Annotated in this window: 58 protein-coding genes (2 of these 58 cut by a window edge); 32 read left to right on the top strand and 26 right to left on the bottom strand. The window is 72.2% G+C overall.

Features of this window, described 5'->3' with window-relative positions:
* Positions 1-87 carry the 3' end of a TetR-like C-terminal domain-containing protein gene (locus LCD35_RS04665; RefSeq protein WP_225043760.1) on the top strand. It extends 516 nt beyond the left edge of the window, so the window shows 87 of its 603 coding nt (coding positions 517-603); its start codon lies beyond the left edge, outside the window; the stop codon is at positions 85-87.
* A 21-nt stretch (positions 88-108) separates the two neighbouring features.
* Here LCD35_RS04665 and LCD35_RS04660 read toward each other — a convergent pair whose 3' ends face one another.
* Positions 109-726: a helix-turn-helix domain-containing protein gene (locus LCD35_RS04660; protein WP_308016876.1), complete on the bottom strand. Its 618-nt coding sequence runs from the start codon at positions 724-726 to the stop codon at positions 109-111.
* 100 nt (positions 727-826) lie between these two features.
* On the opposite strand from LCD35_RS04660, the gene LCD35_RS04655 reads away from it, so the two are divergent.
* Positions 827-1,849 (top strand): NAD(P)-dependent alcohol dehydrogenase, encoded by a 1,023-nt coding sequence (locus tag LCD35_RS04655; protein WP_224962989.1) that lies wholly within the window; start codon positions 827-829, stop codon positions 1,847-1,849.
* Between the two features lie 363 nt (positions 1,850-2,212).
* Positions 2,213-3,010, top strand: a complete 798-nt coding sequence (locus LCD35_RS04650) for an ion transporter (RefSeq protein WP_225043759.1) — start codon at positions 2,213-2,215, stop codon at positions 3,008-3,010.
* Positions 3,011-3,150: 140 nt separating this feature from the next.
* Here the strand turns inward: LCD35_RS04650 and htpG are convergent, their stop codons facing one another.
* The gene (htpG, locus tag LCD35_RS04645) at positions 3,151-5,046 is read right to left on the bottom strand and encodes a molecular chaperone HtpG (protein ID WP_225043758.1); all 1,896 of its coding nucleotides are present in this window, start codon (positions 5,044-5,046) and stop codon (positions 3,151-3,153) included.
* Positions 5,047-5,215: 169 nt separating this feature from the next.
* On the opposite strand from htpG, the gene LCD35_RS04640 reads away from it, so the two are divergent.
* Entirely contained in the window at positions 5,216-5,857 is a 642-nt protein-coding gene (locus LCD35_RS04640) for a TetR/AcrR family transcriptional regulator (protein WP_224965910.1), read from the top strand.
* A 131-nt stretch (positions 5,858-5,988) separates the two neighbouring features.
* Positions 5,989-7,197, top strand: a complete 1,209-nt coding sequence (locus LCD35_RS04635; protein WP_225043757.1) for a cytochrome P450 — start codon at positions 5,989-5,991, stop codon at positions 7,195-7,197.
* Positions 7,198-7,390: 193 nt separating this feature from the next.
* Here the strand turns inward: LCD35_RS04635 and LCD35_RS04630 are convergent, their stop codons facing one another.
* The 3 genes from LCD35_RS04630 to LCD35_RS04620 all read right to left on the bottom strand — a co-directional run bounded on the left by LCD35_RS04630 (position 7,391) and on the right by LCD35_RS04620 (position 8,842).
* Positions 7,391-7,609, bottom strand: coding sequence for a DUF397 domain-containing protein (locus tag LCD35_RS04630; protein WP_224977464.1), 219 nt, complete (start codon positions 7,607-7,609; stop codon positions 7,391-7,393).
* Between the two features lie 187 nt (positions 7,610-7,796).
* Positions 7,797-7,991, bottom strand: a complete 195-nt coding sequence (locus LCD35_RS04625; protein WP_224977463.1) for a DUF397 domain-containing protein — start codon at positions 7,989-7,991, stop codon at positions 7,797-7,799.
* Complete coding sequence (locus tag LCD35_RS04620) at positions 7,988-8,842, bottom strand: helix-turn-helix transcriptional regulator (RefSeq protein ID WP_225043756.1); 855 nt, start codon at positions 8,840-8,842, stop codon at positions 7,988-7,990. The genes LCD35_RS04625 and LCD35_RS04620 overlap by 4 nt, the downstream gene beginning before the upstream one ends.
* 370 nt (positions 8,843-9,212) lie before the next feature.
* Here LCD35_RS04620 and LCD35_RS30285 point away from each other — a divergent pair, with 370 nt between their 5' ends.
* The 3 genes from LCD35_RS30285 to LCD35_RS04605 all read left to right on the top strand — a co-directional run bounded on the left by LCD35_RS30285 (position 9,213) and on the right by LCD35_RS04605 (position 10,354).
* Positions 9,213-9,596 (top strand): hypothetical protein, encoded by a 384-nt coding sequence (locus tag LCD35_RS30285; RefSeq protein WP_304621282.1) that lies wholly within the window; start codon positions 9,213-9,215, stop codon positions 9,594-9,596.
* On the top strand, positions 9,593-9,844 hold the full coding sequence (locus tag LCD35_RS04610) for a hypothetical protein (protein WP_225043764.1): 252 nt from the start codon (positions 9,593-9,595) through the stop codon (positions 9,842-9,844). The genes LCD35_RS30285 and LCD35_RS04610 overlap by 4 nt, the downstream gene beginning before the upstream one ends.
* A 315-nt stretch (positions 9,845-10,159) precedes the next feature.
* Positions 10,160-10,354: a DUF397 domain-containing protein gene (locus LCD35_RS04605; protein WP_225043755.1), complete on the top strand. Its 195-nt coding sequence runs from the start codon at positions 10,160-10,162 to the stop codon at positions 10,352-10,354.
* 173 nt (positions 10,355-10,527) lie between these two features.
* On the opposite strand, the gene LCD35_RS04600 is transcribed toward LCD35_RS04605, so the two are convergent.
* Together LCD35_RS04600 and LCD35_RS04595 are read right to left on the bottom strand one after the other, a co-directional pair.
* Complete coding sequence (locus LCD35_RS04600; protein ID WP_224965913.1) at positions 10,528-11,997, bottom strand: sulfatase-like hydrolase/transferase; 1,470 nt, start codon at positions 11,995-11,997, stop codon at positions 10,528-10,530.
* A gap of 38 nt (positions 11,998-12,035) precedes the next feature.
* The gene (locus LCD35_RS04595) at positions 12,036-13,253 is read right to left on the bottom strand and encodes an ROK family transcriptional regulator (protein WP_224955795.1); all 1,218 of its coding nucleotides are present in this window, start codon (positions 13,251-13,253) and stop codon (positions 12,036-12,038) included.
* 154 nt (positions 13,254-13,407) lie between these two features.
* Here LCD35_RS04595 and LCD35_RS04590 point away from each other — a divergent pair, with 154 nt between their 5' ends.
* The 3 genes from LCD35_RS04590 to LCD35_RS04580 all read left to right on the top strand — a co-directional run bounded on the left by LCD35_RS04590 (position 13,408) and on the right by LCD35_RS04580 (position 17,925).
* Positions 13,408-14,760, top strand: a complete 1,353-nt coding sequence (locus LCD35_RS04590) for a sugar porter family MFS transporter (protein ID WP_224955796.1) — start codon at positions 13,408-13,410, stop codon at positions 14,758-14,760.
* Between the two features lie 241 nt (positions 14,761-15,001).
* Positions 15,002-15,721 carry an ABC transporter ATP-binding protein gene (locus LCD35_RS04585; RefSeq protein WP_224955797.1) on the top strand — a complete coding sequence of 240 codons (720 nt, stop codon included), beginning with the start codon at positions 15,002-15,004 and terminating at the stop codon, positions 15,719-15,721.
* Entirely contained in the window at positions 15,718-17,925 is a 2,208-nt protein-coding gene (locus tag LCD35_RS04580; RefSeq protein ID WP_225043754.1) for an FtsX-like permease family protein, read from the top strand. The genes LCD35_RS04585 and LCD35_RS04580 overlap by 4 nt, the downstream gene beginning before the upstream one ends.
* A gap of 99 nt (positions 17,926-18,024) precedes the next feature.
* Here LCD35_RS04580 and LCD35_RS04575 read toward each other — a convergent pair whose 3' ends face one another.
* On the bottom strand, positions 18,025-19,014 hold the full coding sequence (locus LCD35_RS04575) for a helix-turn-helix domain-containing protein (RefSeq protein ID WP_225043753.1): 990 nt from the start codon (positions 19,012-19,014) through the stop codon (positions 18,025-18,027).
* A gap of 52 nt (positions 19,015-19,066) precedes the next feature.
* On the opposite strand from LCD35_RS04575, the gene LCD35_RS04570 reads away from it, so the two are divergent.
* Positions 19,067-19,459 carry a cupin domain-containing protein gene (locus LCD35_RS04570; RefSeq protein WP_225043752.1) on the top strand — a complete coding sequence of 131 codons (393 nt, stop codon included), beginning with the start codon at positions 19,067-19,069 and terminating at the stop codon, positions 19,457-19,459.
* Between the two features lie 178 nt (positions 19,460-19,637).
* Positions 19,638-20,480 (top strand): metal-dependent hydrolase, encoded by an 843-nt coding sequence (locus tag LCD35_RS04565; RefSeq protein WP_225043751.1) that lies wholly within the window; start codon positions 19,638-19,640, stop codon positions 20,478-20,480.
* A gap of 311 nt (positions 20,481-20,791) precedes the next feature.
* On the opposite strand, the gene LCD35_RS04560 is transcribed toward LCD35_RS04565, so the two are convergent.
* Positions 20,792-20,998: a hypothetical protein gene (locus tag LCD35_RS04560; protein ID WP_224955802.1), complete on the bottom strand. Its 207-nt coding sequence runs from the start codon at positions 20,996-20,998 to the stop codon at positions 20,792-20,794.
* A gap of 172 nt (positions 20,999-21,170) precedes the next feature.
* Between LCD35_RS04560 and LCD35_RS04555 the strand changes: the two genes are divergently transcribed.
* A complete protein-coding gene (locus tag LCD35_RS04555) occupies positions 21,171-21,875 on the top strand; it encodes an NUDIX domain-containing protein (protein ID WP_224955803.1) in 705 nt (234 codons plus the stop codon).
* Here LCD35_RS04555 and LCD35_RS04550 read toward each other — a convergent pair.
* The gene (locus tag LCD35_RS04550) at positions 21,815-22,003 is read right to left on the bottom strand and encodes a hypothetical protein (RefSeq protein WP_224955804.1); all 189 of its coding nucleotides are present in this window, start codon (positions 22,001-22,003) and stop codon (positions 21,815-21,817) included. The two genes, LCD35_RS04555 and LCD35_RS04550, sit on opposite strands and share 61 nt — an antisense overlap.
* Positions 22,004-22,105: 102 nt before the next feature.
* Positions 22,106-22,819 (bottom strand): NUDIX domain-containing protein, encoded by a 714-nt coding sequence (locus LCD35_RS04545; protein WP_224955805.1) that lies wholly within the window; start codon positions 22,817-22,819, stop codon positions 22,106-22,108.
* Positions 22,820-23,106: 287 nt separating this feature from the next.
* Here LCD35_RS04545 and LCD35_RS04540 point away from each other — a divergent pair, with 287 nt between their 5' ends.
* From LCD35_RS04540 to LCD35_RS04520, 5 genes are all read left to right on the top strand, one after another.
* A complete protein-coding gene (locus LCD35_RS04540) occupies positions 23,107-24,000 on the top strand; it encodes a 5'-methylthioadenosine/S-adenosylhomocysteine nucleosidase (RefSeq protein ID WP_224955806.1) in 894 nt (297 codons plus the stop codon).
* Positions 23,997-26,144 (top strand): hypothetical protein, encoded by a 2,148-nt coding sequence (locus LCD35_RS04535; protein WP_224965916.1) that lies wholly within the window; start codon positions 23,997-23,999, stop codon positions 26,142-26,144. The genes LCD35_RS04540 and LCD35_RS04535 overlap by 4 nt, the downstream gene beginning before the upstream one ends.
* A gap of 261 nt (positions 26,145-26,405) precedes the next feature.
* Positions 26,406-27,485 (top strand): AMP-binding protein, encoded by a 1,080-nt coding sequence (locus LCD35_RS04530; protein WP_224955808.1) that lies wholly within the window; start codon positions 26,406-26,408, stop codon positions 27,483-27,485.
* Positions 27,485-29,833: an aldehyde dehydrogenase family protein gene (locus tag LCD35_RS04525; RefSeq protein WP_225043750.1), complete on the top strand. Its 2,349-nt coding sequence runs from the start codon at positions 27,485-27,487 to the stop codon at positions 29,831-29,833. The genes LCD35_RS04530 and LCD35_RS04525 overlap by 1 nt, the downstream gene beginning before the upstream one ends.
* Positions 29,834-29,999: 166 nt before the next feature.
* On the top strand, positions 30,000-30,647 hold the full coding sequence (locus LCD35_RS04520; RefSeq protein WP_224955895.1) for a TetR/AcrR family transcriptional regulator: 648 nt from the start codon (positions 30,000-30,002) through the stop codon (positions 30,645-30,647).
* Between the two features lie 24 nt (positions 30,648-30,671).
* On the opposite strand, the gene LCD35_RS04515 is transcribed toward LCD35_RS04520, so the two are convergent.
* Entirely contained in the window at positions 30,672-30,974 is a 303-nt protein-coding gene (locus tag LCD35_RS04515; RefSeq protein WP_224955810.1) for a putative quinol monooxygenase, read from the bottom strand.
* Between the two features lie 157 nt (positions 30,975-31,131).
* On the opposite strand from LCD35_RS04515, the gene LCD35_RS04510 reads away from it, so the two are divergent.
* From LCD35_RS04510 to LCD35_RS04500, 3 genes are all read left to right on the top strand, one after another.
* Positions 31,132-32,574, top strand: a complete 1,443-nt coding sequence (locus LCD35_RS04510; RefSeq protein ID WP_224955811.1) for an aromatic amino acid ammonia-lyase — start codon at positions 31,132-31,134, stop codon at positions 32,572-32,574.
* A gap of 170 nt (positions 32,575-32,744) precedes the next feature.
* Positions 32,745-32,921: a CsbD family protein gene (locus LCD35_RS04505; RefSeq protein ID WP_224955812.1), complete on the top strand. Its 177-nt coding sequence runs from the start codon at positions 32,745-32,747 to the stop codon at positions 32,919-32,921.
* 78 nt (positions 32,922-32,999) lie between these two features.
* Entirely contained in the window at positions 33,000-34,811 is a 1,812-nt protein-coding gene (locus LCD35_RS04500) for a thiamine pyrophosphate-requiring protein (protein ID WP_225043749.1), read from the top strand.
* Here the strand turns inward: LCD35_RS04500 and LCD35_RS04495 are convergent.
* The 3 genes from LCD35_RS04495 to LCD35_RS04485 all read right to left on the bottom strand — a co-directional run bounded on the left by LCD35_RS04495 (position 34,792) and on the right by LCD35_RS04485 (position 36,750).
* Positions 34,792-35,115: a hypothetical protein gene (locus LCD35_RS04495; protein ID WP_224955814.1), complete on the bottom strand. Its 324-nt coding sequence runs from the start codon at positions 35,113-35,115 to the stop codon at positions 34,792-34,794. The two genes, LCD35_RS04500 and LCD35_RS04495, sit on opposite strands and share 20 nt — an antisense overlap.
* Positions 35,116-35,314: 199 nt before the next feature.
* A complete protein-coding gene (locus LCD35_RS04490; protein WP_225043748.1) occupies positions 35,315-35,737 on the bottom strand; it encodes a GNAT family acetyltransferase in 423 nt (140 codons plus the stop codon).
* An 83-nt stretch (positions 35,738-35,820) separates the two neighbouring features.
* The gene (locus LCD35_RS04485) at positions 35,821-36,750 is read right to left on the bottom strand and encodes a U32 family peptidase (RefSeq protein ID WP_225043747.1); all 930 of its coding nucleotides are present in this window, start codon (positions 36,748-36,750) and stop codon (positions 35,821-35,823) included.
* Positions 36,751-36,871: 121 nt separating this feature from the next.
* Here LCD35_RS04485 and LCD35_RS04480 point away from each other — a divergent pair, with 121 nt between their 5' ends.
* On the top strand, positions 36,872-37,633 hold the full coding sequence (locus tag LCD35_RS04480) for an IclR family transcriptional regulator (RefSeq protein ID WP_224955817.1): 762 nt from the start codon (positions 36,872-36,874) through the stop codon (positions 37,631-37,633).
* 82 nt (positions 37,634-37,715) lie between these two features.
* Complete coding sequence (locus LCD35_RS04475) at positions 37,716-38,921, top strand: cytochrome P450 (protein ID WP_224965923.1); 1,206 nt, start codon at positions 37,716-37,718, stop codon at positions 38,919-38,921.
* Between the two features lie 3 nt (positions 38,922-38,924).
* Here LCD35_RS04475 and LCD35_RS04470 read toward each other — a convergent pair whose 3' ends face one another.
* Complete coding sequence (locus LCD35_RS04470; RefSeq protein ID WP_225043746.1) at positions 38,925-41,093, bottom strand: NTPase; 2,169 nt, start codon at positions 41,091-41,093, stop codon at positions 38,925-38,927.
* Positions 41,094-41,357: 264 nt separating this feature from the next.
* Between LCD35_RS04470 and LCD35_RS04465 the strand changes: the two genes are divergently transcribed.
* Positions 41,358-42,431, top strand: a complete 1,074-nt coding sequence (locus tag LCD35_RS04465; RefSeq protein WP_224955820.1) for an alpha/beta hydrolase family protein — start codon at positions 41,358-41,360, stop codon at positions 42,429-42,431.
* 52 nt (positions 42,432-42,483) lie between these two features.
* Here LCD35_RS04465 and ilvA read toward each other — a convergent pair whose 3' ends face one another.
* Complete coding sequence (gene ilvA, locus LCD35_RS04460) at positions 42,484-43,722, bottom strand: threonine ammonia-lyase IlvA (protein ID WP_225043762.1); 1,239 nt, start codon at positions 43,720-43,722, stop codon at positions 42,484-42,486.
* Positions 43,723-44,268: 546 nt separating this feature from the next.
* Here ilvA and LCD35_RS04455 point away from each other — a divergent pair.
* Positions 44,269-45,087, top strand: coding sequence for a glycoside hydrolase family protein (locus LCD35_RS04455; RefSeq protein ID WP_224955821.1), 819 nt, complete (start codon positions 44,269-44,271; stop codon positions 45,085-45,087).
* Here the strand turns inward: LCD35_RS04455 and LCD35_RS04450 are convergent.
* Positions 45,069-45,494 (bottom strand): hypothetical protein, encoded by a 426-nt coding sequence (locus LCD35_RS04450; RefSeq protein WP_225043745.1) that lies wholly within the window; start codon positions 45,492-45,494, stop codon positions 45,069-45,071. The two genes, LCD35_RS04455 and LCD35_RS04450, sit on opposite strands and share 19 nt — an antisense overlap.
* A 37-nt stretch (positions 45,495-45,531) precedes the next feature.
* Positions 45,532-45,969, bottom strand: a complete 438-nt coding sequence (locus LCD35_RS04445) for an NUDIX hydrolase (RefSeq protein WP_224955823.1) — start codon at positions 45,967-45,969, stop codon at positions 45,532-45,534.
* A gap of 68 nt (positions 45,970-46,037) precedes the next feature.
* Here LCD35_RS04445 and LCD35_RS04440 point away from each other — a divergent pair, with 68 nt between their 5' ends.
* The 3 genes from LCD35_RS04440 to LCD35_RS04430 all read left to right on the top strand — a co-directional run bounded on the left by LCD35_RS04440 (position 46,038) and on the right by LCD35_RS04430 (position 47,994).
* Positions 46,038-46,640: a bifunctional 2-polyprenyl-6-hydroxyphenol methylase/3-demethylubiquinol 3-O-methyltransferase UbiG gene (locus LCD35_RS04440; RefSeq protein WP_225043744.1), complete on the top strand. Its 603-nt coding sequence runs from the start codon at positions 46,038-46,040 to the stop codon at positions 46,638-46,640.
* A 116-nt stretch (positions 46,641-46,756) separates the two neighbouring features.
* Positions 46,757-47,173 carry an SCO4225 family membrane protein gene (locus tag LCD35_RS04435; RefSeq protein ID WP_224977459.1) on the top strand — a complete coding sequence of 139 codons (417 nt, stop codon included), beginning with the start codon at positions 46,757-46,759 and terminating at the stop codon, positions 47,171-47,173.
* A gap of 95 nt (positions 47,174-47,268) precedes the next feature.
* On the top strand, positions 47,269-47,994 hold the full coding sequence (locus tag LCD35_RS04430; RefSeq protein WP_225043743.1) for a nitrilase-related carbon-nitrogen hydrolase: 726 nt from the start codon (positions 47,269-47,271) through the stop codon (positions 47,992-47,994).
* A 241-nt stretch (positions 47,995-48,235) separates the two neighbouring features.
* Here LCD35_RS04430 and LCD35_RS04425 read toward each other — a convergent pair whose 3' ends face one another.
* Positions 48,236-48,487 carry a zinc finger protein gene (locus LCD35_RS04425; protein ID WP_224955831.1) on the bottom strand — a complete coding sequence of 84 codons (252 nt, stop codon included), beginning with the start codon at positions 48,485-48,487 and terminating at the stop codon, positions 48,236-48,238.
* Positions 48,484-48,876 carry a hypothetical protein gene (locus LCD35_RS04420; protein ID WP_224955832.1) on the bottom strand — a complete coding sequence of 131 codons (393 nt, stop codon included), beginning with the start codon at positions 48,874-48,876 and terminating at the stop codon, positions 48,484-48,486. Before LCD35_RS04420 ends, LCD35_RS04425 begins: the two co-directional genes overlap by 4 nt.
* A gap of 192 nt (positions 48,877-49,068) precedes the next feature.
* On the opposite strand from LCD35_RS04420, the gene LCD35_RS04415 reads away from it, so the two are divergent.
* From LCD35_RS04415 to LCD35_RS04405, 3 genes are read left to right on the top strand one after another with little or no spacing between them, the layout of a single operon-like run.
* Complete coding sequence (locus LCD35_RS04415) at positions 49,069-49,920, top strand: helix-turn-helix transcriptional regulator (protein ID WP_224955833.1); 852 nt, start codon at positions 49,069-49,071, stop codon at positions 49,918-49,920.
* Positions 49,917-50,117 carry a DUF397 domain-containing protein gene (locus tag LCD35_RS04410; protein ID WP_224955834.1) on the top strand — a complete coding sequence of 67 codons (201 nt, stop codon included), beginning with the start codon at positions 49,917-49,919 and terminating at the stop codon, positions 50,115-50,117. The genes LCD35_RS04415 and LCD35_RS04410 overlap by 4 nt, the downstream gene beginning before the upstream one ends.
* Positions 50,118-50,174: 57 nt before the next feature.
* Positions 50,175-50,372 (top strand): DUF397 domain-containing protein, encoded by a 198-nt coding sequence (locus LCD35_RS04405; protein ID WP_224955835.1) that lies wholly within the window; start codon positions 50,175-50,177, stop codon positions 50,370-50,372.
* 60 nt (positions 50,373-50,432) lie between these two features.
* Here LCD35_RS04405 and LCD35_RS04400 read toward each other — a convergent pair whose 3' ends face one another.
* The 5 genes in view from LCD35_RS04400 to LCD35_RS04380 are tightly spaced (each overlapping or abutting the next) and all read right to left on the bottom strand, a layout consistent with a single transcriptional unit that may run on beyond the window.
* A complete protein-coding gene (locus LCD35_RS04400) occupies positions 50,433-51,149 on the bottom strand; it encodes an HpcH/HpaI aldolase/citrate lyase family protein (protein WP_225043742.1) in 717 nt (238 codons plus the stop codon).
* A complete protein-coding gene (locus tag LCD35_RS04395; protein WP_225043741.1) occupies positions 51,146-51,913 on the bottom strand; it encodes an SDR family NAD(P)-dependent oxidoreductase in 768 nt (255 codons plus the stop codon). Before LCD35_RS04395 ends, LCD35_RS04400 begins: the two co-directional genes overlap by 4 nt.
* A complete protein-coding gene (hisD, locus tag LCD35_RS04390) occupies positions 51,900-53,198 on the bottom strand; it encodes a histidinol dehydrogenase (protein ID WP_225043761.1) in 1,299 nt (432 codons plus the stop codon). The genes LCD35_RS04395 and hisD overlap by 14 nt, the downstream gene beginning before the upstream one ends.
* Positions 53,101-53,913, bottom strand: coding sequence for an alpha/beta fold hydrolase (locus tag LCD35_RS04385; protein WP_225043740.1), 813 nt, complete (start codon positions 53,911-53,913; stop codon positions 53,101-53,103). Before LCD35_RS04385 ends, hisD begins: the two co-directional genes overlap by 98 nt.
* Positions 53,906-54,896, bottom strand: the 3' portion of a protein-coding gene (locus tag LCD35_RS04380) for a cupin domain-containing protein (RefSeq protein ID WP_225043739.1). The gene runs 143 nt beyond the window's last position; the window shows 991 of its 1,134 coding nt (coding positions 144-1,134); its start codon lies beyond the right edge, outside the window; its stop codon occupies positions 53,906-53,908. The genes LCD35_RS04385 and LCD35_RS04380 overlap by 8 nt, the downstream gene beginning before the upstream one ends.

The raw sequence follows: 54,896 nt of genomic DNA, 5'->3' as shown, positions 1-54,896 counted from the left end.
CGGCCGGAACCGGTCGAGGAGATGACGTTCTACCTGACCTCGTTGATGAGCGGCAGCACCGCGGAGTTCCTGGAGTCGCGGGGCTGACCGGACCACGGTGGTTCCGGGTCAGGAGTGCCGGGCGCCGAGGATGGTGGTCATGGCGGCCTCCGCGGACTTCCGGCAGACCACGTCCACGTCGTAGCCCTGCAGGGACAGCACGCCGTCGAGGTAGAAGGTGGCGTAGCCGTGCGCCTGGGTGAGCAGCTGCTCCATCAGCAGCAGGGCCCGCTGCGCCGACGGGGCCGCCGCGAAGCACAGCGCCAGGTATTCGTCGATGAGCTCGCGGGCGGCCCGGCGCAGCTCCGGGAACCGGTCGCCGCTCAGCTCCGCCGCGAACACCACGTGCAGCCCGGCCCGGTGCCGGATCGAGTACCCGGTGTAGGCGGCGGCCGCTTCCGCCCGCCGCCGGTCCGGGTCCTCGTGCGCCGCCGTCGCGGCGACGACCTCCGCGCGCAGCTCGCCGGCCACGGCGAGCGCGACCTCGGCCTGCAGCGCGGCGCGGTCCGGGAAGTGCCGGTAGGGGGCGGCGGAGCTCACCCCGCAGCGGCGGGCGACCTCGGCGACCGAGAACGCGCCGCGTTCCGCGAGGAGTTCGCGAGCGGCGTCGACCAGGGCGGCCCGCAATTCGCCGTGGTGGTAGGCGCGCGGCATAAGGCAGCTCACAACGATGTCGGTTGCGTGCAATGTAAGTAGCCTCTTACTTTAGGGGAACGCATGCGCATACCGCAATGCGGATGATCACCGAACCCTGGAACAGGAGGCCTCAGTGGCTCCCACACCCGCCATGGCCGCGCCGAGTGCCGGTGCACCCCTGGAACGCACCGTGATCGACCGCCGCGACCTGCGCCCGGACGACGTCCTCATCGACATCGCCTACGCGGGCATCTGCCACAGCGACCTGCACCAGGCCGCCGAGGAGTGGGGCAGCGCGATCTTCCCGATGGTTCCCGGGCACGAGATCGCGGGCACCGTCGCCGCCGTCGGCTCCGCCGTCACCGCGCACCGGGTCGGCGACCGCGTCGGCGTCGGCTGCATGGTCGACTCCTGCGGCGAGTGCGAACCCTGCCGCGCGGGCACCGAGCAGTTCTGCGTGCGCGGCAACGTGCAGACCTACAACGGCGTCGGCTTCGACGGCGAGAACACCTACGGCGGCTACAGCAAGCAGGTCGTGGTCAAGGACTCCTTCGTCTGCCGGATCCCCGAGGGCATCGGGCTCGACGTCGCGGCTCCGCTGCTGTGCGCCGGCATCACCACCTACTCGCCGCTGAACCAGTGGCACGCCGGTCCCGGCAAGAAGGTCGCCGTCGTCGGCCTCGGCGGGCTCGGGCACATGGGCGTCAAGATCGCGGCCGCGATGGGCGCCGAGGTGACGGTGCTCAGCCAGAGCCTCAAGAAGAAGGAGGACGGGCTGCGGCTCGGCGCGTCCGACTACCACGCCACCTCGGACGAGGCGACCTTCGACGTCCTCAAGGGACGGTTCGACCTCATCCTCAACACCGTCTCCGCCGAGATCCCGGTCGACGCCTACCTGTCGCTGCTGCGCCCGGGTGGCGCGATGGTCAACGTCGGCGCGCCCGGAACCCCGCTGTCCTACAACGCCTTCTCGCTGATCGCGGGGAACAAGTCGCTGGCCGGATCGATGATCGGCGGCATCCCGGAGACCCAGGAGATGCTGGACTTCTGCGCCGAGCACGGCATCGGTGCCGAGGTCGAGGTCATCGCCGCGGACCAGGTGAACGAGGCGTACGAGCGGGTCCGGGCCAGCGATGTCCGATACCGCTTCGTCATCGACACCGCGACGCTCTGACTGGGTCTGTCTCCTCACTCGTTTTGCTCGGGGGACGGGTGGCGGAACCTCAGCTGCCTTCTCGCTGCGGGATCGTTTTCACAGGTGGCTCCGCCACATGGGAAAACGCTGTCCTCGCGAGAAGGCAGCTGAGAACCCGCGGGTGGTCCGGTTGCGTGCTGGGTCTCCGCTCAGCGGCTTCGCCGCTGACAGGCGAAGGACACGTTTCGCCGGGCAGGTTCCGGGCGCGTTGCGCGGCCCCCGCTCCCGCTGCCGGGAGGGGGGGCCGCGTCACGTTGAGTGATCCCCCGGGCATGGGCCGTGCTCGGCGGGCGCTAAGTTGATCACCGTCCGAAATGGAGTCAGCCCGGCGGGAGTACCACCATGAGCGTGCGCGAGCGCGTCGAGAACGTCGTCGAAGCGCCCCGGTTCCACGCGTTCATCATCGGCGTGATCGTGGTCAACGCGATCACGCTCGGCCTGGAGACGGTGCCGCACCTGCTGGACCGCTACGGAGCACCGCTGCACGCCATCGATCGCACCGCGATGGCCATCTTCGTCGTCGAGCTCCTCGCCCGGCTCTACGTGCACCGCGCCCGGTTCTTCCGCGACCCGTGGAACTGCTTCGACCTGGTGATCGTCGGGGTGGCGCTGGCACCGGCGACTGGGCCGTTCGACGTGCTGCGGGCGCTGCGCGTGCTGCGGGCGCTGCGGCTGATCTCGGTGGTGCCGACGATGCGCCGCGTGGTGTCCGCGCTGCTGGCGGCGCTGCCCGGCATGGCCTCGATCGCCGCGCTGCTCGCGCTGATCCTCTACGTCTCCTCGGTGCTGGCCACCACGCTGTACCGCGACGTCGCCCCCGAGTACTTCGGCGACCTGGGCTCCTCGCTGTTCACCCTGTTCCAGGTGATGACCGGGGAGGCCTGGTCCGACGTGGCCCGCGAAGTGATGGCGGAACGGCCCATCGCGTGGATCTTCTTCGTCGCCTACATCGCCGTCACCACGTTCACCGTGCTCAACCTGTTCATCGCCGTCGCCGTCAGCGCGATGGAGACCCAGGTGGGCCAGGAGGACCGGGAGCGCGCCGCGGACGAGAGCGCCACCACGGCGGCGCTGCTGGCGGAAGTCCAGGCGCTGCGCGGAGAAGTGCGCGAACTCCGCGACGAGTCCGCGAAGGTCTGACCGCCGCGGGCCCCGGGGGGGGGGGGCCCCCCCCCGCGCCGCCCCCGGGGGGGGGGCCCCCCCCCCCCCCGGGGGGGCCCGCCCCCCCCCCGGGGCCCCGGGGGCCGCGGGGCCCCCCCCCCGGGGGGGCGGGCCGGTGCTCAGAGGGTGGTCGCCAGGCGGTTCGCGAGCAGCGAGGTGAACTTCGCCGGGTCGCGGAGCTCACCGCCCTCGGCGAGCAGCGCCATGCCGTAGAGCAGCTGCGCCGTCTCCGCCAGATCGGCCCGCTCGCCGTCCGCGGTGTGCGCGGAGCGCAGCCCGGTCACCAGCGGGTGCGACGGGTTGATCTCCAGGATGCGCTTCACCCGCGGCACCTGCTGGCCCATCGCCCGGTACATCTTCTCCAGCGTCGGCGTCATGTCGTGGTTGTCGCCGACGATGCACGCGGGGGAGCTGCTGAGCCGGGAGGACAGCCGCACCTCCTTGATGTCCTCGGACAGCGCCTCGCCCAGCCAGGACAGGACCCCGGCGAACTCCTCCTGCTGCTGGGAGTCCTCCTCGGTCTTCTCGTCGAGGTCGACCTCGCCCTTGGTGATGGACTGGAAGCGCTTGCCGTCGAACTCCGGCACCGACTCGACCCACATCTCGTCGATCGGGTCGCTCAGCAGCAGCACCTCGACGCCCTTGTCCCGGAACGCCTCGATGTGCGGCGAGTTCTCGATCTTGGTGCGGGAGTTGCCGGTGATGTAGTAGATGACGTCCTGGTCCGCCGGCATCCGCTCCACGTACTGGCGCAGCGTCGTCCGGTCGCTCTCGTGGTGCGTCGACTCGAACGAGGAGATGTCCAGCACCAGCTCCGCGTTGTCCGGGTCGCCGACGATGCCCTCCTTGACGGCCTGCCCGAAGTTGTCCCAGAACGTGGTGTAGCGCTCGGCGTCGTTCGCCTGGATCTCCTGCACCGTGGTGAGGACCTTCTTCACCAGGCGGCGGCGCACCATCTGGATCCGGCGGTCCTGCTGCAGGATCTCGCGGGAGACGTTCAGCGACAGGTCCTGCGCGTCCACGACGCCCTTGACGAACCGCAGGTACTCCGGCATCAGCTCTTCGCAGTCGTCCATGATGAACACGCGCTTGACGTAGAGCTGGGTGCCGCGCTTCTGGTCCCGGGAGAACAGGTCGAACGGCGCGGTCGACGGGATGAACAGCAGCGCCTGGTACTCGAAGGTGCCCTCGGCCCGCAGGTGGATCGTCTCCAGCGGGTCGTTCCAGTCGTGGCTGATGTGCTTGTAGAACTCGTCGTACTCGGCCTGCTCGACCTCGCCCTTGGGGCGGGCCCACAGCGCCTTCATCGAGTTGATCGTCTCGACCTCGGTGGTGGATTCCCCTTCGGCGCCGGGCTTGTCCACCTCCATCCGGATCGGCCACGCGATGAAGTCGGAGTGCTTCTTGATGATCCGCGTCAGGGTCCCGGTGTCGGCGTAGTCGAGCAGCCGGTCCTCCTGGTCCTCCGCCTTGAGGTGCAGCGTGACCGCGGTGCCCTGCGGGGCTTCGTCGACGGTCTCGATGGTGTAGGTGCCCTCACCGCTGGACTCCCAGCGCGTCGCGCTGTCCTCGCCCGCCTTGCGGGTCAGCAGCACGACCTTGTCGGCGACCATGAAGCTGGAGTAGAAGCCGAGGCCGAACTGGCCGATCAGCTCCTGCGCGGCGGCGCCGTCGGAGGTGTCCTTGAGCTCCTGCAGCAGTTCCGCGGTGCCCGACTTCGCGATGGTGCCGATCAGGTCGCGCACCTCGTCCTTGGACATGCCGATGCCGTTGTCGCGGATCGTCAGGGTCCGCTGCTCGCGGTCCGGCTCCACCGAGATGTGCAGGTCCTCGGTGTCGACCTGCAGGTCCTTGTCCTGGTAGGAGGCCAGCCGCAGCTTGTCCAGCGCGTCGGAGGCGTTGGAGATGAGCTCCCGCAGGAACGTGTCCTTGTTCGAGTAGATGGCGTGCACCATCAGCTGCAGCAGTTTTTGCGCCTCGGCCTGGAATTCGGCCGTTTCCACCTGCGTGCTCACGTGAGTTCCTTCCTGGCCGCGTGTCGCGTCCGGCCGTCGAACGAGTGGTACGGGGGTCCGGCCTGCGCGGCCGGTTCGCTGGTCGTGAGGTTACCGGGCCGGTGATCGCGCCGTGCACGTGTTCGCCCTCGTCCCGGCGGGTGCGGGGCGGTCCGGCATGCTGTTGCCCATGTCCGGATCCGCGAACCCGCAGCGGCGCGCGTTGCGCTCCGACGCCCAGCGCAACCACCGGCGGATTCTGGCGGCCGCGCGGGCGGAGCTCGCCGAGCGCGGCCCGGCGATCCGGCTGGAGGACGTGGCCCGGCGCGCCGAGGTGGGGCTCGCCACGCTGTACCGCCGGTTCGCGGGCCGGCGGGAGCTGGTGGCGGCCGTGTTCGACCAGTACTTCACCGAGGAGGTCGAACCGCTGCTCGCCGAGGCCGCGGCCGAACCCGACGCGTGGCTCGGCCTGCGCCGCGGTCTGGAGGAGAGCCTGGAAACGGTGGTGCGCAACGGAGCGCTGCTGAACGCGGTGCACGAAACCGGCGTGACGATGTCCGACGTGCTGCCGAGGTTCCTGGCGACGATGGGGGAGGTGCTGCGGCGCGCTCAGCGCGACGGGCGCGTGCGCGCGGAACTGGGGGAGCGCGACCTCACCGCCGTGGTGGTGATGGTGCTGGCGACCGCGACGACCGGGGTGGCGGAGCGCGCCACCGGCGAATCGTGCGGCTGGCGGCGCTACCTGGCGCTGCTGCTCGACGGCAGCCGGCCGGGGGGAGCGGAACTGCCGTGCCCGCCCTCCGAAGCGTCGTCCGCGGACGCCGGCTGCTGATCCCGCCCCGCCGATCGGGATCGGCCGGGCCCGGCGGTGCGCTCTCAGGAAGTTCACAGGCGGATTAAGTGAGAGTCGACTCTCGGTTAGGTAGCGTGGGTCGGGTTCCCCTTCCGACACCAGGAGCGCCCATGTCCTCTGCGACGGACAGCCCGGCCACCACTCCCGCCCTGCCGCTGCACATGCGGCGCAACGGCTTCGACCCGGTTCCCGACCTCGCCGCGGCCCGCGAGAACGACGGCGTCACCCAGGTCGCCACCCCGTTCGGCGCCCGCGCCTGGCTGGTCACCCGGCACGCGGACGTCCGCGCGCTGCTCGGCGATGCGGAGACCTTCAGCAACGGCTGGCAGCGGCCGAACAGCGAGCTGTCCCCGGAGGAGGCGGCGGAGCTGCGCCGCGGCAACCTGCTGGGCTACGACCCGCCGGAGCACACCCGGCTGCGCAAGATGCTCACCCCCGAGTTCACGGTGCGGCGGATGCGGCGGCTCGAACCGCGCATCGTGGAGATCGTCGACCAGCACCTGGACGCGATGCGCCGGGCCGGTGCCCCGCGCGACCTGGTCACCGACTTCGCGCTGCCGGTGCCCTCGCTGGTGATCTGCGAACTGCTGGGCGTGCCCTACGCGGACCGCGACGAGTTCCAGACCCGCACCGGCACGATCCTGGACACCTCGCTGCCCGAGGACGTGCGGCGGCAGGCCAGCCTCGCGCAGCGGGCGTACATGCGCGAACTCGTCGAACGCGCGCAGGCCGTTCCGGGCGAGGACATGCTCGGCATGCTGGTGCGCGAGCACGGCCACGAGCTGGAGACCCCGGACCTGACCGGCATCGCGAGCCTGCTGCTGCTCGCCGGGCACGAGACGACCTCCAACATGCTGGGCCTGGGCACCCTCGCGCTGCTGCGCCACCCCGACCAGCTGGCGCTGGTGCGCGACGACCCGGAACGGGTGGCGCCCGCGGTGGAGGAGCTGATGCGCTGGCTGAGCATCGTGCACTCCGGCACGCCGCGGGTGACCACCACCGAGGTGGAGATCGCCGGCCAGGTGATCCCCGCCGGGGAGATGGTCGTGTTCGCGCTGCCCGCGGCGAACCGGGACCCGGAACTGGTCGACGATCCCGACGCGCTCGACATCACCCGCAAGCCGACGAACCACATCGGCTTCGGCCACGGCATCCACCACTGCCTCGGCGCGCCGCTGGCCCGGATGGAGATGCGCATCGCGTTCCCCGCGCTGCTGCGGGCGTTCCCGGAGCTCCGCACCGCGATCCCCGACGACGAGATCGAGTTCCGCTCGTACCACTTCGTCTACGGCCTGAAGTCGCTGCCGGTCGCCTGGTGATCCCACGGGTGAACGGCCCGCCGACCCGATACCTCGGGGCGGCCGGGCCGTTCATCCCGCTTGTGCTCGCTGACCAGCGTGCGCGCAGCGTAAGCGCCAGAAAGCTCACGTACGCGCCGTCGAAGGTGGCGCCGTGATGCAGATAAAGAAATCCTCGCCTGCCGGAGCAAGCGAGGATTCACAAGGAAGCTTCCTATTCTGCGTGAGGTAAGCGTCCCGCCTTAACTGCACCGATGAGCGAGACCACGGTGTCGTGACTCAGAGCGAGGGCCGGACCGTGTGGGTCCTTGCTGTCACGGATGCCGTGCCAGGTGTGGTCTTGAGCGCCGAGTTCGATGCAGTTGTTCGCGCCGCCGCTGCTGCGGCTGCTCTTGTGCCAGGTGGCACCGCGTTCGTCCTTGAGCGTCGTCACGTCGCTTCCTCACTCGGCAGTTCACGGATCGCCCTATCGAGCATCTCCAGTGTCTCACGTTGACCGAGTGCAGCGATCCGCAGTCGCTCGGCAACCAGCTGGAGAAGACTTCGACGGTACGTTGTCGTCATTAGTGCATGAGAAACCCCGGAGAACTCACGTCCTCCGGGGTTTCTCCGCGTTGCTGCTAGCTGTCGTACCGACCAGATTTGATCGCTGACAAGAATGCGCGCATCGCGCTTGGCGTGGTTTCCAGTACCGGGGAAGAGCTCCCGAGCTTGCTGTCCCTCACTAGAACACTACTGGGCACCGCAGCGACTTCCACGCAGTTGTTCATCTGGCCGCTGCGGCTCGATTTGCGCCACTTGGGTGGTGTGTTCATGGTCCCGCTCCTTCGCCGTACGCCTCCGCGATGCTACTGAGCAGCTTCTTGGACTCCCGGAGCGGGAGCGCCTGCTTCTGGAGCGCGCTGAAGAGCCGCGACAGCTCGGCGACGTCGCGGAGATCATCGATGACATGACCGCCGAGCGGGGTGTCGCTGAACGCGACGTCACCGTGGGCTGGGTCGGCGAAGCGGAGGACCGTGATCGGTCCTGAAGATGCCACGTGTGCACCGGAGTCGAGGGGCAGTAGCTGGAGCTTGACATTCGGTCGGCCCGCAGCGCTGAGTAGTTGGTCGAGCTGTTCCTTCATCACCTCGCGGGAGCCCACCGTCCGACGCAAGGCTTCCTCTGCGATCACGGTGTGAAGCGTCAACCCTCCGCCAGGTTGCAGCCGTTCTTGCCGCTTGAGTCGCACGTCGATCCCGCGCTGCAGCTCGTCTTCACTCAAAACCAGCCGGCCGACCTCGTGGACCGCCCGCGCGTACTCGGCAGTCTGGAGCAAGCCGGGGATGACGCCGAGCTCGAAGTGGAACGCCTCGCTCGCTTCGGCCTCGAACCCGACGAACGGTTCGAGATAGCCAGGAAGCTTGTAGCTCTGCCACCACCCGCGCTGGTGGCTATCACGTCGGAGCTGCTGGAGCTGATCAGCCATCTCTTCGGAGGCGCCGTAGAGCTTGAGGAGCGCCGCGAGGTCCTGCGCAGAGACCCGCGAGTGGGCTCGCTCCCAGTGGCCGACGGTTGATCGTGAGCGTTCTACGTGCTTTGCGGCCTCGTCGAGAGACAGGCCTGCTGCGTCGCGAAGCTCACGAAGTTTCCGACCGAGATGAACCTGTCGCGCGGTACCTGCCATGACCCCACCTTTGCACGTCACCTTGCGCCGAGAAGCCACCCGTCCGGGCGTATCGACAATCTTACCTGGCAGCCGTTAGCGTCTAACCATCACCAGTTCACGGTTAGACGTTACATCGATGTCGATCGACGATGACGGAGGGTGAGCATCGGATGGTTGCAGCGCAGCAGGCACGCGTACGCGTTGAGACGGAACCGGTTCGGTCCTTGGCGGGTGTGGTGTGCGAGTCGCGCCGGTTGGCGTGGGGTCCTGAGTCAGGGGGTGGTCGGTGATGTGGATGTGGGCTGCGTCGTGGGGTCCGGTGGATACGCGGTGGCACGTGGTGACGCGTCGGGGTGGTGGGGCGTTGCCGTCGGCGTGTGGTGCGTGGGTGTACGGGCCGGTGTTCACGCGTCGGGCGGTGTGCCCGGATGGTGTGGCGGATCGCGAGATCTGCCCGGTGTGCGCGCTGTGGGTGGGTGTGGCGGTGCCGCGTCCGGTGGGCTTGTTCACGTGGGGTGAATCGGTGGTCGATTCACCTGTCGCGGATGTCGCGGGGATCGTGGCGTCGGGGGTGTTGCCGGAGCCGTGGCGGGCCGATGAGGCCTCCGAGGATGGGGACGCGGTGGTGTGGCCGACGGTTGATCCGGATGCACCGGCCCCGGCTCCGATCTCGGTGAACTCGGTCGAGGTGCCGGCGTGGAAGCGGGGCCGGGGTCGGCATCGGTTGCGGGAGCGGCCGGGGTGCCGGGGTACTCGGCAGGCGGCGGCGTGACTGCGCTGGAGCCGGAGCCGGGGCGGCATTACTGGCGTCCGGCGAGTGACGGAATCAGGCACGCGTTCCGGGGGAGGCGCTACAACGGTCAAGCCGAGGACAGGTCGGTGTGCGACGTGTCGGTGGCGCTGGAGCAGGAGATTTCGGAACAGGGCTGGTGCATGGCCCCGACGTGCGGAACGTGCAACGGGATTTTGATTTCGGAGCGTGCGCCGGTGGGAGGCGTGGACATCGACGATGACGAATAGCTCGTCCCCAGAAAGCGTCTCCTGATCCATGCGGGGAGAACTGTGAGCCGTGTGGATGCAGGGGCCTCCTGTCCGCAGCGACCCGAAAACCCCGATTCGGGGTGCGCGCGAGGGAGGAAGCCGGGGGTGTTCCGCGGCCCGAGCAGGAACGCCCCCGGCATGTCGTCGGTTCGTGATCGCGAACCGAGTTCCAGGAAAGATGACGAGACGAGGAGTGCGTGATGCGCGGGGCGTCGGTCGATCCGGTTGTAGGGCCGGATCAGCCGACGAGTTCGGTATCAACGAGGGACGTTGCACTGAACCGGAAGGAGCATCATGAGCACCGAGCCTCGCGGCTGGCGCAAGTCCAGCAGGTCGGCCCAGCAGACCGATTGCGTCGAGGTCGGCCGGGTGGCCGACGGCGCCGCGGTTCGTGACACCAAGGATCGTGCAGCAGGTCATTTAACTGCTACCGGTGCCCAGTGGTCGGCTTTCGTCGGCGCTGTGAAGGCCGGTCGCTTCGACGGCTGACCCGTTCCGCGGCGGGGGGGCCCCCGGGGGGGGGGCCGGGGGGGGGCCCGCCGCGGGGCGGGGGGGGGGGGGCGGGGGGGGGGGGGGGGCGGGGGGGGGGGGGGGCGCGGCCCCGGGGGGGGGGGGGCCGGCGGGGGGGGGCCCCCCGCGCCCCCCCCGCTCCGTTCCGGGTGTCAGAACGAGCTGAGCGTCGGGTCGTAATCGGTCTCGCCGACCGGGTACATGCTCGTCATCCAGTGGTAGAAGTTGTCGCCGCGCTCGCGCAGCAGCTCGTAGAGGCGGCGCAGCATGGCGTTGCGGACCTCGCGGACCTCGGGCTGCTCGTAGCGGTTGTGCAGCTCGTCCGGATCCAGCTCCAGGTCGTAGAGCTCGTTGTGCGATTCCGGGTTCACCACCAGCTTGTAACGGGCGCCGCGCAACATCCGCTGCGGGTACGGGAAGTGGTGGCCGTGGTACTCGGCGACCAGGTCCGGCGCCCACTCCGGGTGCTCGCCGCGCACCAGCGGCAGCAGGCTGCGGCTGTCCACCGCGGGGGACGGGTCCTCCCCGGCGAGCTCCAGGATCGTGGCGGTGAAGTCGGTGAGGCTGACGAACTCGTCCCGCACCTGCGGCCGCTCGCCGGGCACCGACACGATGCCGGGGATGCGGTAGATGTCGTCGTACATCGCCGGTCCCTTGTCGTGCAGCCGGTGCGCCCCGGTGAACTCGCCGTGGTCGGCGGTGAACATGATCGAGGTGCGGTCGCTGAGCCCGAGCTCGTCGAGCGCGCGGCGCAACCGGCCGATCTGCTCGTCGATGAGCGTCACGTAACCCCGGTAGACGGCGATGAGCTTGCGGCTGTCCTCCGGCGACATGGTGTCGAACGCCCAGTGCGCGCTGTAGTTGCGCTGCACCGGGGGCTTGCCCTCGAAGGTCTCCAGCACCGAGCGCGGCAGCTCGATCTCCTCCGGGTCGTACATGTCGTAGTAGGAATCCGGCAGCAGGTACGGCAGGTGCGGGCCGAAGTAGTGCGTCGCCAAGAAGAACGGTGTGTCCGAAGTGGACTCGTCGGCGGCGAACCGGTGCAGCATCTCGATGGTGCGGGTCGTCAGGTAGTGCTCGAAGGTCGCCTCCACCGGCTGCTGCAACCGGGCCGCCAGCAGGTTGCCGGGGTTCCCGTTCGGCGCCGTCCCGCGCACCTCGTCCCGGATCGAGTACGGCGGCAGGCCGTGCTCCTCCAGGTACGCCAGGTAATCCGGGTGGTCGACGGGGTTGTGCCAGCCCGGCAGGTCCGGGCCTTGGAACCCGTAGTCGGCGGCGTTGCGCCGCACCCCGCCGTGCCACTTGCCGAGCAGCCCCAGGTTGTAGCCGCGCTCGGCGAGCCGCTCGGCGAAGGTGAACTGGTCCGGCGCCAGGTCCTCCAGGTAGCCGACGTTGCGCTCGTAGTTCGCCAGCAGCTTGTGCCGGAACGGGGCGTACCCGGTGAGCAGGCTCGCGCGGGCGGGCGTGCAGATCGCGGTGGGGGTGAAGCAGTTGTCGAAGCGGGTGCCGCCCGCGGCGAGCGCGTCCAGGTTCGGGGTGCGCACGGCGTCCGGGTCGCCGTAGCAGCCCAGCGTGTCGATCCGGTGCTGGTCGGTCATCAGGAAGAGCATGTTGCGCGGCACGGAGATCTCCTCGGCGGGAAGCGTCGGGCGGGGTCGGGTCAGCGGCCGGATTCGGCGTCCGGCGCGGCGGCCTGCTCGGGGTGCCGCGGCAGCGGATAGCGGGCCAGCAGCGGAGATTCGTGCAGCGCGAGCGCCAGTCCGCCCAGCGCCCCGCCCCACGGCGCGGTGCCCGCGGTGCCGAACTCGACGCCGCAGCGCAGCGACCGCATCGCGCGCCGGGCGAACGACTCGCGCAGCGGGCGCAGGAACGGCTCGCCCAGTTCGGCGAGTTCGCCGCCGAGCACCACCCGGCCCGCGTTGACCGCCGTGCACATCGCCGCCAGCGCCGTCCCGGCGTGCTCCCCGGCCGCGCGGACCGCCTCGGCCTCGGCGCCGTCGCGGGCCAGCGCGTCCCGCACAACCGCCCAGCGGCGGTGCCCGGTCGCGCGCAGCACCGCGGGTACCGAGGCGTAGCGCTCCAGGCAGCCGTGTCCGCCGCACCAGCACTTCGGCCCGGTGTCGTCGACGCACAGGTGCCCGAGTTCGGCGGCGACCCCGCCGGTGCCGCGGACCAGCTGCCCGCCGATGATCAGGCCGCCGCCGGTGCCGTGCGAGAAGTGCGCGTAGAGCAGGTCGGAGGCCCCGGCCGCGGCGCCCCAGGTGGCTTCGGCGAGCGCGGTGAGCCGGGTGTTGTTGTCCACGCCCACCGGTACCCCGAACGCGCGGGCCAGGCGGTCGGCGATCAGCTCCCGCCCGCGGAGCCGGTCCGGTTCGTCCAGCCCGGCGGCGGGCGCGAGCACCAGCTCGCCGGGCCCGGTGGAGCCGACGCCGATCCCGGCGAGCGTGCCCAGCGTGATCCCGTGGTGCTCGGCGGCCTCCCGCACGGCGCGCTCGGCCAGCGCCAGCCGGTCCGCGGCGCCGCGCGCCGAGCCGTAGGACAGGTCGGCGCGGGCCTGCACGCGGTGCGCGGCGTCGGCCAGCACCAGCCGGATCCGGTTGCGCCCCAGTTCGAGACCGAGGTACTGGCCCGCGCCCGGGTTGAGCGTGAGCCCGCGGGTGGGGCGGCCCCGGCGGTGCGACGGCGGGAGTTCGGTCTCCACGACGACCCCGCGCCGGATCAGGTCGCCGAGGATCGCCGACAGCGTCGTGCGGGACAGCCCGCTGCGCTCGGCGACCGCGGCCCGGCTCAGCTCGCCGTGCCTGCGCAGGCAACCGAGCACGCGTTCGGCGTTGCCCTGGCGCAGCCGGTGCAGCGCGGTCGGGGCGGGGTCGGTCATGGCCGCAGCGTAACCCGGCATTGCTCCATTTACGAACGGGCTTCGTCAAAAACCTGTCCACATTCTGACCGAGCATTGACGCAAATGGGGTCCGGTGCCACTCTCCATCGCACTGATCGGCCCGGAACACCGTGATGCCACTGGAGAACCGCACATGTCCCAATCCCGTTCGCCGAGCTCCTCCGCCGCGGCGCGCTCGGTGTTCTTCTTCGGTTCCTTCGGCGGCATCCTCGCCGGGTACGACCAGGGCATCGCGGCCGGTTCGCTGCTGTTCATCTCGCCCGCGCTGGGGCTCACCCCGTGGACGAAGGGGCTGGTGGTGAGCTCGCTGATGCTCGGCGCGATCTTCGGCAGCCTGGTGGCGGGCTCGCTGGCGGAACGCTGGGGGCGGCGGCCGATCCTGCAGCTGGGCGCGGCCGTGTTCGGGCTGTCCGCGATCGGCATGGCGCTCGCCCCGTCGGTGGCGGTGCTCGTCGCGGCCCGGGTGCTCGGCGGGCTCGCCGTCGGCATCGCCTCGGTGGTGGTGCCCACCTACCTGTCCGAGCTGGCGCCGACGCGCAACCGCGGCGGCATCGCCACCCTCAACCAGCTGATGATCGCCATCGGGATCTTCGTCGCCTACGTGACGAGCTTGGCGCTGTCGCCGTGGGGCGCGTGGCGGTGGATGCTGGGCATCGCGCTGGTGCCGTCGTTGCTGCTGCTGTTCGGGGTGTCCCGCTCGCCGGAGACGCCGCGCTGGCTCGTCGCCCACGGCCGGACGGAGGAGGCGCGGCGGGTGCTGCGCGCGCAGCTCGGCGAGGACGAGGCGGCGGCGGTGCTCGCCGACATCCGCCGCACCAGGGACGCCGAACCGGAGCAGGACCGGGCCCGCTGGCGCGAACTGCTCACCCCCGCGCTGCGCAGGCCGCTGCTGGTGGCCGTCGGACTGGCGCTGCTGCAGCAGTTCATCGGGATCAACACCATCGTCTACTACGCGCCGACGATCCTGCGCGCCGCCGGTTTCGGCGACAGCGCCGCGCTGCTCAACAGCGTCGGGCTCGGCGCGCTGTCCATCATCACCACGCTGATCACGGCGCGGGTGGTGGACGCGGTGGGGCGCAAGAAGCTGCTCATGATCGGCGGCACCGCGATGCTGCTGAGCATGTCGGTGCTCGCGGTGCTGTTCGGCGGGGACCTGCTCGCCGGGACGGCCGGGGCGACCGGGGCCGTGCTGTGCCTGGCGGTGTTCAAGGTGGCGTTCTCGCTGAGCTGGGGGCCGCTGATGTGGGTGCTGCTGCCGGAGCAGTTCCCGCTGCGGGTGCGCACCCTCGGCGTCGGCGTCGGGTCGTTCGTGAACTGGACGGGGAACCTGCTGGTGTCCCAGTTCTTCCCGGTGCTGCTCGTGTTCGGGGCGGGCGCGGTGTTCGGCATCTTCGCCGGTTTCGCCGTGCTGGCGCTGGTGTTCACGTTCTTCTGCGTGCGGGAGACCTCGCGGCGCAGCCTCGAAGACCTCGAACTGGCGGGGTAGCGCGGGGAACCCGTGCCCGGAGCCGGAAAGCGCGTCCCGGGCACGACCGGCGTTCTCCCGGGCGCCGCCGGGACCGGTCGGCGAGAACCCGGCCGCAACGGCATGCCTGGCCTGTCGGACCAGGAGCTCCGGCCGATCAGCCGACCTCGCACGGCCTGTCGGATGAGGCGGCTTCCCCTCGCGCGCTGCGAACGTTCCTCCCGGGCGCCGCACGGCGCATCGGGACCGAGGGGAACGACACATGCAGCAGGGGCAGATGCCGGCGGGCGGGACGGTGCTGGCGGGCCGCGGCCTGGCCAAGCAGTACGGCGAGCACTGGGCGCTGGGCGGGGCGGACATCGAGGTGCGGGCCGGTGAGGTGCTGGCGATCGTGGGCCCGTCCGGCTCCGGCAAGACCACGATGCTGCACGTGCTCGCCGGGATCCTGCGCCCGGACCGGGGGGAGGTCGTCTTCGGCGGGCGCCGCGTCGACCAGCTCTCCGAGACCAAGCGCAGCGAGCTGCGGCGGCACGAGTTCGGCTTCGTGTTCCAGCAGGGCATGCTCGTCGGCGAGCTGACCGCCGAGGAGAACGTGGCGCTGCCGCTGCTGCTCGGCGGCACCGACCGGCGCCGGGCCATCGGCACCGCCCGCGAATGGCTGGCCGAGCTGGGCCTGAGCGGTATGGAGGCACGACTGCCCGGCCAGCTCTCCGGTGGCCAGGCGCAGCGGGTGGCGATCGCGCGGGCGATGGCGCACGAACCGAAGGTGATCTTCGCGGACGAGCCGACCGGCGCACTGGACACCCGCACCGGCGAGGCGACGATGCGCGCGCTCGCCGACAGCGCGACCCGTTCCGGTGCCGCCGTCGTCGTGGTCACCCACGACCGCGAACTGGCCGCTCGGTGCAGCCGGGTGGTGGAGATCCGCGACGGCCTCATCGCGCACGACGTCGCGGCGCGCGGCGGGGCGGTGGCGCGGTGAACCCCCTGCAGCTGGCCGTGCGGGTGCTGCGGCACGACTCCCGCACCCGCACCTCGGCGATCCTGACCGCCGCCGGCGTGATGGTGGCGACCGCGCTGGTGCTGATCCTCACCGCGCTGCCGCACGCCGCGCAGGCGCGCACCGACCGCTCCTCCTGGCAGGAGGGCCACCAGGGCGTCTCCGAGACGGGCGGGGTGGAACTGGCCTCCCAGGACTACGTGCGCGGCGAGATGATCAGCCGGCTGGACGTCTCCGGCGCCGCCGGCGGCGGGAAGGCCCCGGAATTCCCGGCTCCCGGCGAGGCGCTGCTGTCCCCGGCGCTCGCCGAGAAGGCGGCCGCGCTGCCGGACGGCGAACTGGCCGACCGCTTCCCGCAGCGCATCGCGGGCACGATCGACCCGCGGCTGCTGCGCTACCCGGAACAGCTCGTCGCCGTCGTCGGGCACCCGCGAGGCGCACTGGACGAGGCCGCCGCCGTCGCGAACCCGTACTCCTCGGTGACGATCCAGGCGGAGTCCGAGGACCTGCTGCTGCAACCGATGGCGTTGTTCGGCCTGTTCGTACTGGCGGCTCCCAGCCTCGTGCTGGTCGCCTCGGCCTCGCGGCTGACCGCGGCGCGCCGGGAACGCAGGATGGCGTCGTTGCGGATGGCGGGTGCGACCCCGTCCCAGGTGGTCTCGACGGTGGCCGCGGAGACCGGGCTCGCCGCGGTGGTCGGCACCGCGGCGGGAGTGCTGCTGACCTGGCCGCTGCGGTACCTCATCGCGATGATCCCCTGGGGGAACGGCACCTGGTTCGTCGACGACATCACCCCGTCGATCTGGGCGGTCCTGGGCGTGGCGATCGGCGTTCCGGCGCTCGTGGTGGCCTCGTCCGTGCTGGGCGCCGGCCGGGTCGTGCGCGCGCCGCTGAGCGCGGCCACCGAGCAGCAGCGCGGCAGGCCCAAGGCGTGGCGGCTGCTGATCATCGCGGTGGTCGCGGCGCTGTTCGTGCTCGGCATGGTGAAGTACGACGACGGTGCGGGATTCCTGGTCCTCGTGCTGCCGATCGCCGCGGTGGCGTGGTCGTTCTCCCTGGTCGGACCGTGGATCACCGCCACCACCGGCCGGCTGTTCGCCCGGGTGTGGCGCGGTCCTTCGGTGCTGCTGGCGGGCAGGCGGCTGGTCAGCGACCCGAAGAGCGCCTACCGGTCGTCGTCCGGCATGGTGCTCGCGGTGTTCATCGGATCGATGGCGCTGACGGCGTTGCCCGCGATGACCGGCGGGCCGAATTCGATGGGCAGCTGGGACGAGCGGGGCGTGCTCCTCGCGGACGTGCCCAGCAGCCGCGCACCCGAACTGCGCCAACGCCTCGCCGACGAACTGGCGGCGCGGGGCGTGCGGGCCACCGTCGCCGGCTACGAGCAGGTTCTGATCGGCGGGGCCGGCGACTCGTCCGCCTTCGGCCTGGTCATCGACTGCCGCGCTGCTCGGGAGGTGACTCCCTTCCGGCCCTCGTGCGAGGGGCCGCCCGCCGTCCACGTGCCGGACGGGCAGCCGACCTCGGAACTCACCGTCACCCCGAGCACGGGTGGCGCCGACCGGCCCTCCGCCACGCCGGTGCCGCCCGGAACTCCGGTCGTCTCCGAACCGGACCTGGACACCGTGCTCGTCGACCCGCGCGCGATGCCCGCGGTGGAAGGCTCGGAGCAGACCACGTTGTCCGTGCTCCCGCCCACCGGGGCGGACCGGATCGAGGTGCGCACCGCCATGGCGCGCACGATCCCCGGTGCGGACATCGAATCGATCGAGTCGCGCAGCGTCGCCGGGGACGTCCAGACCGGGGACCTGCACCGGATCACCGTGATCGGGTTGTCGATCGCGTCGGTGCTCGCGGCGGGCAGCGCGGCGATCACCGCCGCGGGGTCGGTCATCGATCGGCGCCGCACGCTGGGGGCGCTGATCGCCGCCGGTACGCAGAGCCGGGTGCTGGTCCGCGCCCTGCACGTCGAGGCGGCGCTCCCGGCGCTGGTCGCGGCGGGGATCGCGACCGCGGGAGGCACCGGCGTCAGCCTCGGATTGCTGAACGTGCTGGACCAGAGCACCACGCTGACGCCGGCGATCCTGGCGCCGATCGTGCTCGGCCTGCTGGTCGCGGCGCTGGCGGCGTCGGCCAGCGGGCTGATGCTGCGCAAGATCAGCGCGGAGCCGCTGGCCGACGAGTAGCGGTGCACGGCGGCGGGCGCCCGGTGCGTCCGCCGCCGCGTGATCCCTCGTCAGAACACTGCTCGGCGCCGCATTCCCCGGCGCTGAGCGCACTTCGCGTCATCCTCGCTCCGGCACCGGCTCCGGAGGTGTCGCGCCGAAGCGGCGGCGGTAGGCCGACGGGGTGAGGCCGGTGTGCTCGCGGAAGCGGGCGCGGAGGTTGGCGGAGGTGCCGAACCCGCTGGCCGCGGCGACCCGGTCCAGGCCGAGCTCGCCGCGTTCGACGAGGCGGCGGGCCAGCGCGATCCACTCGGTGGTGAGCCAGGCGAGCGGGGTCGTGCCGAGCTCGGCGCGGAACCGCCGGTGCAGCGTCGCCGGACTCGTCGCGAGCCGCGCGGCCAGGTCCGCCACGGTCAGCGGCCGGTCCAGGCGCGCGCGGGCCCAGTCCAGCGCGGGCGCCAGCGAGGTGTCCGCGACGTCCGGCACCGGCCGCTCCACGAACTGCCGCTGACCGCCGTCGCGGTGGCCGGTGAACACCAGCCGCCTGCTCACCGCGTTCGCGACCTCGGCGCCGTGATCCCGGTTGATCAGGTGCAGCCCCAGGTCCAGCGCCGCCGCGCTGCCCGCCGCGGTGAGCACCGCGCCGTCGTCGACGTAGAGCACGTCCGGTTCCAGGCGCACCGCGGGGAAGCGGCGGGTGAACTCCGCGGCCCAGCGCCAGTGCGTGGTGGCCCGCCGACCGTCCAGCACGCCCGCCTCGGCCAGGGTGAAGGCCCCGGTGCAGAAGCTCACCAACCGCGCACCGCGCCGGGCCGCCCGGGCGACCAGGTCCAGCACCTCGGGATCGGCGGGCACCTCCGGGTCGGGCCGGTTGGGCACGATCAGCGTGTCCGCCGCGTCCGCGACCTCGGGCCCGGCGACGTCGGAGAGCGTGAACATGCCCAGGTGCATCCGCACCCGCGGCCGCACCGCGCACACCGCGAAGTCGTACCAGCGGCGGTCCAATTCGGGGCGGCGCAGGCCGAACAGCTCGGTCGCCACGCCCATCTCGAACGGGTTCGAGCCTTCATCGACCAGCACCACGACCCGGTGCGAGGATCCTTGCGACATGTGCGATTCCTAGCACTCGTGGTGCGGCCGGGTCGAGCCGAGGATGGCGGTCATGACCACGAACCCGATCGACCTCGCGACCGCGCTGGACGGATTCGACGCCGCGTGGAGCCCGCGGATCATCGCCTACCTCAATGACTACGACGTCCGGCTCGCCCGCTTCCACGGCGAGCACGTGTGGCACGTGCACCTGGAGACCGACGAGTTCTTCCTGGTGCTGGACGGGGAGATCGCCATCGCGCTGCGCGAGGAAGCGGGCGAGCGGACGGTGACCTTGCCGCGCGGCTCGGTGTTCGTGGTGCCGCGCGGGACGTTCCACAAGCCGTCGTCGGCGCGCGGTGCGGCGGTGCTGCTGGTGGAGCCCACCGGAACTCTCTCGGTCGGGGACGAGCACGACGAGGTGCCCGCGCACGTGGACGTCACCACCGGGCACCCGGTGCGGTAACCCGCGTCCGCTCGGGTGATGTCGACCGGTCCCGGCACCACCGTTTCCAAGATCATGTTCAATGTCCGTTGGGCCGCAACGGAAATCGGCGGTCCGGTGATCCGGCGCTGCGCCGTCCGGCCGAGCGCCGCGTTCGTCCGTTCGGCCGCGGCGCCTCGACCGAGGGAGCGGACGGGGCATGGAAGCGGGCGGCCACGCGTGCACGGGAGCGTTGGCGGGGGCGGTGTCGAGCAGCACGGTGGGCGCGCTCACCGGCGCGGACCTCGGAGTCGCGGGCACCGCGCTGGGGGCGCTGCTGGGCGCGGGCGCGGCGCTGCTGCCCGACCTGGACGCCGACGGCGCCACCGCCTACCGCAGCGGTGGGCGGGTGACGGCGCTGGTGGGCGAGTTCTTCCAGCTCCTGGCGCGCACCACCTACGGCCGGACGCGACTCCCGCACGACCCGCCCGGCGACGGGGAGCACCGCGGTCTCGTGCACACCCCCGTCTTCGCGGCGGGGCTGGGACTGCTGGTCGCGTTGGGCGCGCTGCTGACGCCGTGGGTGACGGGCGTCGCGATGGTCCTGGTGCTGGCGCCCGGGATCAGCGCCCTGTCCCGGTCCGGGCCGAAGTGGGTGCGCCGCAGGCTGTGCACCGACCAGGACGCGGTGGCGCTGATCGCCGCGGTCGCGATCAGCTGGTCGCTGGCGGCGGCGGGTGCGATGGCCGAACTCGGCTGGTTCGCCGGGCTGTCCATCACGATGGGGATGCTGGTGCACTCGGTGGGGGATTCGGCGACGCGCAGCGGGATCTGCTGGACGTTCCCGATCCGCCGCCGCTGCGCCAAGTGCAGCCGCAAGCGGGCCGCGCGGTGCTCGGGGGCCCGCTGGCGGCGCGGTCACGTGCTGCCGAAGTCGATGCGCTGGAGCGTCGGATCGAAGCAGGGCAAGCGGATCGAGCGCACCATCGAGCTGGTCTGCCTGGTCCTGGTCGCGGTGCTGCTGGTGCCGGACGCGGCCGAGTTCGCCCGCACCCTCGGCTGAGCCTCGCGGTTCCCGTTGCGGTGGAGGGGTTTCGGCTACCACCGGACGTTCGCGGACGGCTGGGCGACCGGGATGGCTGGGCGACCGGGATGGCTGGGCGACCGGGATGGCTGGGCGACCGGGATGGCTGGGCGACCGGGGGCGGCTGGGCGTCTGGGGATGGCTGGGCGTTCGCGGATGGCTGGGTGTCCGGGGGACGCGGCCCCGGCGCGCACTCCCGCCGGTGCGCGGCCGGGACCGCTCGCCGACGGCGGAACCCCCGTTCCCCCTCCGCCGCCGGCGGCTTCATCCCGCTGCGATCGCGGGTCGTCTCACAGCATTCGGGCCGCGAGCCAGACGGTGATCACGCCGGTGAGCGCCAGGACCGGCGCGCTCATCGAGGACGGGTCCGACCAGCAGCTCTCGATCACGGCAGCGGAGATCGTGGCCGCCCACACGAGCGGACCAGACCGGGTCCGCCTGCGGCGGCGCCTGCCGACCGGCAGCGGAGCCGTTCGGTGCGCGGAAGTCGTGGCCATCATGGAAGAACCTCCTGTCGAACGCCGTAAACTGCTCGCTGATGCCTCATGGGTAGTCCCACGTTCCCGCCCGCTCTACGTCAGAAGTCACGTTCGGCGGATTTCCCAGGCCGACCGGCTGAGCCGGTGCGGTCCGGGGCCCGGGACTCCGGACGCCGCGTAGGGTCCGGTCATGGCTCGTGTTCCTCGCCCGCGGCGGACGGTCTCGGTGACCGCGGATCTGGTGATCTTGACCATCCGCTCCGGCCGGTCGTGCGTGTTGCTGGTGGAACGTGCGGGGGAGCCGTTCGCGGGACGGCTCGCGCTGCCGGGCGGATTCCTGCGCGGCGACGAGAGCCTGGAGCAGACGGCGTCCCGGGAGTTGCGGGAGGAGACCGGGCTGGTCGCGGAATCCCTGCCGCTGGAGCAGATCGGCACCTATTCGGCGCCGGACCGGGATCCGCGCGACCCCCGCGTGATCACCTGTGCGTTCCTGGCGATCGCCCCTGATCTGCCGCTGCCGGAGGCGGGATCGGACGCCCGGGCGGCGAGCTGGGTGCCCGTGTCGGAGGCCCGGTCGGCGGAGCTCGCGTTCGACCACTCGCGGATCCTGCGCGACGCGGTCGACGTGGCCCGGCAGAAGCTCCGGTTCACCACGGTGGCCACCGCGTTCTGCGACGCGGAGTTCACCATCGGCGAGCTGCGCGAGGTCTACGAGGCGGTGTGGGAGGTCGAGCTGGACCGCCCCAACTTCCACCGCAAGGTCACCGATGCGGAGGGGTTCGTCGTGCCGACGGGGGAGCGGCGGGCCGCGTCGAACGGGCGCCCGGCGGCGCTCTACCGGCCGGGTCCCGCGGAAGAACTGGTGCCGCCCATGATGCCGCCGCGCAGGAGTTGATCGCCGCCGTCCGCCGCGGCGGAGTGGTCCGGCGAGTGGACGATGAGCGTGCCGCTGAGCAGCGCGCCGCTGAGGAAGGCGATGACGACGGCGTGCACCGCGAGCCGGAACGAGCAGTGGATCTGCATCTCGAACCCCTTGTTGTCAAAGTGACTATAAGTGCGTCGGTGATGACGTTAGGGCTGTTCCGCAGTTGATGTCAATGCGACAACAAGGGGACGGGTGGGGCGTCAGTCCTCGCGCCCGGGTCGCAGCATCGCCGGGTGCAGCAGCGAAGCGCCGCCGGAGCGGTACAGCGCGGCCGGACGTCCGCCATCCCGGGTGGTGCGTTCCCCGGTGGGGACGAGGAAATCCGGTACGCCGGTGAGCTTGCGGTGGAAGTTCCGGGCGTCCAGGCGGGTGTCCCACACGATCTCGTAGATCCGCCGCAGGTCGGTCATGGTGAACTCGGAGGAGCAGAACGACGCCGCGAGCGTGGTGTACTCCAGCTTGCCGCGAGCCCGCTCCACCGCGTCGGCGATGATCCGTGCGTGGTCGAAGGCGACTCGCGTCTCGCCCGCCAGCACGTCGCGCGCCGGCGTCCAGGTGGCGGCGCGCGCATCGCCGCCCGCGGTGGGCTCGGGCAGGTCGGCGACGAATGCCAGGTAGCACACGGTGATCACCCGCCGCCGCGGGTCGCGGTCCGGCGTGCCGTAGGTGCGGAGCTGCTCCAGGTGCAGGCCCTGCGGGTGCAGGCCGGTCTCCTCGGTGAGCTCCCGCGCCGCGGCGTCATCGACGTCCTCGGTGTCGTCGAACAGGAATCCGCCGGGTAGTGCGAGCATTCCGCGGTACGGGTCCTCGCCCCGCTCCACGAGCATGATCCGCAGCGCGCCGTCGCGGACGGTCAGGATCGCGAGGTCGACGGCCAGCGCGACTTCGGGGATCGTCCAATCGTCGTCGGACACGGTGGGCACCCCCGGTCATGATCGGTCGGCTCGGACGTCTGTCCACTAGGTACACCGTACTCGTGCTGGTAGCGGCGCCGCCGATGCGCAACAGTTATCGTCATGTTGACTATAAGACTCCGGATGGGCTAGCGTCCCTCGCGCCGCGGCACCAGCACATCGCCGCGGATCCCGCTTCCCGGCCCCGGAAACGCATTCGCGACCACCGCCCCGGGAAGCGCTCTCCGCTGAGCACCTGAGCGCCAGAGCACGACCAGCAACCCTGATCGAAGCGATGGAGCAACACGATGATCGTCATCTTGACGGCGTTGGACGTCGAGTACACCGCGGTCCGCGCACACCTCACCGGTCGCTCGAAGCATTGGAGCGGCAAGGGAACCCTGTTCGAAGTGGGAGAGCTGACCTCCCGGCCCGGCCGGGAGGTGGCGATCGCCAAACTGGGCCAGGGCACGATCAACGCAGGCGTGCTCACCGAACGCGCCATCGACGAGTTCCGCCCGGACGCGCTGCTGTTCGTCGGCGTCGCCGGGGCGCTCCGCGACTGGCTGAACCTCGGCGACGTGGTGGTCGCCAACCGGGTCTACGGCTACCACGGCGGAAAGAGCGAAGACGGAGGGTTCCGCACCCGACCCCGGGCTTGGGACATCCCGCACCGCATCGAGCAGGCCGTGCACCAGGTGTCCCTGTCCGACGACTGGTGCGCCGGGCTCACCGCCGACGGCGGCGTCCCCGCCGTCCACAGCGCCCCGATCGCCGCAGGTGACGTGGTGCTGAATTCGCGGACCTCCGAGTACGCGGAACGGCTCCGCGAGACCTACAACGACGCGATCGCCGTGGAGATGGAGGGTGCCGGATTCGCCCTCGCCGGGCACATCAACGACAACGCGCAACTCGCGGTCGTGCGCGCCATCAGCGATCGCGCCGACGGGAAGAAGGAGTCCGTCGACGGCGAAGGTTGGCAGGCCACCGCTGCCCGCAACGCGGCCGCCTACGCCGCAGCGCTCTGCGCGGCGCTGGAGGAGCGGGGTGGGCGACGGCGTGGCAGGCGCCCCGGCCCGGATTCGGGGCCTCCGCCGCTAGGCGGCCCGGTCGTGCAGGGCAACGCCCAGGTGGGAGAAGTGGCGACCTTCAGCACCGGTTCGCGCACCATCAACATGGGTGGCCGCGGGGGGAACTCGTGAACGTTCCTCCCTGGGTCGATCTGAGCTCCGAATGGCCAAGCGTCCACGTTGGAGGTGAAGCGGAAGTCGGTCAAGCCGTCGGCGTGCACATCGGCGAAACGGCGATCCACCGCGACGGGACGTACCACATCAACCGCGGCGATCCGCCGGAGCGCAAGGAAGAAGTGGCGCTCCACCACCTGGAAGGAGGTACTCCGCGCCCAGCGGAGAAACTGCTCCGCGAGATTCTCGAAGCAGGGCACGGGAACACGCGCCGCTCCTACCTCTACGCGCTCGCGCTGTTCAGCGAACGCGCGCTCACCGAAGTCGACGCTGCCGTACTGGATGAGTTCGACGTGGCCCGGAAAGTGGCGGAACGATGTCCGCGGGACGAGTGGCGCGACGCACTGGACGTGGTGGACGAGCTCTTCCGCCGGGCATGGGAGCAGAATCCGCACGGCCCGGCCGAATCGGTGGGCTTCGCGCCGGTGGACACCGGTTACGACGCGTTGCCCGCGATCATACGGGGCCAGATCACCAGGCACCTGAAGTTGATCCTCGACGGTGTCACGGCGACCCGCCTCGCATCGGCGGAGACCGACCGAGTCCTGGGCGAGCGGATGGCCCCGGACCGCAAGGGGAGGGCGTGGAAGTTCTTCGAACCCGACCCGGCACGACCACGCGCGTTCGTTCCGGCCCGTACCGTGGTCGGTACTCCGGTGTGGACGCGGTCGGGACTCGGAGTCCTCAGCGGGCTGCTCGGCCTGTACACCTCGTTCGCGTACTGGGAAAGCCTCGCCATGTGGTGCGGTCTGGCTCTGGTGGTCGGCGGTGGGCTCCTCGCCTGTCGTCACGAGTTCACCCGCCGAGTGTTGGATAAGGAGCGGCAACGCGCCGAGCGGGAGCACGACGATCAGGTTCCGGACGAGGCCCCGCCTTCCCCCGGGCATTGGGTGCGGACCGATTTCGTCGCGGCCGTCCACGAACGCGTCGCAGCGGGCTTCCGAGCCGTCCGCCCGCACATCGCGGGACAGTGGAAGGCGCAGACCCGCGGTGTCCGCCGCACTCTGACCATCCGCCTCGCGGCGCTGTACGGAAACGCCGGTGTGGAACCGGAATCGCTGGACTGGCTGATCCGCTGGCACGGCTATCGATGCGCTGAGCGTTGGCGGGCCGGCGCGCTCTTCGGGCATCGCACGGAACTGCTTCCCACCCGGCGCACCGTCCTGCTCTTGCGATCGGGCATCGCGCTCGCGGCCACCGGCGCGGTGGTGATGATGACATCGGGAGCGGTGCTGCCCGCGCTGCTGCTCGTCGGCAGCGGATACCTCGGGCTCGTGCACGGTGTCGAACTGGCCGCCGCTCGCCGGGACGACCTGCGCAGGACCGCGGCTGATGCTGCGTTGCACGACGAAGAGCTGAAGGCCTTCGCGGAGTGGACCTCGATGCTCGCGGACCGTCCGTCAGACGAGGAGATGGGGCGATGGCTGAACCTGGACAAGCGTTACCTGATCACGGCGGCGACCCGGCACGGCAGGTTGGCCGGAAATGATCTCATGGATCAGTTCGTGACCTTGGAGAAGGCGCCGCGAGCGCGCCAGGCGCTCGTTCCGGGCGGGCCGCCGCGCTACTCCGAATACGTGGTCAAGGTCTTCCTGCTCACGCACAACGGGGTTCGAGTCGTCGAGTCCGAGCTGAACTTCCTCAACGGGGCACGCAGGAACGAGCAGCGCTCGTCGTTCCGCTACGAAGCACTGGCCTCCGCCGGCATCACCGAGGTGGGGGTGCGCGTCGCCAACGACAGGTACGCGCTGCGGAACGAGAACAGGCCCGATTCGTTGGAGATCGTGCGGTTGCGCAGCCGGACTCTGCGACTGGTGCTGTTCAACGGACCGGACATCACGGTCATCACGAACAAGTTCGACCGCCTCCGCGATGTGACCAGCGAGGAGGAAGCCCATCTGCGAGACCGCGAGCTCGACGCGGCCGGGATCCCCACCGCGCTGCGCACGCTGGAAGCGGTGGCGTCCGAAGGGGGACGCTGGATGCAGCGGGAGCACGAGCGCAGGCGGCGGTTGCGTCGTGATCGGCCTGCGCGGGAAGGCCGGGTGCTGGATACCGTCGCTGCTGATCGTTCCGGGCGGACCACGGGTTCGCCGCGCTGACGGGCTTTCGCCGGTGCGCGGCCCGTCGGGATCGGCCGCGCACCGCGGTCTGTGATGGCTGGCACGGTTGGTTCCGGTGGTGCGGAGCATGTGATCTGCTGGAGCCGCGCTCGAAGGAGCCGCACCGTCGGAAGGCCGTCGCCGTCCCTCCGCGCTCGTGCTGCGGGAGTCCGGTCGCGATCGCACCACCGCCCGTGCCCGCGCCGCTCGCCGCGGGAAACCACCGGGCCGACGCCTGTGATCACCGGATTCGGAGAAGCCGTGCACTGGAACTGGAACGACACCGCGGAGTTCGACGAGGAAGCATTCCTGTCGGCCGCGATGGACTGGCACTTCTCCCCGGAGACCGGTTCGCCGTTCTGGCTGGACCGGGCGGATTCGCTCGGGTTCGACCCGCGGCGCGACGTGCGCGGGCACGCCGACCTGGCCCGCTTCCCGAACGTGGTGAACGAGCTCCGCGGCGTCCCGATCCGAGACCTGGTGCCGCGGGGCTACGGCGACCGGCCCGACGTGCTCGGCGCGTTCGACAGCGGTGGCACCACCGGTGTGCCGAAGCGGGTCGTGCTGCTGCGGGACTGGCTGGAGCACTCGCTGGCGTGGAAGTCGGCGCGGATGGACGAACTCGGCTTCCCGCGCGACGCGCACTGGCTGACGGTGGCGCCCAGCGGCCCGCACATCTTCGGCAGGTTGATGGCGGAACTGCCCGGCATGCGGGGCGGTGTCGCGTTCACCGTGGACCTCGACCCGCGGTGGGTGCGCCGCAGCATCGCCGAAGGCCGCCCGGACGAAGCCGACCGCTACGCCGAGCACGTCGTGGACCAGGTGGAAGCGGTGCTGGACACCCAGGAGATCGGGGTGCTGGTGGCCACCCCGCCGCTGCTGGAGCGCATCGCCGAGCGCGACCGGCTCACCGAGGTGATCAACGACCGGGTGCGCACCATCATGTGGGGCGGTGCGCACCTGGACCCGGACACCCGGCACCTGCTGCGGCACGAGGTGTTCCCGGACGTGGCGCTGCGCGGCCAGTACGGCAGCACCACGATCCTCGGCGGCAGCATGGAACGGCCGGGCTGCGACGGCAGGTCCTGCACCTTCGACTCGTTCTCGCCGCACACCACGTTCACCGTCGTCGACCCGGACACCGGTGCGGAGGTGGCGGAAGGCGAGCGCGGGCAGGTCGTGATGCACCACGTCAGCAGGTCCATGCTGCTGCCGAACAACCTCGAACGCGACGTCGCCACCCGCGTCGCCGCGCCCGCCGGAGCGCTCGGATCCTCGGTCGCGGACGTCGCGCCCGTGGCGACCTTCGAGAACGCCGCCGTGATCGAAGGGGTGTACTGATGGGACCCCGGCAGCTCGACGCGCTCGGCACCACCGGCGCGTTCCGCGCCACCCGCCGCCAGCAGGTCACCGCCGTCGACGGCGCGGTGCTCGCCGAGCTGAGCCTGGTGCCCCGGCTGCACGTCAAGCGCAACGTCGCCGCGCTGCGCCGGGCCGAGCCGCTGTCCGCGCCGCGGCGTCGACGCGCGCTCGCCGACGCGGCCCGGGCCTTCCTCGGCACCGTGGACGGGATCGCGCTGCCCGAGCACGAACGCGCGGTGTGCCGGGCGTCCGGCGTCGCGCTGCCCGTGGTGCGGGCCGCGTCGCTCGCCCTCGCCCGCAGCGCCGAAGCGGCCGCCGACTCGGTGGACCGGGCCCGCCCGACCGGTTCCGCCGCGCACTGGCTGGACCGAGCCGGATCGGGGGCGGTGTGGGCGCGTCGCGGTGACGTGCTCGCCGTGCACGCGCCCGGCAACCACCCGGGCACGCACACCGAGTGGATCGAGGCGCTCGCGCTCGGGTACCGGATCGCGGTGCGCCCCTCCGTGCGGGAGCCGTTCACCCCGCACCGGCTGGTCACCGCGCTGCGGCACGCCGGTTTCGGGCCCGACCAGGTGGTGCTGCTGCCGACGGACCACGGCGTCGCCGACGACCTGGTGGCCGACGCCGACCTCGCTCTCGTCTACGGCGGTGACCAGGCGGTGCGCCGCTACGGGAACCGCTCCGACGTGCTGGTGCAGGGTCCCGGCCGGTCCAAGGTGCTGCTCGCCGACGGGCGGCCCGCCGAGCACCTCGACGTGCTCGTCGACTCGATCACCGGTCACGGCGGGACGGCCTGCGTCAACGCCACCGCCGTGTTCGTCGACGGCGACGCCGAGGACCTGGCCCGGCGGCTCGCCGCGGAGCTCGACGCGATCCCGGTGCTGTCCGCCGACCACGACGAGGCGGTGCTGCCCGCGCACACCCCCGAACGCGCCCGCGAACTCGAAGCGCACCTGCGGTCCAAGCTCGACGGCGGCGCCCGGCTGATCACCGCGGGCGACCTGGTGCGCGAGCAACCCGACGGTTCCGCGGTGCTGCGCCCCGCCGTCGTGCTGCTCGACGCCCCCGACGCGCCGCAGGCCGGGGTGGAGCTGCCGTTCCCCTGCGCCTGGGTGGCGCCGTGGACGCCGGACGACGGCACCGGACCGCTGCGCGACACCCTGGTGCTCACCGCCGTCACCGGCGACGACGGGCTGCTCACCCGGCTCGTCGACGAGCCGAGCATCAGCAACGTGCACGTCGGCGACCACGCCACCCACCTGATGGCGCCGGGACTCCCGCACGACGGGCACCTCGCCGAATTCCTGATGCGCAGCAAGACGGTGCTGCGCACCGGGACCGAGGACGCCGACCCGCACACCAGGCTGCTCGGGCTGCTGTCCGGGCACTGGGCGGCGCGCGCCGTGCACGTCGCCGCCGAGCTCGGCATCGCCGACCGGGTGCGGGAGCGGCCGCTGACCGGCGCGGAGGTCGCCGCCGGTGCCGGCACCGATCCCGGCGCGACCGAACGGCTGCTGCGCCACCTCGCGCACCTCGGCCTGTTCCGCGACACCGGGGGCGGTGCGTTCACCACGACCGGGACCGGCGCGCTGCTGCGCGACGACGACCCGTTCCGGGATCTGGTCCGGCTCTACGGCGCCGAGTTCTACCAGGCGTGGAACGAGCTGGAGTCCGCGGTGCGCACCGGGGGGACCGCCTTCGGCCACCACTTCGGCATCGAGCACTTCGACCACTTCGCCCGGCACCACGGCACCGCGCGGACGTTCGACCGCGCCATGCGCGCCGTGACCCGGCTGGTCGGGGAGGCGTTGCCCGCGGTGGCGGAGTTCCCGGCGACGGGCACCGCGATCGACGTCGGCGGCGGTGACGGCACCCTGCTGCGGCACGTCCTCGCGGCGAACCCCGGCCTGCGCGGCGTGCTGTTCGACCGCGACCACGTCGCGGGTCGCCTCGACGACGACTGCGGCGGCCGGTTGACGGCCGCGGCGGGCGACTTCTTCCGGCAGGTGCCCGCGGGCGGCGACGTCTACCTGCTGTCCCGGGTCCTGCACGACTGGAACGACGCGGACTGCGTGCGGCTGCTGCGGACCTGCCGGGACGCCTGCGAACCCGGTGCGCGGCTGCTCGTCGTGGAACGGCTGCTGCCGGACGGCCCGGGCCGGGAATCGTTGGCCGCGGCCTGGGACGTGCAGATGCTGGCGATCACCGGCGGTCGCGAACGGCACCGCGACGAGTACGAGAAGCTGCTCAGCGGCGCCGGGTTCGCCGTCGAATCGGCGCGGCGGCTGCCGGTGGACCTGTCGCTGCTCGCCGCCCGGGCCGTGTGAGGCCGAAACCGGGCGATCTGGTCGGATGTGACGTGGCTCCGAGATCGGGGCGAGCTCGGTTCAGTCGGTTGACTCAACCGGGTGGTGGTTGTTGACTGGCGGTGCGCGAGAAGCCCGTGCGCAGCGGGAACTCCGCGCCGGACGGGTGGAATGGGTGGTGGTGCAGATGGCGGGCCAAGCGGCGCGCAGCGAGCGGGTCGGGGCGACCCGGGAAGCGATCCTGGACACGGCGGAGCGGTTGTTCGCCGAGAACGGGGTGTTCGCGGTGTCCAACCGGCAGGTCAGCGAAGCCGCCGGTCAGGGCAACAACACCGCCGTCGGGTACCACTTCGGCACCAAGACCGACCTGGTGCGGGCCATCGTGCGCAGGCACGCCGAACCGATCGACCTGATCCGGGTGCGGATGCTCGCCGAGATCAGCCCGGACGCGGGCGTCCGGGACTGGGTCGAGTGCCTGGTGCGCCCCAGCATCGAGCACCTCGCCTCGCTGGGCGTGCCGACCTGGTTCGCCCGGTTCGGCGCGCAGGTCATGACCGATCCGTCGCTGCGCCCGGTGATGGTGGAGGAATCGCTCAGCGAGCCCTCGCTGCACCGGATCATCGACGGGCTGCGCCGGTGCCTGCCCGCGCTGCCGGACGAGGTGCGCGCCGAACGCAACGACATGGCGCGGCAGCTCATGGTGCACATGCCCGCCGAACGGGAGCGGGCGCTCGCCGATTCCGCCACCACGCCGCGCTCCAGCTGGGACGACGCCGCCACCGGGCTCGTCGACGCCATCACCGGGCTGTGGCTGGCCCCGGTGACCGCCCGCTGAGCGGACCCGCCCACCGGGCGGTGATCAAGATTCGTGCACCAGGCGTTCGGTGACGGTGACCTGGCGGGAGTCCGGCACCAGGTGCTCGGCCGCGGCCTCGGTCCAGGCGGCGAAGTGCGGGCTCGCCCGGTGCGCCTCCAGCGCCTCCCGGTCCCGGTACACCTCGTACAGGAAGAAGTGGTGGTCGTCCGCGGTGTCGACGACCACGTCGAAGCTCACGCAGCCCGGCTCGTTCGCCGCGGACGCCTCGGCGTCGGCGGTGATGGCGGCCAGGAAACCGTCCCGGTGGCCGGGCTTGACCTGCAGGGACACGACGAGGGCGAGCACTCGGTCCTCCTGTTCGCGGACGGTCGGCGACCCGGCGGCCGCCGACCGGCGACGATAACCCCGGCCGTGGCCGCCCGGCCCGCGGAGTGCGGATGATCTCACCGGCGCCGCGTCCCGCCGCGCCCATACTGGACCGGCCGATCGAGAGGAGACGAGAGTGATCCGGGTGGACGGCCGCACGCTGCGGTGCGCCGACGTCGCCGACGTCGCGCGGACCGCGGGACCGCCGGCGATCGACCTGTCCACGGCGGCGTTGCGGGTGGCCGAGCACTCGTGGCGGCTCGCCGACGAGCTCAGCACCGAACGCGTCGTGTACGGCCGGACCACCGGCGTCGGCGCCAACAAGGACGACGTGGTCGGCGACCGCGACTCCGCCGAGCACGGGCTCCGGCTGCTGCGCAGCCACGCGGGCGGCAGCGGCGAACCCATGTCCGCCGAGCACACCCGCGGCACGCTGTTGATCCGCCTCAATCAGCTCGTCGCGGGCCGCGCGGGCGTCAGCCCCGACCTGATCACCGCGCTCGCCCAGGCGGTCCGCACCGGGGCGCTGCCGCTGGTGCACCGGCTCGGCGCCATCGGCACCGGCGACCTCGCACCGCTCGCCGAGATCGCGCTCGCCCTCGCCGGAGAACGCCCCTGGCTGTCCGGGCGGGTCGAGCCGGTGGAGATCGCGGCGGGCGACGCGCTCGCGTTCATGAGCAGCAACGCCGCCACCCTCGCCGAAGCGACTCTCGCCACCCTCGACCTGGAGCGGCTCACCCGCGCCAGCCACGTCGTCGCCGCGCTCACCTACGTCGCCCTCGACGGCAACCCGGAGGCGTACGCGACGCCGGTGCACGAAGCCCGCCCGCACGCCGGGCAGGTCGGTTGCGCCGCCCAGATGCGGCGGCTGCTCGGGCTGGACAGCACCCCGAAACCGGGCAGGCGCATCCAGGACCCGTTCGGGCTGCGCGCCTACCCGCAGGTGCAGGGCGCCGCCGTGGACGCGGTGCACTACCTGCGGGACGTGCTCGCCATCGAGATCAACGCGGGCACCGAGAACCCGATGATCTCGGTGGTGCACCGCGACGCCTACCACCACGCGCACTTCCACACCGCCTACGTCGCCTCCGCGCTCGACTGGGTGCGGGCGACGGTGCACCAGGTGGCGGAGCTCTCCGCCGCGCGCCTCGGCGACCTGGTCGAGCCGGAGTTCACCGGGCTGCGCCCGTTCCTCGCCGCCGGCCCCACCGGCAGCTCCGGGGTGATGATCCTCGAATACGTGGCGCACGACGCGCTCGCGGAACTGCGCCACGCCGCGCTGCCCGCCACCCTCGGCACCGCCGTCGTCTCCCGCGGGCTCGAAGACCACGCCAGCTTCTCCACCCAGGCCGCGCGCGCCACCACCGCTGCCGCCGCCGCGTACCGGCGGCTGCTGGCCTGCGAGCTCGTCGCCGCGGTGCGGGCGCTGCGGATGCGCGAGGCCGACCTGGTGGACGTGCCGGCGCGGGACGCGTTCCGGCTCGCCGCCGACACCCTCGACCCGCGGGTGGAGGACCGGCCGCTCACCGAGGACATCAGCAAGGCCGGGGACCTCCTCGACGAGCTCGTCCGCATCTGACGGACCAGGCCGAGGGGGATCCGGCCACGCCGCGCCGGAACCCGAGCCACCGCGCCGCCCGCCCACCGGTGAACCGGCGGCCGAACGGGTGTGCGCACCGGGATGTGTAGCCGCGCGCTGAACGGGTACGCGCCGGTGGAAGGCAACGTCCACCGGAAGGAGATGACGTCGTGGGTGACGAGGACAAGGCCCAGCACAAGGCGGAAGAGCTCAAGGGCCAGGCCAAGGAGAAGGCCGGGGACGTCACCGGCAACGAGCAGTGGCAGGCCGAAGGCAAGGCCGACCAGGCCAAGGGCGGTTTCAAGCAGGCCGTGGAGAAGGTGAAGGACGCCGTGAAGGGGCGCTGAACCAGAACTCCGTCCCGCCAGGTGGCGGACCGCCACCGCCACCCGGCGGCCGACCCCCGCGAGGAGGTACCGCGACCAGTGGCTGATCCGAAGAACGTCGCCGAGCACATCGTCGAACGCCTCGGCGCCTGGGGAGCGCGTCGCTTCTACGGCTACCCGGGCGACGGGATCGGCGGGGTGATCGCCGCGCTGCGCACCGCTCCCGACACCGAGTTCATCCAGGTCCGGCACGAGGAGACGGCGGGGTTCGCGGCCTGCGCGGACGTGAAGTACGGCGGCAGCGAGCTGGGCTGCTGCGCCGTGACGAGCGGCCCCGGCGCGGTGCACGCGCTCAACGGGCTTTACGACGCGAAGCTCGACCACCAGCCCGTGGTGGCGCTGCTCGGGCACACCGCGAGCACCGCGCTCGGCGGCGGCTACTACCAGGAGATCGACCTGACGAACCTGTTCAAGGACGTCGCGGGCGACTTCTGCGAGCAGCTGGTGGAACCCAGCCAGGTCCGCCACCTCGTCGACCGCGCGTGCCGCACCGCGCTGGCCCACCGGACGGTGACGGCGCTGGTGCTGCCGAGCGACCTGCTGGAGCGGGAAGCGGTGCCGGAGCCGCCCGCCGAGCACGGCTACTACCGGACCTCCGCGGTGCCGAGCACCCCGGTCGGGGCCGCCGACCCGCGCGGCACCGCGCAGGCCGCCGACGTGCTCAACGCGGGGGAGAAGGTCGCGATCCTCGCGGGAGCGGGCGCGCACGGGGCCACCGACGCGCTCACCGCGGTCGCCGACCGGCTCGGCGCCGGGGCCGCGAAGGCGTTGCTGGGCAAGACCGTCCTGGACGACGCGCTGCCGTGGGTCACGGGACCCATCGGGCTGCTCGGTTCGACCGCGAGCTGGCACCTGATGCGCGAGTGCGACACCCTGCTGATCGTCGGCTCGAACATGCCCTACACCGAGTTCTACCCGGCGCCGGGGCAGGCGCGGGCCGTGCAGATCGACGTGGACGGCGCCCGCTGCGGCCTCCGCTACGAGACCGAGGTGAACCTCGTCGGCGACGCCCGCGCGACCCTGGAGGCGCTGCTGCCGCAGCTCGACGAGCGCACCGACGGCACGTGGCGCGAGCACATCGGGAAGTGGACGCGGCGCTGGGAGTCCTACAGCGAGAAGCGCGCCGACGCGGACACCAGCGGGCTCAACCCGGAACTGGTGGTGCGGGAGCTGTCCCGGCGGCTGCCCGACGACGTGATGGTCGCCGCGGACTGCGGCACCGCCACCAGCTGGTACGCCCGCGACCTGGAGATGCGGCCCGGCATGCTCGGCAGCCTCTCCGGCACCCTGCTGTCGATGGGCGGCGGGCTGCCCTACGCGCTCGCGGCGAAGTTCGCCCACCCCGAGCGGCCGGTGGTCGCGCTCGTGGGGGACGGCGCGATGCAGATGAACGGGGTCAACGAGCTGATCACGGTGGCGAAGTACTGGCGGGAGTGGGCGGATCCGCGGTTCACCGTGCTGGTGCTCGCCAACGACGACCTGTCCTACGTGACCTGGGAGACCAGGGCCATGCTCGGCGACAAGCCCTACCCGGAGGCCCAGCACCTGCCGGAGGTGCCGTACGCGAGGTGGGCCGAGCTGCTCGGCCTGTCCGGGCACGAGCTGGCCGACGCCGACCAGGCCGGACCGGTGTGGGACGCGGCGCTGCACGCCGACCGGCCCGCCGTCGTGGACGCCCGGGTCGATTCGGCGGTGCCGCTCGTGCCGCCGCACGTGACGGTGTCGCAGGCGCTGAACACGGCCCGCTCGCAGGTGAAGGGCGACCCGGACGCGCTGCGGATCATCGCCGACGGGGTGCGCGAGACGATCGGCGCGAAGGCCAGGTCCGTGCTCAGCGCGCCCCTCGACTGACCCGGTCGTGCTCGCGCCGCGACGGCACGAGCACGGCGATCAGCCCGCCGCACGTCAGCAGCAACGCCCCGGTCAGCCCGGCCAGCAGCAGCCGCCGGTCCTGGCCGGCGCGTTGCACCTCCCGCTGGTCGTCGTAGCTGTTGAGCGTGCTGCCCGCGCTGGAGACGAGGCGGCACACCTGGTCCGGGCCCATGATCTGCTCACCGCACCGGACCGGGCCGCCACCGGTGGTGGCCAGCACCGCGCCCCCGCTGACCAGCAGCACGACGAGCACCGCGATCCCCGCTCGCGCCAACGCCCCCATCGCGCTCTCCCTCCGCCGGGTGTCCAGTGTGGTCCCGGCGACGGGGCGGTGGGCGGGCGGACGCACCGGGCGCGGTGGTTTCCGCTGGTCAACCGGGGGCGCCGGTTTTCCGGTCCGGATCCGGAACCCGGCTCGCGGGCTCGGACCGCGCGCCGGGCACCGGGTCTTCGAGCCGAGACCTCCCGGGGCGGCGCCGTCCTCAGCCGTCCGGGATGAGGCGCTTGCCGAGGTCGACGACCTCGTACGGCGCGTAGCCGAGCCGTTCGTAGAAGTCCACGACGCCGGTGTTGTCCGGGCGGACCTGCAGCTGCACCTTCGGGCAGCCCAGCGCCGCCAGCGCGGCCTCCGCCCGCTCGACCAGCGCGCGCCCCAACCCGGTGCCGCGCTGCTCGTCGGCGACCGCCAGGTAGTGGATCCAGCCGCGATGCCCGTCGTAGCCGGCCATCGCGGTGCCGACCACGCCGCCGGACCCGTCCTCGGCGACGAAGAACATCTCCGGTTGCACGGTCCGCTTGCGCCGCACGTCGGCCCACGGGTCGTTCCACGGGCGGGTCAGCCCCGCCGACTTCCACAACGCCACCACCACTTCGGCGTCACCCTCGGCGAACGTCCTGATCCGCACCGTCCCCGCTCCTCCCACGACCTTCCGGACCCGCGCACGGTACGCGGTCCGGGGTGGTCGGCGCCGCGGATTTTCCCGCTGAGTCAGCAGGTGCGCGGCAGGGCGAGGTCCGCGGCGGCCGGGGCCGAGCAGGTGGCCTCCGGGGCGTAGCGGTGCAGCAGTTCCAGCCCGATCTGCGCACGGCGCACCCGCTCGCGGCCCAGCGCGACGGCGGTCGGCGTCAGGTGCGTGCCGCTCGGGTAGATGTTCGGGGCGTTGCGCAGGCCGAACTTCAGGTGCACGGGCGCGGCGACCCGCACGATCTCGGCGATCTCGAAGTGCCGCACGAAACCGCCGAGGTCGTCGGGGGCCTCCACGTACACGTCCAGCGGCAGCGCGGTGGCGGCCCGGATGTCGGCGAGCTGCTGGAGGTCGAGGTCGGTGGGCACGTTGTAGCTGTCCGCGCCGAGCTGTTCGGCGATGCGCACCGAAGCGGGGTTCGACAGCCCCATCTGGACGCTGATCTTGAACCGCAGATCCGCAGGCAGCGCGCCGGATTCGCGCATCCGGGACGCGGTGGCCAGCACGCCGAGGTCGGTGATCAGCACGCTGCGGACGCCGGCTTCGGCGGTGCGGCGGACGTCCTCCAGCGCGTGCACCAGCCCTTCGGTGCCGCGGGCCTGCGCGGCGACCTGGCCGCCGCCGCTCGCGGTGGCCAGGGCGCCGGTGCCCCAGGCGGCGACGGGGCGGGCGAACAGGCTCAGCTCCACCGACGCGGCGGCCGCGGTCCGGGACATCGCGCCGAGTTCGGCCGCGGTGAGCAGCATGCCGCCGCTGCCCTGCGAGATCCGGTGCACCGGCACCTCGCGCGCCCGGGCTTCGTCCAGCACGGCGTCGAGCACTTCGGGACCTTCGGTGCTGGGGATCTCCACCCGGTACTGCGCGCCGTCGGGGAAGCGCTTCCCGCTGGCCGGGAGTTGCGGACCGCCGCCGGGAAGTCCTTGCGCCACCAGGAATTCGCGTGTCTCCCGCACCGGCCGCTCCGTTCGACATGTCGGACAACGTTCGGCAACGGTAGGTTCGGCGTGCGGAGCCGGTCAATCCGCCGCGGGTAGGATGGCGCGCCGCTGGGGCGGAACGCGGAGGAGCGAGCCGATGGCACGAGCGGTACCGGCGGTGGGGCGGGCGTTCGACGTCCTGGAGCTGTTCCTGGCCGAGGCGGAGCTGAGCGCGCCCGAGATCACCGCGGCGCTGGGCCTGCCGCGCACCACGGTGCACGAGCTGCTCGGCACCCTCGTCGAGCGCGGCTACCTGGTGGCGGCGGGCGAGAGCGGCACCCGGTTCCGGCTCGGGGTGCGGACGTTCCAGCTCGGCTCGGCCTACGCGGAACGCCTCGACCTGGCCCGCGAGGGCGGGCTCGCGGCGGAGGAGGCGGCGCTGCGCTGCGGGGAGACGGTGCACGTCGCGGTCCTCGACGGCACCGAGGTGCTGTACGTCGCGAAGGTGGACAGCGCGCACCCGGTGCGGATGGTCTCGGCGGTGGGGCGGCGGCTGCCCGCGCACTGCACGGCGGTCGGCAAGGTGCTGTTGGCGGCGCTGCCGAAGCGGCGCTTCGCGGAGTTGTACGCGGGGCGGCGGCTGGTGGCGCTGACCGCGCGCAGCACCACCGCGCGGCGCGCGCTGCGCCGCGAGCTGGACGTGGTCGCCGCGACCGGCATCGCGCGGGAGCACTGCGAGTCGAACGAGGCGGTGGCCTGCGTCGCCGCGCCGGTGCGGGACTCCTCGGGTGCGGTGGTCGCGGCGATGAGCGCCTCGGTGCCGACGCCGCGCTGGGACGACGCGGCGGACCGCGCGCTGACCGGGATCATCCGGGAGGGGGCGGCGGAGCTGTCCCGGCGCCTCGGCCACGCGGGCTGACGCACCCCGGGGAACTAAGACAATCAGCTGACTTAGTTGTAGGGTGGGTGGCGCCCGAACAGCCCACCCGCAGGAGTTGCGCATGACCACCGCGGAGCCCCGGACCTTCCCGTTCAGCCGACCGGAACGGCTCGACCCGGAACCGCTGTTCCAGGAGCTGCGCGAACAGCCGCTCCTGCGCGTCCGGCTGCCCTACGGCGAACCGGCCTGGCTGGCCAGCCGCTACGAGGACGTCAAGGTCGTCCTCGGCGACCCGCGGTTCAGCCGCGCCGCCAGCGTCGGGCGCGACGAGCCGCGGATGCGCCCGCACCAGGGCTCCAGCGGCAACATCCTCAGCATGGACCCGCCCGAGCACAGCAGGCTGCGCCGGCTGGTGATGAAGGCGTTCACCCAGCGCCGCGTCGAACAGCTGCGCCCCCGCGTCCAGGAGATCGCCGACGGGTTCGTCGACGCGATGCTCGCCGCCGGGCCGCCCGCCGACCTGGTGGCGGACTTCGCGCTGCCGCTGCCGATCACCGTGATCTGCGAACTGCTCGGCGTGCCCTACGCGGACCGCGGGGACTTCCGGCAGTGGTCCGACGCGTTCCTGTCCACCACCAAGTTCACCCCCGGCGAGGTCGCCGAGGCCATCGGCGCGATGCGGGAGTACATGGCGGGCCTGATCGCGGAGCGCAGGCGGGACGAGCACGGCCGCGACGACCTGCTCAGCGCCCTCGTCGCCGCCCGCGACGAGCAGGACCGGCTGTCCGAGGACGAGATGCTCTCGCTGGCCGAGGCGATCCTCGTCGCCGGGCACGAGACCACCGCCTCGCAGATCCCGAACTTCGTGCACGTGCTGCTGGAGCACCCCGAGGAGCTGGCGCGGCTGCGCGCCGAGCCGGACCTGGTGCCGCGCGCGGTGGAGGAGCTGCTGCGCTTCGTGCCGCTCGGCAACGGGGCGGGCATCGCGCGCTACGCGCTGGAGGACGTCGAGCTGGGCGGGGTGCTGGTGCGCGCCGGGGAACCGGTGCTGCCCGCGACGGCCTCGGCGAACCGGGACGCGGCGGTCTACCGGAACCCAGAGCAGCTGGACCTGGCGCGGGCGGAAGCCTCGCACGTGGGCTTCGGGCACGGCCCGCACCACTGCCTCGGCGCCCCGCTGGCCCGGATGGAGCTGCAGGTCGCGCTGGACGTGCTGCTGCGGCGGCTGCCCGGGCTGCGGGTGACCGACGAGGCGGCGATCGAGTGGAAGGACGGCCTGTCCACCCGCGGGCCGTCGGCGATGCCGATCAGCTGGGACGCGGGCTGACAGCTAGCCGGCCAAGTGGTCCCGGAACAGGGCGTGCCGGAACTGGTAGACCGGGCCGTGCCTGCGCAGCACGCCGCGTTCGTGGGCATCGGTCAGGAACGTGATCGTCCGCCACGGCAGCCGCCCGCGCAGCGGCAACCAGATGCGGCCGAACACGACCCACTCGCCCCAGGCGCTCAACGCGAGCACCGCCCCGAGACCACCGCCGGCGCCGCCCAGCACGCCGAAGTTGATCGTGCTGATCGAGCTCCACGTCAGCGGCAGGCCCCACAGCCCGCCGCCGAGCAGCTCCACCACCAGGAAACCGCTGAACCCGACGCACATCCCGAACGCCGGGCCGAACAGCAGCAGATGCACCAGCGCGGTGCGGCGGTTGGCGGCCAGCAGCGCCTCGGGGCTGGCCGCCGCGCCGATGTCGAGGGGCGCGTCGAAGATCGCCGCGAGGAACAGCACGAGCCCGGCGCCGATGCCGAACATCGCCGCGAACAGCAGCCCGTCCACCAGGGCGCTGAGCAGCACCGGGGCCTCGGGGGTGGACCAGGCGCGCAGCAGCCCGGGCACGAACCCGCAGCAGAACCCGAACACCGTGCCCAGCAGCAGCGCCACCGCGGCCCTGGTGGCGATCGTGCGGAACGAGCGCGAATCCGGCCTGCGCGGTCCGCGCCGGAACCGGAAGCGCACGTGGGAGGGCTCGATCGCGGCCCGCCGGAAGACGAACCGGGCGCCGTGCGCGAGGCCGAACCCGGGCCCGGCCATCGTCCCGTTGAGGAACCCGTTCGCGGCGCCCGCCACCAGGCTCGCCGGCACGCCGTTGCCCCCGGCCACGAACAGCGCCGAGTGCCCGAGGAACACCACCACCCCCACCACCGCGCCGGTGACCAGCGCGACCACCAGCATCCGGGTGCGCCGGGGCAGGTCGTCGGCGATCTTCCACCAGGCGAGGTCCTGGGCGGGACCGGGCGATCTCGGCCGGGAGCGGGGGCGCAGGTCGCGCCGCACGAGGTGCGTGGCGAGGTGCCGGAACCAGGGCTGCACCTGCTCCTGCGTCCACGGCCACCGCATCTCGATCGGCCGGGTGTCGGCGAGCTCGTCGTCGTAGACGGTGGGGACGTACTTCTGCAGCAGGTGGTCCTTCAACCGCTCCTGCGTCGGGAACCGGTCCCGGTCGAGCAGTTCCGCCGGGCGGGCGTCGTCCTCCCGGTACGCGGTGCGGGCCAGCGACGCCATCAGCGGGTTCCGCAGCACCTGCAGCAGGTCGCGGGACGCCGCGCCGTCCGGATCCGCCGGTGAGCCCCGCAGCACCGAACGCCAGCGGCGCCCCGACTCGACCCCGCCGCGCGCCAGGTGCTCGATCAGGCCCGCCTCGTCCAGTTCGACGAGCCGGATCGCGGCGGACCGCTTCACCGGGCCGGTCTTGTCCACCAGGGCGGCGTACTCCGCTTCGCGGCTGGTCATCAGCAACGGCCCCTCGTGCCTGCTGATCGCGCGCAGCCCGGTGCCGCGCCGGGGTTCGGCGATCTCGTCGAAACCGTCGAGCACGGGCAGGATCAGCTCGGAATCGACCAGGTCGGCGGCCGTCCGCCTGCCGCCCGGCTGCGGGTAGTCGTGCGCGAGCCGCTCGATCAGCCAGTTCCGGAGGCCGATCGCGCTCGGGTCCCAGGCCCCGAGGTCGAAGCGGACCGGCACCGGGCCGCCGGCCCGCCGGCCGCCCCGCTGCCGCTCCGCCAGCACCCGCAGCACGAAGTCGACGGTGAGCACCGTCTTCCCGGACCCGGCGGGCCCCAGCACCACGAGCCGTCCCCACGGCAGCGCGCCGTAGGTCAGCAGGATCCCGTTCGCCTCCTCGTCGAACACGCCGGAGAGGTCGATCGGGGCGTCCGCCCGGTCGCCGTGCCAGTGGCCGCTCAGCCGGTCCGGTGCCGCCTCCCACCGCACCGGCAGCGCCTCGTGCTCGCGCAGCACCCGCGCCTCCTCCCGCTTCCAGCGGGTGCGCACCTCCCGCGCGAGCACGCGCAGCGGCTCGTCGAGCGCGGTGCGCCCGGCGTTCCCGATCAGGTCGCCGTGCAGGACCCCGCCCTGGACCACGGTGCGCACCCGGGCACCCGGCGCGATGTTGACGGTGTTGTCCACCCGGCCGGCAGGTGGGCAGGATCGCTCGTCAGAACCCGACATCCCCACGACCTCCCCGGAGGGCGGCCCCGCCCGCCCCGGAAGGACAAGGTCCCACAACTCGGGGTCGCTGAACACGGCCGCGCTGCGACCGGATCACCCGAAAACTCTCTGGCATATGCCGAAAAAGGCGGAAGTTCGCGCACAGGTGCGGAATGTTGCCGCCGCGATCACCCGACTGGCCGCTGGAACCCGGCCACCCGGCCTTGGTTCGCTCAGCACGGCACCCGTCAGGGGAGGCGGGTCGACCTCATCCGGGGGAACCTGATGCGAACCGAACACCGGACCGCGCCGCGCCGCTGGGCCGCCGCGCTGATCGCCCTCACCGCCACCGCCGGGCTGACCGGACCGGCGGCGATCGCCGAACCCGCACCGCCGCACTTCGCCGACGGGCACGGGATCACCGTCGTCGGGCAGCCGGAATGGCACAGCGCGCGGACGTTCACCATCACCGTGCGCACCGACCAGGTGCCGGAGCACCCGGTGCTGCCGGGCCAGGTCTCCGGTGAGCACGTCGTCATGGTGACGCTGCCCGACGGCTACGACGGCACCACCCGCTATCCCGTGCACTACACGCTGCACGGCTCGCCGGAGTACCCGAACGCCGTGCAGAACATGGAGATCACCGAGGCGGCCACCGCGGGAGTCCCGCTGATCGCCGTGGAGCCCGACGGCGGCGGACGCGGCTGGTACACCAACTGGGTGGCGCCGGGGAGCTCCGGCGTGCAGAACTGGGAGACCTTCCACCTCGACCAGCTGATCCCGCTGATCGACGACAACCTCGCCACCATCGCCACCCGCGAGGGCCGCGCGATCTCCGGGCACTCGATGGGCGGCTTCGGCGCGTTCCACTACGCCGAGCACCGGCCCGACCTGTTCCGCTACGTCGGCAGCTTCTCCGGGGACCTCGACCTGCTGAACCCGGAGATCCGCGCCGCCGTCACCGCCTCGACGCGGTGGGACGGCGCGGGCACGCCGCTCGACCCGCCGGACGCGATCTTCGGCTCACCGGTGTGGCCGAACGACGGCATCTGGAACGCGCAGAGCCCCGCGCAGCACGTCGACGCCCTGCGCGGCATGGGCGTCGCGATCTACGCGGGCAACGGCGGGAACCTGCTGGACGATCCGGTCCTGGCCATCGCGGAGAACCGGGTGCGGGAGACCGCCGTCGTCACCGCGGCGAACCTCGCGGCGGCCGGCATCCCGCACGACTTCCTCGGCTACGGCGACGGCAGCGGCTGGGGCGAGGGCTGCAACGGCAAGCACGCCCAGCGCGCCTGCCTCCAGGCCGACCACGACGACTACGTCGGTCGCATCATGGACGTCCTGCAACACCCCTAGCCGCCAGGTGAACGGCCCACCGGCCCGTGGTGGGCCGTTCACCCCGGCGAACTCACACCAGGAAGTGGAACAGCGGGCTGTCCGGCGGGACCTGCTGGATGCGGTGCGGGATCGCTTCCATCCGCTTGAGGATCGGGTCCAGGTTCTCGGGGGCGCCGAGTTCGAGCCCGACCAGGGCGGGGCCGGTCTCCCGGTTGTTGCGCTTGACGTACTCGAACAGCGCGATGTCGTCGTCCGGGCCGAGCACGTCGTCGAGGAACCGGCGCAGCGCACCGGGTTCCTGCGGGAACTCGACGAGGAAGTAGTGCTTGCGCCCCTCGAACACCAGCGCCCGCTCCACGATCTCCGCGTACCGGCTCACGTCGTTGTTGCCGCCGGAGATCAGCGACACCACCGTCGAGCCCGGCACCAGCCCGAGGTCCTGGGCGAGCGCGGCGGGGGACAGCGCGCCCGCGGGCTCGCTGATGATGCCGTCCGACTGGTACAGGTCGAGGATCTCGACGCAGATCTGCCCTTCCGGCACCGCCACCAGGTCCGGCGGGTCCAGCGCGGCGATGGCGTGCGGGTTGCGGCCGACGACGCGCACCGCGGCGCCGTCCACGAACGGATCCAGATCGTCCACGGGGGACGGTTCGCCGCGGTCGAGCGCGAGCGCCATGCTCGCCGCGCCCTGCGGTTCCGCGCCGATCACCCGCACCTGCGGGTGGTTCTCCCGCAGCCAGGTGAGGGTTCCGGCGAGCAGCCCGCCGCCGCCGACGGGCACCACCACCGCGTCGGGGGCCTTGCCGAGCTGCTGGACGACCTCGCGGATCACGGTGCCCTGCCCGGCGATGGTGCGCGGGTCGTCGAACGCGGGGATGAGCGTCATGCCGCTGTCGGCGGCGTCGGCGCGGGCCGCGGCGTCGGCGTCGTCGTAGGTGTCGCCGAGCACGATGACCTCGACGTGGCTGCCGCCGAAGCGCGCCACCCGCTGCCGCTTCTGCCGCGGCGTGGTGCGGGGCAGGTACACGCGGGCGGCGACGCCGAGCGACTCGCAGGCGAACGCCACGCCCTGCGCGTGGTTGCCCGCGCTGGCGCACACGACGCCGCGCTCGCGCTGCTCCGCGGAGAGCTGGCTGATGAAGTTGTACGCCCCGCGCACCTTGTAGGACCGCACCGGCGTGAGGTCCTCCCGCTTGAGCCGCACGTCGAGCCCGTGCCGGGTGGAGAGCCGTTCGTTGTGCTGCAGCGGGGTCGGGGGGATCGTCGTGCTGAACCGCTGGGCCGCGGCGTCCACGTCCGCGGCGCGCACCGGGCTTGGCGACACGTCGTCGACCTCCTGTCGGGTGTTTCGGTGTTGGGGCACGGGAACGAGCATGGTCCTGCCGTTCGGGCGGCCCGGCGGCGGGGGTGGGCCCGTGCGACCGGTCCCCGCCGATTCGGTGACGCTGCGCACAGGATCTGCCGCGCACCTCACCCGATGTGGAGCTCGTCCGATGCGGACGGTCGTCAGTGGTGACCCTGCGCGTCGATCTCCCACTGCATGGGAATGCTGAGCCGGACTCGCGTTTCACCAGGTGGACGCGGTAGGGCGTGGCGCGGCCGCCCGTCGTGCCCGCTTCGTCCGGTCCGGCCGGTTCCGGCGTCACCGCGTCGAGCCAGGGTGGTCGAGCCGCGCCCGCAGCGGCGGACGGCACGCCCGGAACCCGTTGCGGTACCGCCGAACGCGCGGTCCACCGACGAGAAAACCGGGAAATTCAAAGGGGATCGGAACGCGTGGCGGCGCCCTACGATGATCCCGACGTCCCGGCCGCGTCCGCCGCGCGGGCGGGAACTGCGGCGACGCCAGGAGGAATCGATGATCAGGACGTTCCCGCGCCGGACGTGGTGGGCCGCGGTGACCGCGGCCGCGGCCCTGCTGCTCGTCCCCGCGACCGCCGGAGCCGACGACGCCGGCGGCAAGGGCGTCAGCGTCAACCCCGGCGACGGGGTGGACGCGGCGCTGCGCGACGTCGGCGCCGACTGGTTCTACGGCTGGGCCGCCGACCCGCAGGGCGTCACCGCGCCCGACGGCGCCGAGTTCGTGCCGATGATCTGGGGCGCCGACTCGGTGAACCCGCAGGACCTGGACGCGGCGAAGGAGTCCGGGTCGACGCTGCTCACCTTCAACGAACCGGACTTCGACGAGCAGGCCGGGATGACCGTCGAGCAGGCCCTCGACCTGTGGCCGCAGCTGGAGGAGACCGGGATGCGGCTGAGCGCGCCCGCCGTCGCCACCGGAGCCGACCAGGACGACGGCTGGCTCGACCGGTTCCTGCGCGGCGCCGAGGAACGCGGGCTGCGCGTCGACTTCATCCCGCTGCACTGGTACGGCGGCGACTTCTCGCCGCAGGCCACCGATCAGCTCCGCGACTACGTGCAGGCCGTCCACGACCGCTACGGGAAACCGGTGTGGGTCACCGAGTACGCGCTCATCGACTTCTCCGGGGACGCTCCGCGCTACCCGGACGAGCAGCAGCAGGCGGACTTCGTGCGCGACTCCGCCGCCATGCTGGACGGGCTGCCGTTCGTGGAGCGCTACGCCTGGTTCACCCTCTCCACCGGCACCAGCCCCACCGGCCTCTACGACGGTGCCGAACCCAACGCCGCCGGCACCGCCTACCGCGACGCCCCCTGACCGCTCGCCCGGCCGGGCAGGACCAGGACGAGCGCCAGGCCGGTGACCAGGCCGAGGCTGCCCATGCTCAGCACCTGGTCGAGCAGGCCGTACATGTGCAGCATCGTGCTGTGGAAGCCGAAGTGCAGCGCGTTGAACACCAGCCACGCCGCACCGGCGGCCCGGGTGAGCACCACGTCGTCGACCCGCCGCAGCGCCGCACTGCTGAGCGTCGCCAGCGCGAGGAACATCGCGCCGGTGTCCCGCGTCAGGTGCTCGTTGTACGGGCCCAGCCGCGGCAGCCAGTCCAGGCCGAAACCCGGGAACGAGGCGTGCCAGGACTCCGGCGCGACGAAGGCCCAGAACCCGGTGCTCGCCCCCACCAGCAGCAGCACCACGAGGCATGCGCGGTCGACTCGGGTTTTCACGGGTGCGATACCTCCTGCGGGGTGGCGGACGGGGCGGTCACCGGTCGGCGAGGGCGTCGAAGGCGCGGCGCACGTGCCACACCAGGTCGAGCCGCAGCGTCTCCTCCAGGGTGAGCCAGCGGTGCTCGTCGTGCTCTTCCGGCGAGGTGACCACCTCCGCCTCGGGATCCGCTTCGGCGCCGAGGAAGGTGACGGTGTGGTAGCAGATCGGCCTGCCGCGCGTGTCGGCGTTGCTGAACCGGGCCAGCTCATCGGTGGCTCGGACGACCAGCCCGGCTTCCTCGGCGGCTTCGCGTTCGGCCGCGGCGCGCAGGTCCTCGCCCGGTTCGACGGTGCCACCGGGCAGGTCCCACCGGCCACCGAGGTAGCGGTCCGCGCCGCGCTTGAGCACCAGGTAGCGCCCCGCGCGTGCCACCAGCACGTGCGCGACCCAGCGGTGGTCGTCGAACCGGAGTCCGTCGTCGTCCAGCGTCATCCCTCGTCTCCCGGTGCTGCCTCGGGTGCGGATCGAGCTTCGCATCCCGGGCGCGGCAGGATGGGGGCATGGTCGAGCAGAGTCTCTGGATGCAGAAGGTCGCCGCGGACCCCGGGCACTCGGACTGGTACGTCGAGCAGATGCGCGGGCTCGCCCGGGCGGGTGACGACCTGGCGGGCGAAGCCAGGCTGGTGGACGCGATGGTGCCGCGCGGCGCGCGCGTCCTCGACGCGGGCTGCGGGCCGGGCCGGGTCGGAGCCGCGCTGGCGGCCGCCGGGCACCGGGTCGTCGGCGTCGACGTGGATCCGACGTTGATCGCGGCCGCCGAGCAGGACCACCCGGGACCGCGCTGGCTCGTCGCGGACCTCGCCGAGCTGGACCTGCCCGCGCGGGGGATCGACGAACCGTTCGACGCGATCGTGTGCGCCGGGAACGTGCTGGCGTTCCTCGCCCCCGCCACCCGCCGCGAGGTGCTGCGGCGCTTCCGCGCGCACCTGGCCCCGGAGGGCCGGGTGGCCGCCGGGTTCGGCGCTGGCCGCGGCTACGGGTTCGACGAGTTCTTCGCCGACGTGGCCGCCGCGGGCCTGGAGGTGGACCTGGCGCTGTCCACTTGGGACGTGCGACCGTTCACGTCCGACTCCGAGTTCGTGGTGGCGCTGCTGCGCCGCTGACCGGGTTCGGCCGAACGCCGGGGCCGGATGGGTAGAACTGCTCATGCGGACGGGGCCGCCACGCCGGGATAGTGAAGATCGAAGCACTTGATCGACTTCTCTGGGAGGCTCACCCCATGCACGGCCCACGGCGCACCCCGGCCACCGCAGCCCTCCACCGGTACCTGTTCAACCCGGCGGGGCTGGGCTACTTGGCGCTGGTCGCGGTGGTGTGGGCGTGGATCGCGCTGGACGTGCTGCTGTTCGACCACACCGGCAACAGCCTGGTCGGCATGTGGGGATTCCTGGTCACCGCGCCGACTTCGCTGGTGTTCGTGCAGTTGTCCGGCCCGGCGCTGTGGGGTGGTGTGCTGCTGGCCGCCGTGCTGCAGGCCCTGCTGCTCGGCGTCACCTACGCCGGGGTCCCGGCGAAGCGGACCCGCTCCCGCAAGCGCCGCACCGGAACCACCGGGAAGAACACCCCGAAGCGCCGCCCCGCGACCGCCAGGCGGACCTCCACCCCCCGCGCCCGCGCCGCCACCGGAACCCGCTAGTCCGCTGTGGATCTGCCCCTGAACGGCTGAGCAGCGCGCAGGTCGCCCGCAGGTGGCGAAAGCTGTGAACAGCCGCGGGCCGGGACGGTTTGTCGGTGTCGGCCGTGCGCGGGGCCGCCGCGCGCGGGGCCGACGTGATCGTGCTGCCGGAACTGGTGACGTCCGGCTACCGGCTGAGCTCGGTGGCCGAAGCGGCGTCGGTGGCGCTCACCCCCGACGACCCGCTGTTCGCGGAATGGGGCCGCGCGGCCCCGGAATCGGTGGTGGTGGGCGGGTTCTGCGAACGCGGCGAGGGCGGGGAACTGCACAACAGCGCGGCGGTGCTCGACCGCGGGGAGCTCGTCGCCGTGTACCGCAAGACCCACCTGTGGGACGAGGAGAAGCTGCTGTTCACCCCCGGTTCGGCGGCACCGCCGGTGCTGGACACCAGCCGGGGCCGCATCGGCGTGCTGATCTGCTACGACCTCGAATTCCCCGAGCTGACGCGGAAACTCGCGCTGGCGGGCGCGGACCTGCTGGCGGTGCCGACGAACTGGCCGCTGGTCCCGCGCCCGGCGGGGGAGCGGCCCCCGGAGGTCGTCATCGCGATGGCGGCGGCCCGGGTCAACGGCCTCGCCATCGCCTGTTGCGACCGGAGCGGAACCGAACGCGGCACCCGCTGGACCGAGGGCTCCGCCGTCATCGACCACGAGGGCTGGGTGCGCGCCGAAGCCGACGAGTCCGGCTGCGCGGTGGCCGACCTCGACCTCACGGCCTCCCGCACCAAGCGGCGCACCGCGCACGCCGACCTGCTCACCGACCGCAGGCCCGAGTTGTACTGAGGTCGCATCCGCAGGCGCGCACCGCGATCCGGACGGGGCGTTGTCCGTCCCGACCGGGTCTCATCCCGACGCACCCCCGGGAACGGCGGGGAGGGCCGTTCGACCGGGAGGCGCCAGGCCCGACCGGGTCCCGCGCACTCGGTGCGCACGGGAGGTGCGCGGGAACCCGGCCGAGCTCCCGGCCCGCGCCTGGTCGGGGACAGGCATCGCGGGCGGGGTTCGGGAAGTCGTGGTCAGCCGTTCATCGCTGATCGGTGTTCGCGTCGCGCGCGGCCGTCCGCTCGTCCTGCTCCGCGCGGAGAATTCCGTTGCAGGACGGGCACGTCGGTGCCGTGCACCAATCCGTCTCCGACAACTCCTGGGACAGCGCGCAGGTCACCCCGCACACCGAGACGTCCTCGGCCTGACCTTCGTAGCGCCTGGCGCGGAACGCGTGGCGCACCCCGTCGCCGGCCGGGCGCCAGAAGCGCAGCCCGCGGGATCCCGCGCTCATGCGGCGATCCGTCCGAGGCCCAGGCAGGCCAACCGCTGCCTCCCGTGCCGACCGCGCTTCCGCACCGGGGAGTCCGGATCCGCCGTCGGCCACACCACCGGTTCCGGCAGCACGCCCGAGCCCACGATTCCGTCCACGGGCGCGATCGGATCAGGCCGACAGGCGAACAATCCCGCCGCGCGCGGCACCGCCACCTCCACCCGCAGCGCGCACACCGGGCACACCTCCCGGTCCGCGACGCCCTGCGGGCACGCCGTCCGCCGGAGGAACACCGGCCCGTACACCCAGGCCCCGCACACCGAGGGCAGCGCGCCCCCGCCGTCCCGGCGCACCACGTGCCACCGCGTATCGACCGGACCCCACGAAGCAGCCCACACCCGCACCACCATCACCGATCACCTCCCAAAGTCGAATCAGAACTTCACGCCAGCACCAGCGGGTCGACGTCGACGTGAGCTTGAGCCGTCATGCGCCACCTTGGCGGTGCCAGGTGACAGAACGCCGGCACCAATGGCACCACGGCGGCAATGCCCTGAATGGGGGGCGCCTGAGCTGGGGTGCACCCGTTCTATGCTTGGTGCATGGCTGGCACCAGTGGCACGCCCAAGGCGAAGGCTCTTGGCTCACGACTTCGTGACGCGCGCAAGACTGCGGGTTTCACGGTCCGCGGCCTCGCTGAACAGCTCGGGTTGTCGCACAGCGCGATATCGCGCTGGGAAACAGGCGCGCGTTCGCCGCAACCAGAGGATGTGGCGTCGATTCTTGCCGCTACCGGTATCGGTGGTTCCGAGCGTTCCGAATTGCTGGAAATGGCGCGCGGTACCGATGCTGCTCAGTGGTTGTCCGTTCACAGCGGTGACCGAGAGCGTCAGTTGGCGGCCTTGCTTGATTTCGAGCGCGCGGCGAGTCACATCACGGACGTGGCTCCATTGTTGATTCCCGGCCTGCTCCAGACGTCGGATTACGCGCGCGCAATCATGGTCGCGGCCAGCGTACCGCCTGCCGAGATCGAGACTCGTGTTCTGGTGCGAGTTGGCCGCCGCGAAGCGTTGATGCGCCGAAATCCTGCCAGCCTGCTCGCTTTGATCGGCGAAGCCGCGATCCGTCAACTGATCGGTGGTGAGCAAGTTGTTGCTGACCAGCTTCGCCATCTTGTGGACTTCGGTGCCAGGCCGAACGTGACCATCCAGGTCATACCTGCGGCTTCTGGATGGTCGCCAGCGCTGGAGGGTCCATTTCTCTTGATCGACCTGCCGAACGAGCGGCCGATCGTTCACCTGGAGAACCGCCGATCCGCCCTGTTCTTCCACGAAGCCGAAGATGTCGATGCCTACGTGAGCGCCGTGGAAACGGTGCGACAAGCGGCGATGAGCCCGGAGCGGTCAAAGCGTCTCATTCTGGACGTGATCGGGGAAATGGAGAAGTCTGTATGAATGAAAATTCTGGATCTTGCGGATGGCGCAAATCGAGCTACAGCAGTGCGCAGACGAATTGCGTTGAAGTGGGTTGGATCGCTGATGGCGTCGCCGTGCGTGACACTAAAAATCGAACGGCTGGCCATCTGGTTCTCGACTCTTTGCAATGGTCGTTGTTTATCTTATCGATCAAGTCGAGCAGCTATGGCGGATAAGCTCCTCCGAGGGTGATCTCCTGGCAGGGATGGGCGTTCGCAGACGAGGAGCGGGACATGAGCACACCAGCAGAGTGGCGGAAGTCGAGCCGCAGCGGTCAGGCGAACAACTGCGTAGAGGTGGCTACCAACGTGCCTGGTGGCGCTTTGGTGCGGGACAGCAAGCTGGGCGATGCCTCGCCGGTGCTGGAGACGACTCCCACGGCGATGGTCGCTTTCCTGTCGGCGATCAGGTCAGGTCGTTTCGACGGCTAGCAGCACGGCGCGGAACCCCGGAAAGCCCTGTGCTCTCCGGGGTTTCGCGCGTTCGCGGGCTCACAGCTCGCGGAAGGTGTTCAGCAGGATGTGGGCGAGGTTGTAGACGACGAAGTCGGCGTCCTCGGCCGCGCCCGCCTCGGCGCTGGAGACGATGCTCATCACCGCCGCCCCGGCCGCCCTGGCCTGCCGGTGCACCTCGGCCTTCGCCCGGTGCACGGCGGCGTCCCCGGGCGGAACTCCGAGCGACACCGCGAGATCCGCCGGTCCTACCCACACGCCGTCGACCCCGTCCACCGCGGCGATCTCGGCCGCGTTCTCCACGCCGGGACCGGTCTCCACCATCGCGATCACCAGCACGTCCTGCGCGGCCGCCAGGTGCTCCGCCGCCGAAACGGCGCCGAACCGGCCCGCCCGGCTGTAGGTCGCGAACCCGCGATCACCGCGCGGCGGGTAGTGCGCCGAGCGCACCACTTCTTCCGCCTCCCGCGCGGATTCCACGTGCGGCACCACGATTCCCTCGGCACCGAGGTCGAGGATCCGCAGCACCTGGTTCGGATCGGCCCGCCCGACGCGCACCAGCACCGGGAGGCCGTGCGCCTGCGCGAGCGCGAGGTGCTGCTGCAACGCCACCAGGTCGTCCGGGCCGTGCTCGCAGTCCACGAGCACGTAGTCCAGCTCGGCGATGCCGGACAGCTCCACCAGCATCTCGGCGGGCAGCCGCAGGATTCCGCCGCGCAGGCGCTCGCCCGCGCGCAACCTCGACTTCAGCTTCACCGGCCCACCATCCCCGCCGAGAGGTCCACGTCCGCGGCGCACAGCCCCGGCATCCGCAGCATCGCCACCAGCGCCGCGCCCACCTCGTCCTCGGTGACCATCCGGCCGAGCGCGGCGCGCGAGACGAACTCCGCCTCGGCCTGCTCGACGGTGCTGCCGGTCCGCTCGGCCTCCAGCCGGAAGTTGCGCGCCATCCGCGGCCCGTCCACCGGTCCGGGCGACAGCGAGTTCACCGCCACCCCGAGCGGCCCGACCTCGGCCGCCAGCGTGGTGGTCAACCCGAGCACCGCCATCTTCGAGGCGCAGTACGGAGTTCTGCGGGCCAGCGGCCGCTTCCCGGACACCGAGGCCACGTTGACGACGTCCCCGGCCCCGCGCGCGGTCATCGCGGGCAGGAACGCGCGGCACACCAGGTAGGTGCCGCGCACGTTCGCGGCGAACACCTCGTCCCACTCGGCGGGTTCCACCTCGGTGAGCGGGGCGACCGGACCGGCGATCCCGGCGTTGTTCACCAGGATCGAGACCTCCTCGTCGGCGAGCAGTTCCGCCAGCGCCGCCACCGAATCCGGGTCGGCGACGTCGCAGGTCTCCGCCCGGCCCGCTCCCGGCAGCCCCGACACGGTCTCCGCCAGCGACTCGCGGGTGCGGCCGACCGCGATCACCCGGGCGCCCGCCGCGGACAACGCCCGGCACATCGCCCGGCCCAGCCCGTTGCCGCCGCCGGTGATCAGCGCGGTGCGGCCCGCCAGCTCAGGCGCGGGCATGGTCGGCCCACTCCGGGGTCGCGTCGCCGAACTTCGCGGCCCGCACGTCGCCGGAGCGGGCGTGGCCCTCGAACAGCTCGACGCGGGCCGCACGCCCGCACACCTCGCCGAGCCGCGCGCTCGCCGCCGGATCGGTCACCTCCTGGTAGGTCACCGTCTTCAGGTACTTCCCGACCCACAGGCCGCCGGTGTAGCGGGCGGCGCCCTTGGTGGGCAGCACGTGGTTGGTGCCGATCACCTTGTCGCCGTAGGACACGCAGGTGCCCTCCCCGAGGAACAGCGCCCCGTAGTCGCGCATCCGCTCCAGCGCCAGCCGCGGCTGCTCGGTGAGCACCTCGACGTGCTCGCTGGCGTAGGTGTCGGCGAGCGCGAAGGCCTCGTCGATCGAGTCGACCACCACGACCTCGCCGTGGTCGCGCCAGGCGGGACCGGCGAAGTCCGCGGTCGGCATCCCCGGCAGCAGTGCCTCCACGTGCCCGAGCACCTCGACGGCCAGCTCCCGCGACGTGGTGATCAGCACGGCGGGGGAGTCCGGGCCGTGCTCGGCCTGCGAGAGCAGGTCCACCGCCACCACGAACGGATCGGCGTGCTCGTCGGCGATGACCAGGATCTCCGTCGGCCCGGCGAACAGGTCGATGCCGACCTCGCCGAACAGCTGCCGCTTCGCCTCCGCCACGTAGGCGTTGCCCGGCCCGGCCAGCAGGTCCACCGAGCTCACCGATGCGGTGCCGGTGGCCATCGCCGCCACCGCCTGCACCCCGCCGAGCAGGTGGATCTCGTCCGCGCCCGCCAGGTGCATCGCGGCGACCGTCGCGGCCGGGACCTCGCCGCGGATCGGCGGCGTGCAGGCGACGACGCGCGGCACCCCGGCGACCTTCGCGGTCACGATCGTCATGTGCGCGGAGGCGGTCAGCGGGTAGCGCCCGCCGGGCACGTACGCGCCGACCGCGCCGACCGGCACGTGCCGGTGGCCCAGCCGCACGCCGGGCAGCGTCTCCACTTCGATGTCGTGCAGCGATTCCCGCTGGTGGCGGGCGAAACCGCGCACCTGTTCCTGCACGAACCGGATGTCGTCGAGCACCTGCTCGGGCACGGTCGCGACGATCCGGTCGACCTCCTCGGGGGCGAGGCGGAACGACTCCGGGCTCCAGCCGTCGAAGCGCTCCGAGTACTCGCGCACCGCGGCGTCACCGCGGGTGCGGACGTCCTCGATGATCGCGCGGACCCGATCCCGCAAGGCGGAGTCGTCGGTGGCCGCCTGCTTCGGCGCCGGCTGCTTCAGCACTTCGGGCAACGTCGTTCTCCTCGTTCGTGGCTCGGCACCGCCGCAGCAGCCGGTTCAGCAGCTCGGCGGTGACCTCGGGGGCTTCGATCGGCAGCAGGTGCCCCGCCCCGGGCACCTCGTGCAGTTCGGCGTCGGGCAGCCGCGCGGCGATCGCGCGGTGGAACTCCGGCGGGCACAGCGCATCGGCGGAACCGCACGCCACCAGCGCCGGAGCGGTGATGGCGGGCAGCACCTCGTGCGCGTCGGCGCGGGTGGCCTGCGCGGCGAGCTGGGTGAGGAACCGGCGCGGCCCGACCCGCGCGGCCATCTCGCGGAACGCGCGGGCGAACTCCGGTGGTGGCGGCTCCGCGAACATCGCGGGCAGGATCTCCTCGACCACCGCCGGGAAATCACCCGCCTGCGTGCGCTGCGCCTGCCGCCACCACGCCTGGTGCTGCTCCGGCCGGGGGGCCGCCGCGTTGGTGGCCAGCGCGGCGAACCCGGCGATCCGCTCCGGCGCCAGCCGCGCCACCTCGAACCCGACGATCGCGCCCAGGCTCAGGCCCGCCAGCACGAACGGACCGTCCACAGCGGACAACACCTGCTCGGCCATGCCGGTGATGCTCGACGCCTCCGGTGCCGGGTGCAGCACCGGTGCGTCCACTTCGGACTCGATCGCGGACCACAGCCCGGCGTCGCAGAGCATGCCGGGCAGCAGCACCACCTGCTCAGCCACGGGACCGCGGCACCAGCGCGTACGGGGCCACGTAACCGTTGTGGTCGATCGAGTACCCGGCGTCCGCGGCGGCCTTGACGACCTCCTCGTCCCAGTCCAGGCGCACCCGCCCGTCCCCGGAATTGATCACGACCAGCTTGCCGGAGTCCTCGCCGACGTTGCGGATGCCGCGCCACGCGCCCGGCGGGACCGACAACATGTCCCACTCGCCGAGCTCCACCACGACCGGCTCGTGGTCGTTGACGGTGACCTCCCAGAGGCCTTCCTTGACCATGAGCACCTGCGTCTCCTCGATGCGGTGCCCGGGCACGCCGGCGCCCGGTTCCGCGCGCAGCCACGCGATGTTGTGGCCGTGCGGGTTGTGGATCCGCGGCTCCTGGTCGAGGTCCTCGGTCATGCCGAAGCCGACCACCAGCGCCAGCTCCGCGCCGCCGCCGGTGACGTGCGAGCCGAGGAACGGCGTGGAGCACCACTCCAGGTCCTCCTGCGTCACCACGCGGCGCCGCATCTTCTCGACGGAGAAGGAGCGCAGCCGCGCGATGTCGGACTCCGCCATCGGGCGCACCAGCTCCACGTCCTCCGGCGGCTCGTCCCCGGCGACCGTGTCGATGAGCCTGCCGTCCTCGGTGAGGTGCAGGCCGTACCCGGCGGCGTCCCGCAGCACGGTCGGGCCCCAGATGATGCCGCCGGTGTCGTCGTGGCCCAGCGAGGTGAACAGCCAGCCGTCGTCCGGGCCGATGTTGGTGAAGCCGCGGAAGATCCAGGTGGGGATGGAGGCGATGTCGCCCTCCCGCAGCACCAGCTCGCCCTCGTTCCCGTCGGCGCCCCAGCGCAGCAGGAACTCGCCGCGGAAGCACAGGAACACCTCGGCGGTGAAGTGCAGGTGCAGGTTGTTCGTGACGTCGTGCGGCATCGCGGCCGCGCCGATGTTGTAGCCGTGCGGCTCCCGGAGGTTGATGACCTGCTCGGAGTTCTGCGACACC

Origin of the sequence: Saccharopolyspora sp. 6V (assembly GCF_020176785.1) — a bacterium.
Classification (GTDB): Bacteria; Actinomycetota; Actinomycetes; order Mycobacteriales; family Pseudonocardiaceae; genus Saccharopolyspora_C; species Saccharopolyspora_C gregorii.
The sequence above is the reverse complement of the archived record's forward strand: the minus strand, read 5'-3'. Positions and strand labels throughout refer to the sequence as shown.

Coding starts and splice junctions, on each gene's coding strand:
- LCD35_RS04405 (WP_224955835.1), top strand. CDS start 50,175: ATGAGCACACCAGCAGAGTGGCGGAAGTCGAGCCGCAGCGGTCAGGCG.
- LCD35_RS04395 (WP_225043741.1), bottom strand. CDS start 51,913: ATGCCCGCGCCTGAGCTGGCGGGCCGCACCGCGCTGATCACCGGCGGC.
- LCD35_RS04465 (WP_224955820.1), top strand. CDS start 41,358: ATGCGAACCGAACACCGGACCGCGCCGCGCCGCTGGGCCGCCGCGCTG.
- LCD35_RS04595 (WP_224955795.1), bottom strand. CDS start 13,253: ATGACCGACCCCGCCCCGACCGCGCTGCACCGGCTGCGCCAGGGCAAC.
- LCD35_RS04635 (WP_225043757.1), top strand. CDS start 5,989: ATGTCCTCTGCGACGGACAGCCCGGCCACCACTCCCGCCCTGCCGCTG.
- LCD35_RS04555 (WP_224955803.1), top strand. CDS start 21,171: ATGGCTCGTGTTCCTCGCCCGCGGCGGACGGTCTCGGTGACCGCGGAT.
- LCD35_RS04470 (WP_225043746.1), bottom strand. CDS start 41,093: ATGTCGGGTTCTGACGAGCGATCCTGCCCACCTGCCGGCCGGGTGGAC.
- LCD35_RS04565 (WP_225043751.1), top strand. CDS start 19,638: ATGGAAGCGGGCGGCCACGCGTGCACGGGAGCGTTGGCGGGGGCGGTG.
- LCD35_RS04585 (WP_224955797.1), top strand. CDS start 15,002: ATGCAGCAGGGGCAGATGCCGGCGGGCGGGACGGTGCTGGCGGGCCGC.
- LCD35_RS04550 (WP_224955804.1), bottom strand. CDS start 22,003: ATGCAGATCCACTGCTCGTTCCGGCTCGCGGTGCACGCCGTCGTCATC.
- LCD35_RS04435 (WP_224977459.1), top strand. CDS start 46,757: ATGCACGGCCCACGGCGCACCCCGGCCACCGCAGCCCTCCACCGGTAC.
- LCD35_RS04525 (WP_225043750.1), top strand. CDS start 27,485: ATGGGACCCCGGCAGCTCGACGCGCTCGGCACCACCGGCGCGTTCCGC.
- LCD35_RS04560 (WP_224955802.1), bottom strand. CDS start 20,998: ATGGCCACGACTTCCGCGCACCGAACGGCTCCGCTGCCGGTCGGCAGG.
- LCD35_RS04575 (WP_225043753.1), bottom strand. CDS start 19,014: ATGTCGCAAGGATCCTCGCACCGGGTCGTGGTGCTGGTCGATGAAGGC.
- LCD35_RS04640 (WP_224965910.1), top strand. CDS start 5,216: ATGTCCGGATCCGCGAACCCGCAGCGGCGCGCGTTGCGCTCCGACGCC.
- LCD35_RS04605 (WP_225043755.1), top strand. CDS start 10,160: ATGAGCACCGAGCCTCGCGGCTGGCGCAAGTCCAGCAGGTCGGCCCAG.
- LCD35_RS04590 (WP_224955796.1), top strand. CDS start 13,408: ATGTCCCAATCCCGTTCGCCGAGCTCCTCCGCCGCGGCGCGCTCGGTG.
- LCD35_RS04440 (WP_225043744.1), top strand. CDS start 46,038: ATGGTCGAGCAGAGTCTCTGGATGCAGAAGGTCGCCGCGGACCCCGGG.
- LCD35_RS04620 (WP_225043756.1), bottom strand. CDS start 8,842: ATGGCAGGTACCGCGCGACAGGTTCATCTCGGTCGGAAACTTCGTGAG.
- LCD35_RS04520 (WP_224955895.1), top strand. CDS start 30,000: ATGGCGGGCCAAGCGGCGCGCAGCGAGCGGGTCGGGGCGACCCGGGAA.
- LCD35_RS04540 (WP_224955806.1), top strand. CDS start 23,107: ATGATCGTCATCTTGACGGCGTTGGACGTCGAGTACACCGCGGTCCGC.
- LCD35_RS04445 (WP_224955823.1), bottom strand. CDS start 45,969: ATGACGCTGGACGACGACGGACTCCGGTTCGACGACCACCGCTGGGTC.
- LCD35_RS04495 (WP_224955814.1), bottom strand. CDS start 35,115: ATGGGGGCGTTGGCGCGAGCGGGGATCGCGGTGCTCGTCGTGCTGCTG.
- LCD35_RS04415 (WP_224955833.1), top strand. CDS start 49,069: ATGGCTGGCACCAGTGGCACGCCCAAGGCGAAGGCTCTTGGCTCACGA.
- LCD35_RS04455 (WP_224955821.1), top strand. CDS start 44,269: ATGATCAGGACGTTCCCGCGCCGGACGTGGTGGGCCGCGGTGACCGCG.
- LCD35_RS04655 (WP_224962989.1), top strand. CDS start 827: ATGGCCGCGCCGAGTGCCGGTGCACCCCTGGAACGCACCGTGATCGAC.
- LCD35_RS04420 (WP_224955832.1), bottom strand. CDS start 48,876: ATGGTGGTGCGGGTGTGGGCTGCTTCGTGGGGTCCGGTCGATACGCGG.
- LCD35_RS04650 (WP_225043759.1), top strand. CDS start 2,213: ATGAGCGTGCGCGAGCGCGTCGAGAACGTCGTCGAAGCGCCCCGGTTC.
- LCD35_RS04410 (WP_224955834.1), top strand. CDS start 49,917: ATGAATGAAAATTCTGGATCTTGCGGATGGCGCAAATCGAGCTACAGC.
- LCD35_RS04425 (WP_224955831.1), bottom strand. CDS start 48,487: ATGAGCGCGGGATCCCGCGGGCTGCGCTTCTGGCGCCCGGCCGGCGAC.
- LCD35_RS04625 (WP_224977463.1), bottom strand. CDS start 7,991: ATGAACACACCACCCAAGTGGCGCAAATCGAGCCGCAGCGGCCAGATG.
- LCD35_RS04570 (WP_225043752.1), top strand. CDS start 19,067: ATGACCACGAACCCGATCGACCTCGCGACCGCGCTGGACGGATTCGAC.
- LCD35_RS04475 (WP_224965923.1), top strand. CDS start 37,716: ATGACCACCGCGGAGCCCCGGACCTTCCCGTTCAGCCGACCGGAACGG.
- LCD35_RS04480 (WP_224955817.1), top strand. CDS start 36,872: ATGGCACGAGCGGTACCGGCGGTGGGGCGGGCGTTCGACGTCCTGGAG.